Annotated in this window: 63 protein-coding genes and 1 tRNA gene (2 of these 64 only partly in view); 6 read left to right on the forward strand and 58 right to left on the reverse strand. The window is 57.6% G+C overall.

Annotated features, from left to right (window positions below; all coding sequences use genetic code 11):
• Together yidC and yihA are read left to right on the forward strand one after the other, a co-directional pair.
• Positions 1-1,357: the 3' portion of a membrane protein insertase YidC gene (gene yidC / locus ACEN2R_RS01770; protein ID WP_442038593.1), read on the forward strand. The gene continues 467 nt to the left of window position 1, outside the view; the window shows 1,357 of its 1,824 coding nt (coding positions 468-1,824); its start codon lies off the left edge, out of view; it ends in the stop codon at positions 1,355-1,357.
• A gap of 171 nt (positions 1,358-1,528) precedes the next feature.
• Positions 1,529-2,179: a ribosome biogenesis GTP-binding protein YihA/YsxC gene (yihA, locus tag ACEN2R_RS01775; protein WP_442039463.1), complete on the forward strand. Its 651-nt coding sequence runs from the start codon at positions 1,529-1,531 to the stop codon at positions 2,177-2,179.
• A 15-nt stretch (positions 2,180-2,194) separates the two neighbouring features.
• On the opposite strand, the gene ACEN2R_RS01780 is transcribed toward yihA, so the two are convergent.
• Positions 2,195-2,938: an SDR family NAD(P)-dependent oxidoreductase gene (locus tag ACEN2R_RS01780; RefSeq protein WP_442038595.1), complete on the reverse strand. Its 744-nt coding sequence runs from the start codon at positions 2,936-2,938 to the stop codon at positions 2,195-2,197.
• Between the two features lie 141 nt (positions 2,939-3,079).
• Between ACEN2R_RS01780 and argB the strand changes: the two genes are divergently transcribed.
• The 3 genes from argB to ACEN2R_RS01795 are packed head-to-tail and all read left to right on the forward strand — an operon-like array spanning position 3,080 to position 5,093.
• The gene (gene argB, locus ACEN2R_RS01785) at positions 3,080-3,934 is read left to right on the forward strand and encodes an acetylglutamate kinase (RefSeq protein WP_442038597.1); all 855 of its coding nucleotides are present in this window, start codon (positions 3,080-3,082) and stop codon (positions 3,932-3,934) included.
• Positions 3,934-4,587, forward strand: coding sequence for a ferredoxin (locus ACEN2R_RS01790; protein ID WP_442038599.1), 654 nt, complete (start codon positions 3,934-3,936; stop codon positions 4,585-4,587). Before argB ends, ACEN2R_RS01790 begins: the two co-directional genes overlap by 1 nt.
• The gene (locus ACEN2R_RS01795; protein WP_442038601.1) at positions 4,584-5,093 is read left to right on the forward strand and encodes a SixA phosphatase family protein; all 510 of its coding nucleotides are present in this window, start codon (positions 4,584-4,586) and stop codon (positions 5,091-5,093) included. The genes ACEN2R_RS01790 and ACEN2R_RS01795 overlap by 4 nt, the downstream gene beginning before the upstream one ends.
• Before the next feature lie 74 nt (positions 5,094-5,167).
• Here ACEN2R_RS01795 and ACEN2R_RS01800 read toward each other — a convergent pair whose 3' ends face one another.
• The 57 genes from ACEN2R_RS01800 to ACEN2R_RS02080 form a co-directional block, all read right to left on the reverse strand.
• Entirely contained in the window at positions 5,168-5,959 is a 792-nt protein-coding gene (locus ACEN2R_RS01800; RefSeq protein WP_442038603.1) for an amino acid ABC transporter ATP-binding protein, read from the reverse strand.
• Between the two features lie 10 nt (positions 5,960-5,969).
• Positions 5,970-7,286 (reverse strand): amino acid ABC transporter permease, encoded by a 1,317-nt coding sequence (locus ACEN2R_RS01805; protein ID WP_442038605.1) that lies wholly within the window; start codon positions 7,284-7,286, stop codon positions 5,970-5,972.
• A gap of 1 nt (position 7,287) precedes the next feature.
• Positions 7,288-8,502 carry an amino acid ABC transporter permease gene (locus ACEN2R_RS01810; RefSeq protein WP_442038607.1) on the reverse strand — a complete coding sequence of 405 codons (1,215 nt, stop codon included), beginning with the start codon at positions 8,500-8,502 and terminating at the stop codon, positions 7,288-7,290.
• A 129-nt stretch (positions 8,503-8,631) separates the two neighbouring features.
• A complete protein-coding gene (locus ACEN2R_RS01815) occupies positions 8,632-9,651 on the reverse strand; it encodes an amino acid ABC transporter substrate-binding protein (protein ID WP_442038609.1) in 1,020 nt (339 codons plus the stop codon).
• Positions 9,652-9,872: 221 nt separating this feature from the next.
• A complete protein-coding gene (locus tag ACEN2R_RS01820; RefSeq protein ID WP_442038611.1) occupies positions 9,873-10,589 on the reverse strand; it encodes an ATP12 family chaperone protein in 717 nt (238 codons plus the stop codon).
• Positions 10,589-11,275, reverse strand: coding sequence for an HAD-IA family hydrolase (locus ACEN2R_RS01825; RefSeq protein ID WP_442038613.1), 687 nt, complete (start codon positions 11,273-11,275; stop codon positions 10,589-10,591). The genes ACEN2R_RS01820 and ACEN2R_RS01825 overlap by 1 nt, the downstream gene beginning before the upstream one ends.
• Positions 11,272-12,315, reverse strand: coding sequence for an RluA family pseudouridine synthase (locus ACEN2R_RS01830; RefSeq protein ID WP_442038615.1), 1,044 nt, complete (start codon positions 12,313-12,315; stop codon positions 11,272-11,274). The genes ACEN2R_RS01825 and ACEN2R_RS01830 overlap by 4 nt, the downstream gene beginning before the upstream one ends.
• Entirely contained in the window at positions 12,312-12,689 is a 378-nt protein-coding gene (crcB, locus tag ACEN2R_RS01835; RefSeq protein ID WP_442038617.1) for a fluoride efflux transporter CrcB, read from the reverse strand. Before crcB ends, ACEN2R_RS01830 begins: the two co-directional genes overlap by 4 nt.
• A gap of 31 nt (positions 12,690-12,720) precedes the next feature.
• The gene (locus ACEN2R_RS01840; RefSeq protein ID WP_442038619.1) at positions 12,721-14,031 is read right to left on the reverse strand and encodes a replication-associated recombination protein A; all 1,311 of its coding nucleotides are present in this window, start codon (positions 14,029-14,031) and stop codon (positions 12,721-12,723) included.
• 85 nt (positions 14,032-14,116) lie between these two features.
• Complete coding sequence (locus ACEN2R_RS01845; protein ID WP_442038621.1) at positions 14,117-14,719, reverse strand: autoinducer binding domain-containing protein; 603 nt, start codon at positions 14,717-14,719, stop codon at positions 14,117-14,119.
• Positions 14,720-14,987: 268 nt separating this feature from the next.
• Entirely contained in the window at positions 14,988-15,413 is a 426-nt protein-coding gene (gene rplQ / locus ACEN2R_RS01850) for a 50S ribosomal protein L17 (RefSeq protein WP_442038623.1), read from the reverse strand.
• Between the two features lie 143 nt (positions 15,414-15,556).
• Positions 15,557-16,573, reverse strand: coding sequence for a DNA-directed RNA polymerase subunit alpha (locus ACEN2R_RS01855; protein WP_442038625.1), 1,017 nt, complete (start codon positions 16,571-16,573; stop codon positions 15,557-15,559).
• Positions 16,574-16,686: 113 nt separating this feature from the next.
• Positions 16,687-17,076, reverse strand: coding sequence for a 30S ribosomal protein S11 (gene rpsK / locus ACEN2R_RS01860; protein ID WP_442038627.1), 390 nt, complete (start codon positions 17,074-17,076; stop codon positions 16,687-16,689).
• Positions 17,077-17,091: 15 nt separating this feature from the next.
• Positions 17,092-17,460 (reverse strand): 30S ribosomal protein S13, encoded by a 369-nt coding sequence (gene rpsM / locus ACEN2R_RS01865; protein WP_442038629.1) that lies wholly within the window; start codon positions 17,458-17,460, stop codon positions 17,092-17,094.
• Positions 17,461-17,647: 187 nt separating this feature from the next.
• Positions 17,648-18,298 carry an adenylate kinase gene (locus tag ACEN2R_RS01870; protein WP_442038631.1) on the reverse strand — a complete coding sequence of 217 codons (651 nt, stop codon included), beginning with the start codon at positions 18,296-18,298 and terminating at the stop codon, positions 17,648-17,650.
• Positions 18,295-19,650, reverse strand: a complete 1,356-nt coding sequence (secY, locus tag ACEN2R_RS01875) for a preprotein translocase subunit SecY (RefSeq protein WP_442038633.1) — start codon at positions 19,648-19,650, stop codon at positions 18,295-18,297. Before secY ends, ACEN2R_RS01870 begins: the two co-directional genes overlap by 4 nt.
• A 100-nt stretch (positions 19,651-19,750) precedes the next feature.
• A complete protein-coding gene (gene rplO / locus ACEN2R_RS01880) occupies positions 19,751-20,224 on the reverse strand; it encodes a 50S ribosomal protein L15 (RefSeq protein ID WP_442038635.1) in 474 nt (157 codons plus the stop codon).
• Between the two features lie 105 nt (positions 20,225-20,329).
• Positions 20,330-20,518: a 50S ribosomal protein L30 gene (gene rpmD / locus ACEN2R_RS01885; protein WP_442038637.1), complete on the reverse strand. Its 189-nt coding sequence runs from the start codon at positions 20,516-20,518 to the stop codon at positions 20,330-20,332.
• A 12-nt stretch (positions 20,519-20,530) separates the two neighbouring features.
• The gene (gene rpsE / locus ACEN2R_RS01890) at positions 20,531-21,091 is read right to left on the reverse strand and encodes a 30S ribosomal protein S5 (protein ID WP_442038639.1); all 561 of its coding nucleotides are present in this window, start codon (positions 21,089-21,091) and stop codon (positions 20,531-20,533) included.
• A gap of 10 nt (positions 21,092-21,101) precedes the next feature.
• On the reverse strand, positions 21,102-21,461 hold the full coding sequence (rplR, locus tag ACEN2R_RS01895) for a 50S ribosomal protein L18 (protein WP_442038641.1): 360 nt from the start codon (positions 21,459-21,461) through the stop codon (positions 21,102-21,104).
• Between the two features lie 11 nt (positions 21,462-21,472).
• On the reverse strand, positions 21,473-22,006 hold the full coding sequence (gene rplF, locus ACEN2R_RS01900; RefSeq protein WP_442038643.1) for a 50S ribosomal protein L6: 534 nt from the start codon (positions 22,004-22,006) through the stop codon (positions 21,473-21,475).
• Positions 22,007-22,016: 10 nt separating this feature from the next.
• Positions 22,017-22,409, reverse strand: a complete 393-nt coding sequence (rpsH, locus tag ACEN2R_RS01905) for a 30S ribosomal protein S8 (RefSeq protein ID WP_442038645.1) — start codon at positions 22,407-22,409, stop codon at positions 22,017-22,019.
• Between the two features lie 14 nt (positions 22,410-22,423).
• Positions 22,424-22,729: a 30S ribosomal protein S14 gene (gene rpsN / locus ACEN2R_RS01910; protein WP_442038647.1), complete on the reverse strand. Its 306-nt coding sequence runs from the start codon at positions 22,727-22,729 to the stop codon at positions 22,424-22,426.
• A 20-nt stretch (positions 22,730-22,749) separates the two neighbouring features.
• Positions 22,750-23,313 carry a 50S ribosomal protein L5 gene (gene rplE / locus ACEN2R_RS01915; protein ID WP_442038649.1) on the reverse strand — a complete coding sequence of 188 codons (564 nt, stop codon included), beginning with the start codon at positions 23,311-23,313 and terminating at the stop codon, positions 22,750-22,752.
• On the reverse strand, positions 23,306-23,620 hold the full coding sequence (gene rplX, locus ACEN2R_RS01920) for a 50S ribosomal protein L24 (RefSeq protein ID WP_442038651.1): 315 nt from the start codon (positions 23,618-23,620) through the stop codon (positions 23,306-23,308). The genes rplE and rplX overlap by 8 nt, the downstream gene beginning before the upstream one ends.
• Before the next feature lies 1 nt (position 23,621).
• Positions 23,622-23,990 carry a 50S ribosomal protein L14 gene (rplN, locus tag ACEN2R_RS01925; RefSeq protein WP_009574016.1) on the reverse strand — a complete coding sequence of 123 codons (369 nt, stop codon included), beginning with the start codon at positions 23,988-23,990 and terminating at the stop codon, positions 23,622-23,624.
• 65 nt (positions 23,991-24,055) lie between these two features.
• Entirely contained in the window at positions 24,056-24,283 is a 228-nt protein-coding gene (gene rpsQ / locus ACEN2R_RS01930) for a 30S ribosomal protein S17 (protein WP_442038654.1), read from the reverse strand.
• Between the two features lie 13 nt (positions 24,284-24,296).
• A complete protein-coding gene (rpmC, locus tag ACEN2R_RS01935) occupies positions 24,297-24,500 on the reverse strand; it encodes a 50S ribosomal protein L29 (protein ID WP_442038656.1) in 204 nt (67 codons plus the stop codon).
• A gap of 95 nt (positions 24,501-24,595) precedes the next feature.
• The gene (gene rplP / locus ACEN2R_RS01940; protein WP_442038658.1) at positions 24,596-25,009 is read right to left on the reverse strand and encodes a 50S ribosomal protein L16; all 414 of its coding nucleotides are present in this window, start codon (positions 25,007-25,009) and stop codon (positions 24,596-24,598) included.
• 20 nt (positions 25,010-25,029) lie between these two features.
• Positions 25,030-25,731 (reverse strand): 30S ribosomal protein S3, encoded by a 702-nt coding sequence (gene rpsC, locus ACEN2R_RS01945; protein WP_442038660.1) that lies wholly within the window; start codon positions 25,729-25,731, stop codon positions 25,030-25,032.
• Positions 25,731-26,111: a 50S ribosomal protein L22 gene (gene rplV, locus ACEN2R_RS01950; RefSeq protein WP_442038662.1), complete on the reverse strand. Its 381-nt coding sequence runs from the start codon at positions 26,109-26,111 to the stop codon at positions 25,731-25,733. The genes rpsC and rplV overlap by 1 nt, the downstream gene beginning before the upstream one ends.
• 5 nt (positions 26,112-26,116) lie before the next feature.
• Positions 26,117-26,395 carry a 30S ribosomal protein S19 gene (rpsS, locus tag ACEN2R_RS01955; RefSeq protein ID WP_442038664.1) on the reverse strand — a complete coding sequence of 93 codons (279 nt, stop codon included), beginning with the start codon at positions 26,393-26,395 and terminating at the stop codon, positions 26,117-26,119.
• Positions 26,396-26,397: 2 nt separating this feature from the next.
• Positions 26,398-27,240: a 50S ribosomal protein L2 gene (rplB, locus tag ACEN2R_RS01960; RefSeq protein ID WP_442038666.1), complete on the reverse strand. Its 843-nt coding sequence runs from the start codon at positions 27,238-27,240 to the stop codon at positions 26,398-26,400.
• Positions 27,241-27,336: 96 nt separating this feature from the next.
• Entirely contained in the window at positions 27,337-27,633 is a 297-nt protein-coding gene (locus tag ACEN2R_RS01965) for a 50S ribosomal protein L23 (RefSeq protein WP_442038668.1), read from the reverse strand.
• Positions 27,630-28,250: a 50S ribosomal protein L4 gene (gene rplD / locus ACEN2R_RS01970; protein WP_442038670.1), complete on the reverse strand. Its 621-nt coding sequence runs from the start codon at positions 28,248-28,250 to the stop codon at positions 27,630-27,632. Before rplD ends, ACEN2R_RS01965 begins: the two co-directional genes overlap by 4 nt.
• The gene (gene rplC, locus ACEN2R_RS01975) at positions 28,240-29,082 is read right to left on the reverse strand and encodes a 50S ribosomal protein L3 (protein WP_442038672.1); all 843 of its coding nucleotides are present in this window, start codon (positions 29,080-29,082) and stop codon (positions 28,240-28,242) included. The genes rplD and rplC overlap by 11 nt, the downstream gene beginning before the upstream one ends.
• Before the next feature lie 14 nt (positions 29,083-29,096).
• Positions 29,097-29,405: a 30S ribosomal protein S10 gene (gene rpsJ / locus ACEN2R_RS01980; RefSeq protein WP_042456850.1), complete on the reverse strand. Its 309-nt coding sequence runs from the start codon at positions 29,403-29,405 to the stop codon at positions 29,097-29,099.
• A gap of 78 nt (positions 29,406-29,483) precedes the next feature.
• Positions 29,484-30,659 carry an elongation factor Tu gene (gene tuf, locus ACEN2R_RS01985; protein WP_442038675.1) on the reverse strand — a complete coding sequence of 392 codons (1,176 nt, stop codon included), beginning with the start codon at positions 30,657-30,659 and terminating at the stop codon, positions 29,484-29,486.
• Between the two features lie 45 nt (positions 30,660-30,704).
• Entirely contained in the window at positions 30,705-32,822 is a 2,118-nt protein-coding gene (gene fusA, locus ACEN2R_RS01990) for an elongation factor G (protein ID WP_442038677.1), read from the reverse strand.
• A gap of 43 nt (positions 32,823-32,865) precedes the next feature.
• Complete coding sequence (rpsG, locus tag ACEN2R_RS01995) at positions 32,866-33,336, reverse strand: 30S ribosomal protein S7 (RefSeq protein ID WP_442038679.1); 471 nt, start codon at positions 33,334-33,336, stop codon at positions 32,866-32,868.
• A 12-nt stretch (positions 33,337-33,348) separates the two neighbouring features.
• Positions 33,349-33,720, reverse strand: a complete 372-nt coding sequence (gene rpsL / locus ACEN2R_RS02000; protein WP_442038681.1) for a 30S ribosomal protein S12 — start codon at positions 33,718-33,720, stop codon at positions 33,349-33,351.
• A 517-nt stretch (positions 33,721-34,237) separates the two neighbouring features.
• Complete coding sequence (locus ACEN2R_RS02005; RefSeq protein WP_442038683.1) at positions 34,238-35,140, reverse strand: DMT family transporter; 903 nt, start codon at positions 35,138-35,140, stop codon at positions 34,238-34,240.
• An 88-nt stretch (positions 35,141-35,228) separates the two neighbouring features.
• Positions 35,229-36,041: a glycosyltransferase gene (locus tag ACEN2R_RS02010; protein WP_442038685.1), complete on the reverse strand. Its 813-nt coding sequence runs from the start codon at positions 36,039-36,041 to the stop codon at positions 35,229-35,231.
• Positions 36,042-36,169: 128 nt separating this feature from the next.
• Positions 36,170-40,417: a DNA-directed RNA polymerase subunit beta' gene (rpoC, locus tag ACEN2R_RS02015; protein ID WP_442038687.1), complete on the reverse strand. Its 4,248-nt coding sequence runs from the start codon at positions 40,415-40,417 to the stop codon at positions 36,170-36,172.
• 51 nt (positions 40,418-40,468) lie between these two features.
• On the reverse strand, positions 40,469-44,608 hold the full coding sequence (gene rpoB / locus ACEN2R_RS02020) for a DNA-directed RNA polymerase subunit beta (protein WP_442038689.1): 4,140 nt from the start codon (positions 44,606-44,608) through the stop codon (positions 40,469-40,471).
• A gap of 246 nt (positions 44,609-44,854) precedes the next feature.
• Positions 44,855-45,226: a 50S ribosomal protein L7/L12 gene (gene rplL, locus ACEN2R_RS02025; RefSeq protein WP_442038691.1), complete on the reverse strand. Its 372-nt coding sequence runs from the start codon at positions 45,224-45,226 to the stop codon at positions 44,855-44,857.
• A 67-nt stretch (positions 45,227-45,293) separates the two neighbouring features.
• Complete coding sequence (gene rplJ / locus ACEN2R_RS02030; RefSeq protein ID WP_442038693.1) at positions 45,294-45,809, reverse strand: 50S ribosomal protein L10; 516 nt, start codon at positions 45,807-45,809, stop codon at positions 45,294-45,296.
• A gap of 248 nt (positions 45,810-46,057) precedes the next feature.
• A complete protein-coding gene (gene rplA, locus ACEN2R_RS02035) occupies positions 46,058-46,756 on the reverse strand; it encodes a 50S ribosomal protein L1 (RefSeq protein WP_442038695.1) in 699 nt (232 codons plus the stop codon).
• Positions 46,757-46,761: 5 nt separating this feature from the next.
• Positions 46,762-47,214, reverse strand: coding sequence for a 50S ribosomal protein L11 (gene rplK / locus ACEN2R_RS02040; protein WP_442038697.1), 453 nt, complete (start codon positions 47,212-47,214; stop codon positions 46,762-46,764).
• A gap of 107 nt (positions 47,215-47,321) precedes the next feature.
• Positions 47,322-47,855 (reverse strand): transcription termination/antitermination protein NusG, encoded by a 534-nt coding sequence (gene nusG / locus ACEN2R_RS02045; protein WP_442038699.1) that lies wholly within the window; start codon positions 47,853-47,855, stop codon positions 47,322-47,324.
• A gap of 184 nt (positions 47,856-48,039) precedes the next feature.
• Positions 48,040-48,237: a preprotein translocase subunit SecE gene (gene secE, locus ACEN2R_RS02050; RefSeq protein ID WP_442038701.1), complete on the reverse strand. Its 198-nt coding sequence runs from the start codon at positions 48,235-48,237 to the stop codon at positions 48,040-48,042.
• Positions 48,238-48,333: 96 nt separating this feature from the next.
• Positions 48,334-49,212: a hypothetical protein gene (locus ACEN2R_RS02055; RefSeq protein WP_442038703.1), complete on the reverse strand. Its 879-nt coding sequence runs from the start codon at positions 49,210-49,212 to the stop codon at positions 48,334-48,336.
• A 49-nt stretch (positions 49,213-49,261) separates the two neighbouring features.
• Positions 49,262-49,337, reverse strand: a tRNA-Trp gene (locus tag ACEN2R_RS02060).
• A gap of 61 nt (positions 49,338-49,398) precedes the next feature.
• The gene (locus ACEN2R_RS02065) at positions 49,399-50,367 is read right to left on the reverse strand and encodes a zinc transporter ZntB (protein ID WP_442038705.1); all 969 of its coding nucleotides are present in this window, start codon (positions 50,365-50,367) and stop codon (positions 49,399-49,401) included.
• Between the two features lie 144 nt (positions 50,368-50,511).
• Positions 50,512-51,687, reverse strand: a complete 1,176-nt coding sequence (gene tuf, locus ACEN2R_RS02070; protein WP_442038675.1) for an elongation factor Tu — start codon at positions 51,685-51,687, stop codon at positions 50,512-50,514.
• A gap of 88 nt (positions 51,688-51,775) precedes the next feature.
• A complete protein-coding gene (locus ACEN2R_RS02075; protein ID WP_442038707.1) occupies positions 51,776-52,372 on the reverse strand; it encodes a hypothetical protein in 597 nt (198 codons plus the stop codon).
• Positions 52,373-52,461: 89 nt separating this feature from the next.
• The gene (locus tag ACEN2R_RS02080; RefSeq protein ID WP_442038709.1) at positions 52,462-54,810 is read right to left on the reverse strand and encodes a DNA topoisomerase IV subunit A; all 2,349 of its coding nucleotides are present in this window, start codon (positions 54,808-54,810) and stop codon (positions 52,462-52,464) included.
• A 126-nt stretch (positions 54,811-54,936) separates the two neighbouring features.
• Between ACEN2R_RS02080 and ACEN2R_RS02085 the strand changes: the two genes are divergently transcribed.
• Positions 54,937-55,269 carry the 5' portion of an SH3 domain-containing protein gene (locus tag ACEN2R_RS02085; protein WP_442038711.1) on the forward strand. The gene runs 138 nt beyond the window's last position, so 333 of the gene's 471 nt are visible here — the first part of the coding sequence; its start codon is at positions 54,937-54,939; its stop codon lies beyond the right edge, outside the window.

Raw genomic sequence — 55,269 nt, forward strand, 5'->3', positions numbered from 1 at the left:
GCTTGAAACGGGCACCACTCTTGGTCTCGATTCCCCGGTCACCCTGCGCTGGGACAACGGCAAGGGGCTGACGTTCCGCCGCGTCATGTCTGTCGATAGTAACTTTATGTTCACCGTCACCCAAAGCGTCGAAAATTCCGGCACAACAGAAGCGCGGATGGCCCCTTATGGTATCGTCGCAAGACACGGCAAGCCGGACACCGCAAACTTCTTCATTCTGCACGAGGGCGTCGTCCGTATGTCCGACGGCAAGCTTGAGGAAATGAAATACAAGGATATGCCCGACCTGCCTCTCATCGAGCGCGAGGCCGCGCAGGCCGAAGTGATCGACGTAACGACGAACGGCTGGGTCGGATTTACCGATAAATACTGGATGACCACGCTTATCCCAGAGGATGCGCACGCATTCACCTCTGTCGCCAAGTATGTTCCCGGCGCCGATATCTATCAGACAGAGGCGCGTATGCCTGTGATCGCGGTCGCCCCCGGACAAACACAGACAAGCACGACGCGCCTGTTTGCCGGTGCCAAAGAGTGGGAAACCATCCGTGCCTACCAGAACGAAGATGGGATTACAGGCTTTCTCGACTCGATCGACTGGGGCTGGTTCTACTTTCTGACAAAGCCGATTTTCTGGGTCCTGCACCACCTGCACGGGCTGATTGGAAACATGGGCCTTGCGATTATCGGCCTGACGCTGCTGATCAAGGCGATCCTGTTCCCGCTGGCCTATAAATCCTACGTTTCCATGGCGAAGATGAAAGAGCTTCAGCCGCAAATGGAAAAAATCAAGGAGAAGGCCGGCGACGACAAGGCGAAGTTGCAGCAGGAAATGATGCAACTTTACAAGCGGGAAAAGGTAAACCCGGCCTCCGGCTGTTTGCCAATCGTGATGCAGATCCCGATTTTCTTTTCGCTTTATAAGGTGATCTTTGTGACCATCGAACTGCGCCATGCGCCGTTCTTCGGTTGGATCAAGGATCTCTCGGCACCTGACCCAAGTTCGATCCTCAACCTGTTCGGGCTTTTGCCTTTCGCTCCGCCTGACCCGACCTCTATCTTCGTCACCTTCTCGCTTGGCGTATTGCCGATCCTTCTGGGTATTTCGATGTGGCTTCAGCAAAAGCTGAACCCGGCCCCTGCGGACAAAACGCAAGCGGCGGTGTTTGCCTGGATGCCGTGGATATTCATGTTCATGCTGGGAAGTTTTGCAAGTGGTCTGGTCGTCTACTGGATTGCGAACAATACGATCACCTTTACCCAACAGTATCTGATCATGCGCAGCCAGGGCTTTAAACCGGACGTGTTCGGGAACATCAGATCGACGTTCAAACGCAAGAAACCCGACGCAAAGTGACAGGTCGCGTCGCCATTATCTGGCGACATTCGATCAAACCGCGTGGGCACAAGGTGTTCGAACGCATAACATTGATCCCGAGGCAGGGCATGCCCCGGGATCACTTGACGTTTATGCCGTGGTGATCAAAGCCGGAAACGTCGCAACAGGCGACAGAATAGAGATACGATGATGGATATGCGATTTACCCTGGCCGAAGAGCCTGACGCCGTGACAGCGGAATTCGGCCGGAAGCTGTTTGCCGGCAACACCGAATTTCTGAAGGGGGTCGTTGCAATGGACGGCCTGCCGCCCGCCGACCGGATGGAGGTTTGCTTTGCCGGTCGTTCGAACGTCGGGAAGTCATCATTGATCAACGCGTTGACCGGGCGCAAGGGGCTTGCGCGGGCATCCAACACCCCCGGTCGGACGCAGGAAATCAACTATTTCACCCTATCTGAACAGCATTATCTGGTCGACTTGCCCGGTTATGGCTTCGCCAATGCGCCGCTTGCCGTCGTTGAGAAATGGCAGCGTCTGCTGAAAAACTATCTATCGGGGCGCCAAACCCTGCGCCGCGCCTTTGTGTTGATTGATACCCGCCACGGCGTAAAACCCGTTGACGAGGAAATCATGACCCTGCTGGACCGATCTGCCGTAACGTTCCAAGTGGTCATGACAAAGGCTGACAAGGTCAAGGAAATCGACCGCGCGGCCATTGTCGAACAGGTTTTCGGGGCGATGAAGAAGCATCCAGCCGCCTTCAACGAGGTCATTCTGACCTCGTCGGAAAAAGGTGACGGCCTGCCCACCCTGCGTGCGACGATCGCAACGCTGGAATAATCGCGGACGGCGGGATCAGCCGACGTGCTGCCCGCCGTTCACCTCTATCTCGGTGCCAGAGACGTAACTGCTTTCGTCCGAGCACAGAAAATAGATGACGCTTGCCACTTCATCCGGTTGCCCCAACCGACGCAACGGCAACTTTTCGACAATCTTATCGGTGCCAGGCGAAAGGATAGAGGTCTCGACCTCTCCGGGTGCGATGGCGTTGACCCGCACGCCCAAGGGGCCAAAGTCATGCGCCATCTCGCGCGTCAACGCCTTGAGCGCCGCCTTTGACGTTGCATAGGCTGCGCCGGCAAAGGGGTGCACACGGCTGCCCGCGATCGACGTGACATTGACGACAGCCCCTTTGGCCGTAGCCAGTTCGTCCTTCAGGCCGCGCGCCAGAATCACCGAAGCAAAGAAGTTGACGTGAAACACATGGCCCCAGGCCCGCAGATCAGTGTCGAGAGTGGAAAGCCGCCCGCCATCCCCGGCTTTCGGAGAGATGCCCGCATTGTTGACCAACGCGTCCAGTCGCCCGCCCAGCTTGGCCCGAAGAACCTCTATTCCGGCGATGGTCTTGTTCGGGTCGGCCAGGTCGATCTGAACGTGATTATCCTCGCCGCCACCCCATGGGCATGCGGACGGAAACGGATGCCGCGAACATGTAATGACGCGCCACCCTTCGCGGTTGAACCGCTGCACAGTTGCATGTCCGATTCCCCGGCTTGCCCCAGTCAGAATCATCGTTCTTTGTCGATCGTCGCGCGCCATGACTTCTTCTCCGGTGTTCGCCGCGACCCTAGCAAGCCCTGCACGAAACGCAATGCAACTGCGCGGACCACTTGGAATCGCGTGACCAAGCGGCTACCAAAGAGATGAACAAAGGATGTTATGATGAGAAAACAGGACGTCATGAATCGAGATTGGATAGCTACCGCCAAAACCCTCTCAGCCGCGCTGCCCTATTTGCAGCGCTACAAGGGGGCGACCGTTGTCATCAAGTTGGGTGGCCACGCCATGGGCAGCGACGAAGCGATGGACAGCTTTGCGCGCGACGTTGTGCTGATGCAGCAGGTCGGAGTGAACCCGGTGATCGTTCATGGTGGCGGCCCGATGATCAACGAAATGCTGGCCAAGCTGGGCATCAAATCCGAGTTTGTGAACGGCAAGCGCGTGACCGACGCGGCCACGATGGACGTCGTGGAAATGGTTCTGTCGGGCAAGGTGAACAACCGAATCGTTCAGGCGATCAGCGATCAGGGCGGCAAGGCGGTCGGCGTGTCCGGCAAGGATGCCAACCTGATGATCTGCGATCAGACCAATCCCGATCTGGGCTTTGTCGGCACCCCCGCGCAGATGGACCCGACGATTCTGCGCGATCTGCACGCCGCAGGTGCCATTCCGGTGATTGCGCCGCTTGGTATGGGCCGCGACGGCGAGACCTATAACGTCAACGGTGATACTTGCGCGGGCGCGATTGCGGGTGCGTTAAAGGCTGATCGCCTGCTTCTGTTGACGGATGTCGCCGGTGTGAAAGATGCCGAGGGCAATGTGGTCACGCAGATGACGCCCGAGCATATCCATACAATGATCCGCGATGGCGTCATTGCCGGTGGCATGATCCCCAAGACCGAAACGGCGCTGGCCGCGATCGAGGCCGGAGTGCGCGCCGTGGTCATTCTTGACGGGCGCGCCCCGAATGCCTGCCTGCTGGAGCTTTATACAGATCACGGTGCAGGTAGCCTGATCCGCGCCGAACTGGCCTGATGCCGTCCTATGCCGCGCTTTCGGATCTTGCCAGAGCGCGGCATCTGGACATCTTCGGGGCGTTCCACCCGAGATCCGGGGATAAGGCGCCGCAAGGCACAAAAACGCTTTTCCTGCTTGGCCCGTCAGAGCCGGGCTTTTGGTCGCATTTCACGCAAAGCGATGAATATATCGATGGGCGTGCCGATCCGGTTGATCGGTGGTCCCGCCGCACCATTGGCGAACTGGCTGGCAGTCTGGGCGGCAAGGCGGTGTTTCCCTTTGGCGGCCCGCCCCATTTACCGTTTTACCGCTGGGCGATACGATCTGGCCGCGCATGGCCATCCCCCATTCAGCTATTGGTGCATGATGCGGCCGGTTTGCTGGTGTCCTATCGCGGCGCAATCGCCCTGACCGGGCACATAGAACTGCCAGCAACGCCGGCATGCCCCTGCGACAGCTGCGCTGATAAACCTTGCCAGACCGCCTGCCCTGCGGTCGCTTTTGACAACGCGGGGTATGACCTCGACGCGTGCCATGCACATCTCGACAGTGCCAAAGGGTCCGATTGCATGTTATCGGGGTGTGCTGCACGCAGGGCCTGTCCAGCGTCAAAAGACTATGCAAGACTGCCAGAACACTCTGCCTATCACATGAGGCTTTTTCACACATGACCCATCGCCTGATCCTGACCCGCCACGCTAAATCCAGCTGGGATAGCCCCGCACAAGACGACAAGACCCGCCCGCTTAACACACGCGGAATATTCGCGGCGAAAGAACTGGGCGACTGGCTCGCCTCGCGCAACTATACCCCGACCGAGGTTCTGTGCTCTTCCGCGACGCGGACAAAGGAGACCTGGGACGGCGTTGCGCCCGCTTTGACCGGAAAAGCCAAGGTCACGTATAACGACAACATGTATAACGCCAGCGCGGATGTTCTGTTGGCCGTGCTACAAAAGGCCGGGACAAAGACGGTGATGATGATCGGCCACAACCCCGGCATCGCCAGTTTCGCGGAAATGATCGCAGCGGATCCGCCGCTTGGTCCGGTGTTCAGCCATTTCCCGACCGCCGCGACTTTGGTTCTGGAATTCGACCTGAACGATTGGTCAGAGGTAAAATACGGGACGGGCCAAACGCTGGATTTCGTGACACCCGACGATCTGGGCGTTGCTTGACCGCCATTCCGTTGAATGCAAAACGCCCCGAAGTTACCTTCGGGGCGTTTTTGTATCGGTCGCAGCGCTAAACCCTAGTGACCCAGAATCTGGCTGAGGAACAGCTTTGTCCGGTCTGATTGCGGGTTGTTGAAGAACTCTTTCGGTTCATTCTGCTCTACAATCTGGCCCTGATCCATAAAGATGACGCGGTTCGCGACGGCTTGGGCAAATCCCATCTCGTGCGTGACGCACAACATGGTCATGCCCTCTTCCGCCAGCTCGATCATGGTGTCCAGAACCTCTTTGATCATCTCGGGGTCAAGCGCCGAGGTCGGTTCGTCGAACAACATGATCCGCGGCTTCATGCACAAGGACCGTGCAATCGCCACGCGCTGTTGCTGACCACCGGACAACTGGCCGGGATACTTGTTGGCCTGCTCGGGGATCTTCACCTTTTCAAGAAAATGCATCGCGATTTCTTCGGCTTCTTTCTTGGGTGTTTTGCGAACCCAGATCGGCGCCAGCGTGCAATTTTCAAGGATCGTCAGATGCGGGAACAAGTTGAAGTGCTGAAAGCACATGCCAACCTCTGATCGGATTTTATCGATGTTTTTCAGGTCCGATGACAATTCGGTCCCGTCGACAATGATGCGGCCCTTCTGGTGCTCTTCCAGACGGTTGATGCACCGGATCAGGGTGGATTTACCGGACCCGGAAGGCCCGCAGATCACGATCCGTTCGCCACGGTTCACCGTCAGGTTGATGTCCCGCAGCACATGGAAGGTGCCGTACCATTTGTTCATATTGCTGATTTCAATCGCCACCTCGTCCGAGACGGACATATGTGAGCGGTTGATTTCACGGTCGACTGCAAGTTCAGACATGGTGAACTCCTTATGTATGGCCAGTCTGAAGCTTGCGCTCCAGAAAGATTGAATAACGGGACATCGAGAAGCAGCATACGAAGAACAGCAATCCGATAAAGATGAACAATTCCCAATAGATGCCGTTCCAATCCGTGCTGGCACGAATAGCGCTTGCCAGACCGATAGGATCGAACAGACCGATAAAGACCACCAGCGTGGTGTCCTTGAACAAGCCGATAAAGGTGTTCACGATCCCTGGAATCGAGATTTTCATCGCCTGTGGCAGGATGATCAGGCGCATGGATTTCCAGTAATCCAGCCCCAGCGCATCGGCCGCCTCGTACTGCCCACGTGGAACCGCCGCCAGACCACCGCGGATCACTTCGGCCATATAGGCCGAGGCAAACAGCGTCACCATGATGATCACACGCAACAGCAGATCAAGGTTGGCATTGGGTGGCAGGAAGTAGTTCAGCAAAAGCGATGCAGTGATCAGCCAGACAATCAGGGGAACGCCGCGGATGACCTCTATAAAGGTCACGGCGGTCTTGTTGATGATCAACAAATCCGACTGACGCGCCAGCGCCAAAAGAACACCCAAAGGCAGCGACAGGATGATCCCGCTGACTCCGATGATAAACGACAGCATGAAGCCACCGAAATCCTTCGAACTTACAGCCTCGATCGAGATCGGCACGATGCCCTGCATGATCTGCGCCGCAGCCGAGGCCGCGAAGATCCACCAGAACACCGGCACAAGGATCGCGGCCAACGCCCCGACAAGAGCGCCCAGATATTTGGAGCCCAGTGCAAAGCCAAGGTATCCAAGACCGAAGCCCGCCGCGACGGAGAGAACGCCCCAGATCGACCCACCCCACAGAAGCCACAGCATAGCGAATGGAACCACCGCCGATACCATCAGCATCTTGCGGGGCAAGCCACTGAACAGGATCGGTGCGACGGCCACCAGAAACAGAACCAGCGCCAGAACAGGGCGCCAATACAGATGGTTCGGATAAAATCCAAACAGCAACTGCTGCCAACGATCGGAAATAACCGCAAAGCACGCGGCAGAGGCATCCGGCCCCAAGGTCGCATCGCGGATCTGGCGACATTCGGTCAGGGACTTTGCGGTCCAGATTCCGTTCAGAAACCATGGCAGGATATGGCTGAGCACCCAATAGACAGCCAGCAAGGAGACGACCGTCAGGATCGCATTCAACCATGTCGGAAACAGGTTTTCCCGCACCCACCTGATTGCGCCGGTTTCCCCCACGGGAGGGGCCGCCTGGGGCAACATGGCGTCCCGCACATAAGAAACGGTAGAGGCGTGTGTCTCGCTCATCTCAACGCTCCTTCAGCTTGATCGAGGTATTATACATGTTCATAACCCCCGAGATGATCAGACTAAGCGCCAGATAGAACGCCGCCATCAACAGAATCCCTTCCAGCTCTCGTCCGGTCTGGTTGATGGTGATTCCGCCCAAAGTCGCGCGAACGTCCATATACCCGACGGCAATCGCCAGCGAAGAGTTCTTGGTCAGGTTAAGGTACTGCGAAATCAGGGGCGGGATGATCACCCGCAACGCTTGCGGCAGGATCACCAGCTTCATCGTCCGTTTGGGACGCAGACCCAAGGCAAACGCCGCCTCTGTCTGACCTTTGGACACGGACATGATACCGGAACGCACGACCTCGGCGATGAAGGCACCCGTGTAAAGCGACAGCGCGATCCAAAGAGCAATCAAAGAGTTCCGGATTTGCAAACCGCCGACAAAGTTGAAGCCGCCAAGTTCTGGATAGGTCAGCGACACCGGACGCCCGAGCACGAAATAGGCAAGAACCGTCGGGATAATGAAAATCGCCAGACTGACCCGGAAAACCGGAAGGATCTGGCCGGTCGCCTCTTGCTTCTTGCGCGCCATGCGGCGGAACAGAAATATTCCGATCAGGGACAGCACAAAAACCGAGACCAGCGCGATAGACCCGGCACCCCAAACCGGCATCGGAATAAAGATGCCCCGGTTCGTGATCGCCACGGTATCGCCCAGAATCATAGAGGCCGACCCACCTGCGCGAAAGTCGCGTGGCTGCGGCGTTGCCTCTGTCATCACGGCGAAGATCACCAGAATCCAAAGCAGCAGGGGCACGTTGCGGAAGCCTTCGACATAGACCGTCATCAAACGGGCGATAACCCAGTTCTTCGACAGGCGCAGAACGCCTGCGGTCACACCGATCATCGTCGCAAGCACGCAACCAAGAAACGCGACAAGCAGCGTGTTGAGAATGCCGACCAGAGCCGCGCGGCCATGCGTCGATGCATTCGAATATTCGATCAACATCTGGTTGATGTCATAGTTGGCTCTTTGGCCCAAAAAGCCAAAGTTGAAGTCTTTGCCAAGTGCGGAAAGGTTGGCCACCGTGTTCGAGATAAGCCAGTAGAACGACGCGACAATAAGGATCAAAGCCACCACTTGGATGGTCATTGACCGATATCGTGTGTCATAAATCAACTGGCTTAGGCGGAACGTTTCCTTCGGCGGATCTGACACATCGGTCATCTGAAGTTCCCCGTGCTGGTTTTGCCTATCGGTCTAAAAAGGCATCGCCTTTTGCTGCCGCAGGTCATTTTATTTGTAGAAATCTAAAAAAGGGGCGCGGACTGAACCGCGCCCCTTTCCCCGTCCGACCTAGCGGAAAGGAGGAGTGTAAAGCAGACCGCCATTGGTCCACTGTGCGTTCAAACCACGCGCCAGACCGATCGGAGTTGTCTCGCCGATGTTCTTCTCGAAGATCTCGCCGTAGTTACCAGATGCCATGATCGCGTTCTTGGCCCAATCGTTGGACAGACCAATCATCGCGCCCAGTTCACCTTCGGTACCCAGAAGGCGGTTGATTTCAGGGTTTGTGCCAGGTGCTGCAGACATTTCTGCGATATTGGCAGATGTCACGCCCAGCTCTTCTGCTGCGATCAGCGCGTTCATTGTCCACATCACGATATCGCCCCAAGCGTTGTCGCCATGACGAACAAGCGGACCGAGCGGCTCTTTCGAGATGATCTCGGGCAGAATGATGTGATCGGCGGGCGCTTCGAACGTCGCGCGCGTCGCAGCCAGACCGGATGCGTCGGTAGTGTACGCATCGCAGGCGCCAGCAAGATACTGCTGCTGGCCTTCCGCGTTGGTTTCGATCGGAACCGGCTCGTAGCTGATGTTATTGATACGGAAGAAGTCCGCAAGGTTCAGCTCGGTTGTGGTGCCGGTCTGGATACAAACAGTCGCGCCGTCCAGATCCTTGGCCGAAGACACACCCAGTGCCTTTGGAACGATAAAGCCCTGACCGTCATAGTAGTTTACACCGACAAAATCGAACTTCAGATCGGTGTCGCGCGAGAAAGTCCAGGTCGTGTTGCGAGCCAGCACATCGATCTCGCCGGAGGCAAGAGCGGTAAAGCGGGTTTGACCTGTGGTCGGCACGAAGTTCACTTTGGTCCCATCGCCAAAAATCGCAGCAGCAACAGCACGACACACAGCAACATCGAAGCCTTCCCAGTTGCCGTTCGCGTCAGGTGCAGCAAAGCCGGCAAGACCGGTCGTAACGCCGCAGTTCAAAGAGCCACGGGCCTTCACGTCGTCCAGAGTCGCAGCATGTGCAACACCGGCGGCCAGACCAGCAACGGTCAGCGCGCCAAAAAATACAGATTTTTTCATTTTTACCTCATCCTGGTGGCCCACCTGTTCTCAGGTGGTTTAGCCGGGCATCACACGCCCGGTCGTTTAGTCAACCCATGCTTCAGGAGAAGTGGCCTCCCTCGGCATCGCACATTTTGTGCGAATTAGGGTGAATAGGTCAAGTCCGTCGGGAAAGATTATGCCTCTTGTCGCAGAAGGTGACCCTACGTCGCGCCCACCCAAACGACAGGAATGTGCATCTACGCCGTTTTTTCAACCAGTTTGAAAAACTTTTGTGCGTGAAAGAATGCCAAACGTTTGGTTTCTGCCAATTCTTCGGCTTCTTCGTCATGTCCCCATTGTTCAGCCTGCCATGTCTCATCGACCTTGGAAATCTGCCAAAGCGTGTCCGCAGGCATCAGATTTCGGGTCGCGGCAAGGCCGATGATCAGTGATCCGGACAGACTCACAAGGTCGTGAAACGCCACCAGTTCGAACGGCGTCATCGCGGAAACATACTGTTTCAGGACGGAAAGACTATTTTCCGACTGCGCAACATGCATCACGCCGACAACGGAAAACAAGGGTGCGCCAAGCGCGCTTCCGGCCCAATCCAACAGCGGGTCCCAATGCTCTGCCTGCCGCGCAACCAGAACATCCGGCCCTTCGGCGCGGTAGCAAATCAGGTCCGATCCGCCATACTCGGCCACCAGTTCGGCGACTTCGGCATGCTGGGGGCTGACCTTGTCGATCGCGGCATTGGCAGATCGCGTGAACGGCATTGTCAAAGGTTTCACAACCTCGACCTGCGCGTCCCACTCGGTCGCGACCGCCTGCGCAAGGGCAAGCGTGGGCACCACCAATGGCGCCTTCAAAGGGGTGCGCAGCGGGCGCTCGTCCAACAGAACCTCGAACCCGCCCTCGGCCTCAGCTGCGGTTGCTTTGGTCCAGAACCGCTTTTGCGTCCATTCGGCCATCAGTTCTTTCCCCAAAGGTTCAGCATCGCGGCGGGAAGATCTTGCGCGGCATGAATCAACTGGCCCGCTCCGGCGCGGTTCAACACATCCGGCGCGTGATAGCCCCAGGTGACGCCGATGGTCAGAACCCCTGCGGCGGTCCCCATTTCCATGTCATAACTGGTGTCACCGATCATCACGGCATGCTCCGCCCCGACACCTGCCTCGGCCAGTGCCGACTGCACCATCGATGGATGCGGTTTCGATGGATGGTCGTCGGCAACCTGCTGTGTCACGAACATTCGCGCCAGATCATGGGCTTCCAGTAGCCGGTCAAGCCCACGGCGGGATTTGCCCGTCGCAACGCCAAGCACGACATCCGAACGGCCGGCCAGATGGTCCAGCACGTCGCGGACACCGGGGTATAGCGGCGATGTTGTCTGCTCTCCGGCATGATCGCGGGTCGACATGTAGGTTTGCTTGTAGCCCTCGACCAGCATCTCGCGCGTGGCAAGATCAAGATGCGGCGCAAGCTTGAACATCGCCTCCGGCAAGCTGAGCCCGACAATTCCCAGAATCTCTGCTGCGGTCGGAACAGGTTGGTTTGCATGCCCGAACGCATTGCGCATCGCCCCGAGGATATGGACCTGGCTGTCAACAAGGGTGCCGTCGACATCAAAGATGACCAGCCGCAAGGGCGCCGTCATCGCAGACCCTCGAACGGGTCTGCCAGAACGTCATTCGGGTGCCAGCCAAAGGTATCCCACGTGCGCTGCATGTGCGGCGGAAGGGGGGCCGTTATAGTCAGCATCGCGCCGGTCACGGGATGCTTCAACGTCAAAGACCGCGAATGCAGGTGCAGCTTGCGGCTGATCTCTCCACCCAGTTGCGCGCCCCAGCCATCGCCAAGGTTTTCCTGACCCGAACCACCGTATTTCCCGTCACCGATGATCGGGTGCCCCATCTCGGCCATATGCGCCCGCAACTGGTGGGTGCGGCCAGTGATCGGCACAAGCGCCATCCACGCGGTGCGCGACCCCAGCGCCGACAGCGTGGCGTAATCGGTCGTGGCGCGCTTTGCACCTTCGGTCGTGTCCACGTCACGCGGATGGATGCACAGCATCTTTTCCGCCTCGCCCTGCGCCCCGTGGCCCGGGGCCTTGATCAGACCGTATTTGATCGTTCCCATTTTGGGATGCGGCACGCCGGCAACGGCAGCCCAGTAAATCTTGCGTGTCTCGCGGTGCCGGAACGCGGCGGTCAGCGCGCTGGCGACCCGCTGCGTGCGCGCCATAATCAGAACGCCGGATGTATCCTTGTCCAAACGGTGCACCAGACGCGGTTTGTCGATCTCGCCGAATGTCAGCGCCTCGGCCATGCCGTCGATGTGGCGCACCTGTTTGCTGCCACCCTGACAGGGCAGGCCTGCGGGTTTGTTCAGCACGATGATATGGGCGTCCTTATAGATCACGCAGGACTGGATCATCTCGGCGTCGGCCCTTGACACGCTGGTTGGCAGCGGTGCGGGGCGTTTGTCCTCTTCGCCCAGGGGCGGAATACGCACCGTCTGGCCGGGCGTCACATGGGAAGACGCCTTGACCCGCCCCCCGTCCACACGAATGTCGCCCTTGCGGCACATCTTTTCGATGCGCCCCTGCGCCACATGCGGAAACCGGCGGCGAAACCAGCGGTCAAGCCTTTGATCCGCTTCGTCCGGCCCGACCTCGATCAACATTGCAGCACTCATGCCCAGATCCCCCGCGCCAGCGCTATGCCGACGATAATTGCGAACAGCGACAGCCCAACGGACCCCGCCACATATAAACCCGCCGTTGCCAGCCTGCCCTTTTCGATCAGCGCGATCGCATCAAGGGAAAAGGCCGAAAACGTAGTAAACCCACCAAGAACGCCGGTCAGCAGCAACGGCGAAAGCCGCGTCGCGTCTTTGGCGCTCAGCACAACAAACAGCACGCCCATCGCGAACGATCCGGCAACATTGACGGCCAACGTCCCCCACGGGAAAGCCGTTCCCATGACGCGCAAAGCGGCCATGTTTGTTATATAGCGCAGAGACGCGCCAATTGCACCGCCAAGGGCGACCTGAATGAGGGTTTGAATCATGGCGTCTCTGTCGTCCGAGCAGCGCCTAAAGTCAACCGTTGCGCTTGTCGCGTAGCTTTGCGAACCAATCCAGACGCTTTTTCAGCTCTCTTTCATAGCCGCGTTCAACCGGAATATAGTAAACGCCGCGCTTCATCGTCTCGGGGAAATAGTTCTGCCCCGAGAACCCGTCCTCGGCGTCGTGGTCATAGGCATAGCCCGCGCCGAACCCCTGATCCTTCATCATCTTCGTCGGCGCATTCATGATGTGGCGCGGCGGTGGTTCCGATCCGGTTTGCCGCGCGGCGGCCATTGCGGATTTAAAGGCGACATAGGCCGCGTTGGATTTTGGCGCCAACGCCAGATAAGTCACCGCCTGCGCCAACGCCAGCTCCCCCTCGGGGCTGCCAAGCCGCTCGTAGGTTTCCCATGCGTCCAGACACACGCGGTGCGCATTGGTGTCGGCAAGGCCGATATCCTCGACCGCCATCCGCGTGATCCGCCGTGCCAGATAACGCGGATCCTCACCGCCGGTCAGCATCCGTGCGAACCAGTAAAGCGCCGCATCGGGGTCTGACCCGCGCACTGACTTATGCAGCGCCGAAATCAGGTTGTAATGCTCGTCGCCGGATTTGTCGTATTTAGCAGCCCGCTTCATCAGACGGGCGGAAAGCGCATCGGTGTCCAGCTTACCCTGCGGTTTCCACGCCGCCACCTGTTCGATCAAGTTCAAAACCGCACGCCCGTCGCCATCGGCCATTTCAACGAGCGCCTCGCGCGCAGAGCCAGTCAGCGGCAGGGTCCGGCCCAGTTCCTTCTCTGCCCGCTGAACCAGCCGCTCCAGATCCGTTGGCGTCAGGCGCGTCAGCACAAGCACCTGCGCCCGCGACAATAGCGCAGCGTTCAACTCGAAACTCGGATTTTCGGTGGTGGCCCCCACCAACAGGATCGTGCCGTCCTCCATATAAGGCAGGAAACCGTCCTGCTGCGCCTTGTTGAAACGGTGGATCTCGTCCACGAACAACAAGGTGCCCTGCCCCGTTCTGCGGCGTAGTTTTGCCGTCTCAAACACCTTCTTAAGGTCCGGCACGCCCGTAAAGATCGCCGATATTTGCACGAAATGCAGATCTGTCTCGGCCGCAAGCAGGCGGGCAATCGTGGTTTTCCCCACACCCGGCGGCCCCCACAGAACCAACGACGACAAACTGCCAGAGGCCAGCATGATGCCCAAGGGCGCATCCGGTCCCAGCACCTGTTCCTGCCCGATCACCTCTTCCAAAACCTTGGGCCGCAGTCGGTCGGCCAGCGGCCGCGGGCCGGTGTCGGGGCGTGCAGAATCTGCAGAGTCGAAAAGGTCAGCCATGACCGGAACCTATTGCCCGAGCCGGTCACATAAAAGCGAAATCAGTTGTGGTGCCGGACGCCACGGCAACATCCTGCGGAAAGATTTACAACAGCCTGAATTCCCGCGCCTTTCTAAGCGCCTCTGCCGATGTGCGCGCGCCAAGCCGTATGCGGGCCGATTTCAACCGCGCCTTCAGTGCGCTTTCTGAGATGCCCAACTTTGCGGCCGCTGCGGTATGCCGGTCGCCATTCGCCAGGCATTGAAGGGCCTCGATTTGCGCTTGCGTCAAATCCACCGGCGGTTTGGCCTCAATGTGAAGGCGCACAGTCAGGTCCAACAGCGCCTCTAACTCGTCATCCGTGAATTCGCGATCCGATCGGCTAATGCCGATGATAGAGCGCGAAAGAATGGGGCCGTGGGAGGCGACGGCGCCATAGATCAAACCGTATCCGGCTGCCTCGCCAAAGACGTTGAACGGGTCGGGAAACGGTATCTCGCTCCACCGGCAGGCACCTGTCCGGCCAAAGCCCCAAAACACCAACGGATCGCGAAGGTAATATGCGTTGTTATTGTAATGCATCACCCAGGCATCGGGATATGTGCTGCGATAGAACAGCGGCGTCGCGAATCGGATGTGCAAGCCAGCAGTGTAGCCCATCGGTGCCATCTGCCCGAGTTCGTTCAACAATTCAGCAATAGGGCGCATTTGTGATATATCTTTTTTAGACAAGCGACACCTGACTCCATCAACCTTGAATTGCGCCCCTTTGTCACTCTCAAACGCGCCCTAATTGTGACGCTACAGGCGCGATCCTAATAAAACGGAAAAAGAGTCGCAATGACAGGCGTGACATGGCCGCCAGATGGCGTGCGCTGGCCCTATGTTCGGTGTTCGGCCAAACCATGGGGTACGGACAAAAAAAGAACCCCGCCAACTTGACGGGGTTCAAATATGACAGACGGTGTCTGAAATCTTATTCTTCGCCGGCCAGCATGTCCTCTGCAAGAACGCGGGCCTTATCGGCAGCGCCCTTGGCAGTCATGTCGCGGTCCACAAATTCGATGATCGCCATCGGAGCCATGTCGCCATAACGGAAACCGGCCTTCAGAACGCGAACATATCCGCCCTGACGCTCTTTGTAACGTGGGCCAAGAATTTCGAACAGTTTCGCAACATATGCGTCCTGCTTGAGGCGCGCAGCCGCCTGACGGCGCGCATGAAGATCGCCGCGTTTTGCAAGCGTGATCATCTTTTCGATGATCGGCTTCAATTCCTTGGCTTTCGGCAGAGTTGTCTTGATCTGCTCGTGTTCGATCAGCGAACCCGCCATGTTGGCAAACATTGCCTTGCGGTGTTCGTGGGTGCGGTTCAAGCGGCGGTAGCCCCGTGCGTGACGCATGAGTTTTCTCCTTGGTCTTGTTTTACTTTGTCTGGCGTGCGCTACGTGTGCGCCGCTCTCCTTGGGGCACCATGCCCGGGCTTTCCCCGCATAAGCGGGCATTTTCGGGGGCCGTGTAACCCACAGCCCCCGTATTCGTCAACTTAGAACTGGTCTTCGAACTTCTTAGCCAGATCTTCGATATTGTCCGGCGGCCAATCCTCGACGTCCATGCCAAGGTGCAGACCCATGCCCGACAGCACTTCCTTGATTTCGTTCAAAGACTTGCGGCCAAAGTTTGGCGTCCGCAGCATTTCTGCTTCGGTTTTCTGGATCAAATCGCCGATATAGACGATGTTGTCGTTCTTCAGGCAGTTCGCCGAACGCACAGACAGTTCCAGTTCGTCCACTTTCTTCAGCAGAAGTGGATTGAACTCCAGACCGTCTTCGTCGTCCTGGCGGCTTGCCGATTCCGGCTCGTCGAAGTTCACGAAGATCGACAGCTGATCCTGCAAGATACGCGCAGCATAAGCCACGGCATCATCCGGGGTGATCGAACCGTCGGTTTCCAGTTTCAGCGTCAGCCTGTCGTAGTCAAGAACCTGACCTTCGCGGGTCGGCTGAACATCGTAGGACACCTTCTTGACCGGCGAGTAGATCGCATCGATCGGCATCAGACCGATGGGCGCATCTTCCGGACGGTTTTTATCAGCGGCCACATAGCCTTTACCGGTGTTCACAGTCAATTCCATGAACAGGTCGGCACCATCATCAAGGTGGCAGATCACGTGGTCCTTGTTCAGAACCTCGATGCCGCTCGACTCGGAAATATCGCCAGCCGTAACAACCGACGGACCCTTGGCAGAGATCGACAGGCGCTTTGGCCCCTCGACTTCCATACGGATCGCGACGCCTTTCAGGTTCAGGACGATGTCGGTGACATCCTCACGAACGCCAGCGACGCTGGAGAACTCATGCAGAACATTGTCGATCTGAACAGACGTAATCGCGGCACCCTGCAGCGAGGACATCAAGACGCGGCGCAATGCGTTGCCCAGCGTCAGACCAAAACCGCGCTCCAGCGGTTCGGCAATAACGGTTGCCTGCCGCGCAGGCTCGTTGCCTGGTTTAACAACCAACTGCGTCGGCTTAATCAATTCGGCCCAATTTTTATGGATCATGCGTGTCGCCTCCATTCTTGTTCCTGGCCCATGTCCCTGCCGGAAACGCCCGAGGTTTAAATGACAAACTCGGGCCGTGCGGGAAGCACGGACCCGAGCAGTAAATGAGTGGATTAGACCCGACGACGCTTCGGCGGGCGGCAGCCATTGTGTGCCATTGGCGTAACGTCACGAATAGATGTGATGTTCAAACCAACCGCAGCCAAAGCGCGCAGTGCAGATTCACGGCCTGAACCGGGGCCTTGCACTTCGACTTCGATCGTCTTCAGGCCATGTTCCTGAGCCTTCTTCGCAGCGTCTTCGGCAGCCATCTGCGCCGCATAAGGCGTAGATTTCCGCGACCCTTTGAAGCCACATGTGCCAGCAGACGACCATGCGATCGCGTTGCCCTGCACATCAGAGATCAGGATTTTGGTGTTGTTGAAGGACGAGTTAACATGCGCCACACCTGCGGCGATGTTTTTACGTTCCTTGCGCTTAATACGGGTCTTTTCACGTGCCATGTCTAAACGCTCCCCTTACTTCTTCTTGCCGGCAATGGCCTTTGCGGGGCCCTTGCGCGTGCGTGCGTTGGTGTGGGTACGCTGACCGCGCACCGGGAGGTTGCGACGATGACGCAGGCCGCGGTAGCAGCCCAGATCCATCAAACGCTTGATGTTCATCTGCGTTTCACGACGCAGGTCACCTTCTACGGTGTAGTTTGCGTCGATGTGCTCGCGGATCGCAAGAACATCAGAATCCGTCAATTCGTTGACCCGACGTACGTCGTCGATGCCAACTGCTTCGCAGATAGCTTTGGAAGAGGTAGACCCAATTCCGGTGATATAAGTGAGAGCGATCACGACCCTTTTGTTGGTCGGGATGTTTACGCCGGCTATACGTGCCACGTTGGACTTCCTTTCGTTGCGGTTCCGTCGTTCCAGAACCTTTTTTCACAACGGAAGACCGACGCAAATGGCGTTGGCCCCCAGCTGAATACTGATCTTGCCTTGCGGCGCATATTCCATAGGAACACAGCCGATTCTTGTGCAAGATGGCGTGATCTATGGGGTTTTGACTATAAGGTCAAGAGGGTCAAGCGGTTCCGTCAAGCACAGCAGCGATAGAAGCTGCGACATCTTCGATTTCTGCCAAACCATCTACGGTGTGCAGCTGCCCTTTGGCATAATAATAGCCAATCAGCGGCGACGTCTTTTTGTAATATTCCATCAAACGCTGCTTGAGGCTGTCCGCGTTATCGTCAGCGCGGTGCTTCATCTCGGTGCCGCCACAGACGTCACAAACCCCCTCGACGGCAGGGCGTTTGGTTTCGTCGTGATAGACCTCGCCGCAGGAACCGCATGTGAAGCGGCCTGTGATGCGACGCACAAGCGCCTCGTCATCGACCTGCATCTCGATCACTGCGTCCAGAGACATGCCAGCTTTTTCCAACGAGCGTGTCAGAGCATCCGCTTGGCGAAGCGTGCGGGGAAACCCGTCAAAGATGAACCCGCCGGCGGCGTCGCCCGACAGTTTTTCATCAATCAATCCAATCACAATCTCATCCGTCACAAGGTCGCCGCGATCCATGACATCGGCAACGATTTGACCCATCTCCGTCCCGGAGGTCCGCGCCTCGCGCAGCATGTCGCCAGTCGAAAGCTGGATCATGTTCCGCTCTTCCACCAAACGACGCGCTTGCGTTCCTTTTCCCGCCCCCGGGGGCCCTAGGAGAATAATGTTCATCGTCTGGATGTCCCTTTTTTGCCACGCCGCTTTCCGCGCAGCTGCGATTTTTCAATCAACCCCTCATACTGGTGTGCCAGCAGATGGGATTGAACCTGTTGAATCGTATCCATAGTGACCGACACGACGATCAGGACCGATGTGCCGCCAAAATAGAAAGGGATCGAGAATTGTGAACGCAGAATCTCGGGGAGGAGACAAACTGCCGCAAGGTAGGCCGCGCCAACGACCAGAATACGGGCGACGACATAGTCCAGAAACTCCGCAGTTTTCTTTCCTGGCCGGATGCCGGGAACAAAACCGTTCTGGTTTTTCAGGTTGTCCGCGACTTCGTCGGTCTTGAACGCAACGTTGGCTGTGTAGAAGTAGGTGAAGAAGACAATCATCGCCGTGAAAAACAGCAGATACAGTGGCCGACCGGGACCAAAATACGCCAATATCGTCGACATGATCGGCCCAGTCTGCGACCCCGAAAAGGTTGCCAGAGTCGTCGGCAAAAGCAGTAGAGACGAGGCAAAGATTGCAGGAATAACGCCGGCCGGGTTCACCTTGATCGGAAGGTGGGACGAACCACCCTCGTAGATCTTCATGCCTTCCTGGCGGCGGGGATACTGGATGTGGATCTTGCGCAAGGCGCGTTCCATAAACACTACGAATGCAATCGTCGCGATCACCATCAGAATGACCCCGATGACGACAGGCGTCGCAATCGCACCCGAACGACCCTGACTAAAGAACTGCGCCAAGGCGCTTGGGATTTCGGCTACAATACCAACGAAAATGATCAGCGAGATGCCGTTTCCGATACCGCGCGCCGTAATCTGCTCGCCCAGCCACATCAGGAACATCGTGCCGCCCACAAGGGTGACGACGCAGCTAATGATGAAATAGAGGCCGGGAGTCGACGCCAGATCACCGGCCTGAAGGCTGACAGCCAACCCGTAGGCCTGGAACGTCGCAAGGACCACAGTGCCGTATCGGGTATACTGGTTGATCTTCTTGCGGCCCTGCTCTCCCTCTTTTTTCAACTGCATCAATGGCTCCCACATGGCGCCAAGCAGCTGAACAATGATCGAAGCGGAAATATAGGGCATGATGCCGAGGGCAAAAATGCCCATGCGACTGATTGCACCACCTGTGAACATGTTCAGGATGCCGCCGATCCCTGTCGCAGCGTCATCCATGAACGCGCGCAGCTGGATGCCGTCAATTCCAGGTACCGGAATATAAGTGCCCAGACGATAGACGATCAAAAGACCGATTGTGAAAACGATGCGCTTACGAAGCTCGGTGGCTTTTCCCAAAGCCCCCCAGCTCATATTTGCCGCCATTTGCTCTGCCGCAGATGCCATTCGGGCCTCTCTTAATGACAGCGCCGCCAGACCGTTCTCCGGTTGGCGGCGCAAGAAAACTTGTAGTTATGTAAGCGGCCAGAGAGCCGCTCACAAGCGCTTATTCAGCTACTGCCGCAGTCTTGACTGTCAGAGCCCCGCCAGCGGCCGCTACAGCGTCCACTGCGGACTTCGATGCACCCGTAACAGCCAGGTTGATCTTGGCCGAGAAGTCGCCCTTTGCCAGAACGCGGACGCCGTCCAGTTTGCGACGAACCAAACCGCATGCAACCAAAGCGTCTTCGTTGATCTCTGCTTTTGCGTCCAGCTTTTTCGCGTCGATGAACTTCTGGATCAGACCCAGGTTCACAACGGCGAATTCCTTGCGGTTCGGCTTGTTGAAGCCGCGCTTTGGCAAACGCATGTAAAGGGGCATCTGGCCGCCTTCGTAGGCATTCAACGACACACCCGAACGCGAGTTCTGGCCCTTGATACCGCGACCGGCCATTTTACCAGTTCCGGAACCCGGACCACGACCAACGCGCTTGCGCTTTTTGGTTGCGCCGGCGTTATCGCTCAACTGATTGAGTTTCATATCGCTCTCTCCTTGCCGGATGTGCCTCGCGAAAGCGAAAATGAGGCAGCCACGGCTTTAATATTAAAGGGAAAAGGCGGGCAGTTCTGCCCACCTTGTAAACGCTTAACCGCGCTCTTCGATGATTTTGACGAGATGCGGGATTGAATTGACCATGCCGCGAACCGAAGGTGTATCTTCTAGCTCGCGGGTTTTCTGCATCTTGTTCAAACCCAGACCAACCAGCGTAGCACGCTGCTTGGCGGGGCGGCGGATCGGGGAACCGATCTGCTTGACGACGATGGTTTTTGCCATTGGTTCCGCTCCTTACGCTTCCGCAGCGACTTCGGCTTCGGGTTTGCGGAGGATATCCGAAACCTTCTTGCCGCGACGCTGAGCAACCATACGGGGCGACGTTTCGTTCGTCAGGCCATCGAGGGTTGCACGGATCATGTTGTAGGGGTTCTGCGAGCCGATAGACTTAGCAACCACGTCCTGGATGCCAAGCATCTCGAACACAGCACGCATTGGTCCACCCGCAATGATGCCAGTACCTTGTGGTGCAGTGCGCATCACAACTTTGCCGGCACCATGGCGACCTTCCATATCGTGGTGCAGCGTACGACCATCGCGCAAAGGAACGCGGATCATCTGACGCTTTGCCTGCTCAGTCGCTTTGCGGATCGCCTCGGGGACCTCTTTGGCCTTACCCTTGCCGAAACCGACGCGACCGCGCTGGTCACCTACAACCACCAGAGCAGCGAAGCCAAAACGCTTACCACCCTTGACGGTTTTCGAAACGCGGTTGATCGCTACCAGACGATCGGCGAATTCCGGGGTCTCCTCGCGTTGATCGCGACGGCCCCCACGGTTGTCTTCTCTTGCCATTATCGTCTCCTTAGAACTTCAGGCCGCCTTCACGAGCAGCTTCGGCCAAAGCCTTCACCTTCCCGTGAAAGAGGAAGCCACCACGGTCGAAATAGCACTCTTCGATACCGGCCTTTTTGGCCCGCTCGGCGATTGCTGCACCGATCTTGGTCGCTGCTTCGATGTTGTTCTTGCCCAGAACGCCCAGATCCTTCTCGAGAGAAGAAGCCGAAGCGAGCGTGACGCCATTCACATCGTCGATCAGCTGCACGCTGATGTTCTTGTTCGAACGGAAAACAGACAGACGGGCACGCCCGTTCGCCATCTTCCGTAGTTTGTTCCGAACGCGCAGGCGGCGCTTCAGAAACAGGGTTCTTTTGCTGTTTGCCATCTTGTGCGTCCTTACTTCTTCTTGCCTTCCTTACGGAAGATGAACTCGCCTTTGTACTTGATGCCTTTGCCCTTGTAGGGCTCGGGCTTCCGGTATTCGCGGATATTGGCCGCGACCTGGCCGACGAGTTGTTGATCGATACCTTCGACGGTAATCTCCGTCGGCTTCGCAGACGTCACTGTGACGCCATCCGGCACCTGGAAGTTTACCTCGTGGGACAGACCGAGCGACAGCTTCAGGACATTGCCTGCCATTGCCGCGCGATAACCCACGCCGTTGATTTCCAGCTCTTTTTTGAAGCCGGTGCTGACGCCCGTCACAAGGTTGTTTACCATCGTGCGGCTCATGCCCCACTGCTGCAAAGCGCGCTTTGACTTGCCACGCGGAGCCACGGAGACGGCGTTGCCGTCAATCGTGATCTGCACGTCGTCAGTTGCTGTAAAGTTACGCGAACCCTTGGGGCCCTTCACTTCAACGGTCTGGCCGGACACAGATGCGGTAACACCTGCGGGCAGCTCGACCGGTTTTTTACCAATACGAGACATGACCTACTCCTTAGAAGACCGTGCAGAGCACTTCGCCACCAACATTGGCGGTCCGTGCTGCAGCGTCTGACATAACACCCTTGGGTGTCGACACGATGGAAACACCGAGGCCCTGACGGACCGACGGAATTTCCTTAACGCCCATGTAAACGCGACGACCGGGCTTAGAGACCCGCTTCAATTCGCGAATGACAGGAGTACCTTCATAGTACTTCAGGCTGATGATGATTTCCGGATGGCCATCAGCGCCAGTCTGCGCCTCATACCCACGGATGTAACCTTCGTCTGCCAATACATCCAGAACCCAAGCGCGAAGCTTGGACGCCGGAGTGCGGACTGTGGATTTGCCGCGCATCTGCGAGTTACGGATGCGTGTCAGCATATCACCGAGAGGATCATTCATTTTCTAATCTCCCCTTACCAGCTGGACTTAACCATGCCCGGAATCTGGCCCATAGCGCCAAGTTCACGAAGCATGATGCGCGAAACCTTAAGCTTACGATAGTAAGCGTGAGGACGACCCGTCAGCTGGCACCGGTTGTGCAAGCGCGTAGCAGACGAGTTCCGCGGCAATTTAGCCAGTTTCAGGTTCGCTTTGAAGCGTTCCTCAACAGGCAGCTCTTGGTTGTTAGCGATCGCTTTCAGCGCAGCACGCTTGGCGGCAAATTGGTCCACCAGCTTCTGACGCTTCTTTTCGCGTTCGATCATTGCTTTCTTAGCCATGTCTTACTCTCTCCCCGCGCTCAGCTATTGAAGGGCATGTTGAAATGCTTCAACAGCGCCTTCGCTTCCGCGTCGGTTTTCGCGGTGGTGCAGATGACGATGTCCATACCCCAAACCTCATCGACTTTGTCGAAGTTGATCTCGGGGAACACGATATGCTCTTTCATCCCCATGGCGTAGTTGCCACGGCCATCGAAAGATTTGCCGGGTACACCGCGAAAGTCGCGGATACGGGGCATTGCGATGGTGATAAGACGGTCCAGGAATTCGTACATCCGGTCGCCACGAAGCGTGACTTTTGCGCCAAGCGGCATTTCTTCACGAACGCGAAAACCAGCAATGGATTTCTTTGCCTTCGTAATCAAAGCTTTCTGACCGGCAATCGCGGTCAGGTCAGCTTCTGCCGATTTTGCCTTCTTGGAGTCACGTACCGCCTCGGCGCCGCAGCCGATGTTCAGAACGATTTTGTCCAGCTTGGGCAACTGCATGACGTTGGTGTAGCCGAACTCTTCAGTCAGAGCAGCCTTTGCAACTTCATTGTAGTGTGCCTTTAGGCGCGGTGTGTAGTTTACTGCATCAAGCATCGATCACGACCCCCGATTTCTTAGCGAAACGGACCTTCTTGTCGCCTTCCATGCGGAAGCCAACGCGGGTGGGACCACCCTCTTTCGGGTCAACGAGTGCCAGGTTGGACAGGTCGATCGGCATTGCCTTGGGCAAGCGACCGCCTTGGCTTGTCTGTGTCTGCTTCGTGGCGCGGATCGAGACGTTAACGCCTTCAACTACGGCCTTGCCAGCCTTCGGGCTAACGGATGCGATTGCACCCTCTTTGCCCTTGTCGCGGCCGGTCAGCACGACAACCTTGTCGCCTTTTTTCAATTTAGCAGCCATCTTACAGCACCTCCGGCGCTAGCGAGATGATCTTCATGAAGTTCTTGGCGCGAAGCTCGCGAACAACTGGCCCGAAGATACGGGTGCCGACAGGCTCATTGTTGTTGTTGAGGATCACTGCCGCGTTCCGGTCGAACCGGATCGCTGTGCCGTCTTCACGGCGAACTTCTTTAGCGGTGCGCACGACGACGGCCTTACGGACGTCACCCTTCTTCACGCGACCGCGTGGGATGGCTTCTTTCACCGACACCACAATGATGTCGCCCACAGAGGCGTAACGGCGATGGGAACCACCCAGGACCTTGATGCACTGAACGCGGCGTGCGCCGGAGTTGTCAGCAACATCGAGATTGGTCTGCATCTGGATCATGTAGATTCTCCCGACCTTTGGGAACTCGTCCCAGGGTTTCGATCAAACCGAAAGGATTTGGCGGATTAAGCCAAAACCTCCCAGCGTTTTGTCTTTGAAATCGGCGCACATTCCTGAATGCGGACAGCGTCGCCGGTTTTGTAGGTGTTCAGAGGATCGTGCGCCCGGTATTTTTTGGACTTGCGGATCGTCTTTTTCAGAACAGGGTGCGTGATGCGACGCTCAACGACGACCGTTACGGTCTGCTCGTTCTTGTCGCTGGTCACGGTGCCTGACAGGATGCGTTTGGGCATAGGTTAGGCTCCCTTATTCAGCGGCCGCAGATGCGGCCTTTTGGTTAAGGATGGTTTTCACGCGCGCAGCATCGCGGCGGGCCGCCTTCATGCGAGACGTGTTTTCCATCTGCCCCGTTGCCTGTTGAAAGCGCAGGTTAAATTGCTCTTTCTTCAGATTTGTCAGCTGCTCACGCAACTGTTCGGGTGTTTTATCGCGTAGTTCCTGGGCGTGCATCGCCACTTCCTTCCATCAGAAGTCACCGTACAAGCCGGCGCTTTTCCAACAAAAAATCCGAACCCCCACCGACCGTGGGGGCCCAGTAAAAAATCTTACCAGTCTTCGCGGATGACAACCCGAGTTTTGATCGGGAGTTTCATCGCAGCGAGCCGGAGCGCTTCCCTTGCCACAGAATCTGTGACGCCGTCAATCTCAAACATGACACGGCCGGGTTTTACTTTGGCTGCCCAGAAATCGACAGAGCCTTTACCTTTACCCATCCGAACTTCGGTGGGCTTGGATGTGACTGGAGTGTCCGGGAATACCCGGATCCAGACACGGCCTTGACGTTTCATATGCCGGGTCATGGCGCGACGTGCGGCCTCGATCTGGCGGGCGGTAATACGTTCCGGTTCAGTTGCCTTCAGGCCATAGGTGCCGAAAGTCAGCGTGGAGCCGCCTTTCGCATCACCGTGAATACGGCCTTTGTGCAGCTTGCGGAACTTGGTGCGCTTAGGTTGCAGCATCTCTGTTCTCCTTCAAACGGTTAGCGGCGCGGACGGGAAGCGCCGCCGCCATCCTGGAGTTCCTGTTGACGACGTTCGCGGGCAGATGGATCATGCTCCATGATCTCACCTTTGAAGATCCAGACTTTGACACCGATGATGCCGTAGGCTGTAAGACCTTCAGAAGTTGCGTAGTCGATGTCGGCGCGCAGTGTGTGCAAGGGCACACGACCTTCGCGGTACCATTCGGTCCGTGCAATCTCGGCACCGCCCAGACGGCCAGCGACGTTCACACGAATACCCAAGGCACCCATGCGCATTGCGTTCTGCACGGCACGCTTCATAGCGCGACGGAAGGACACACGGCGCTCAAGCTGCTGCGTGATGCTCTCGGCAACCAGCGCAGCGTCAAGCTCGGGCTTACGAACCTCGACGATGTTCAGGTGCAGTTCGGACGCGGTCAAAGCAGCAAGTTTCTTGCGCAGGCCTTCGATGTCCGCACCTTTTTTGCCGATGATCACGCCAGGGCGTGCCGTGTGGATCGTGACGCGGCACTTGCGGTGCGGACGCTCGATGATGATACGGCTAACACCGGCCTGCTTGCACTCGACCTTGATGAACTCACGCATTTTGAGGTCTTCAAGAAGAAGATTGCCGAAGTCTTTGGTATCGGCGTACCAGCGGCTGTCCCAGGTGCGGTTGACCTGAAGGCGCATGCCAATCGGATTGACCTTCTGACCCATTATGCTTGCTCCTCGACTTGCCGGACCTTGATGGTCAGCTCGGAAAACGGCTTGATGATCTTGCCGAACCGGCCACGAGCACGCGGGCGACCGCGCTTCATGGTTAGGTTCTTGCCGACGTAGGCCTCGGCCACCACCAGCTCGTCAACATCAAGGTTGTGATTGTTCTCGGCGTTCGCGATTGCGGACTGAAGACACTTTTTCACGTCAGCAGCGATCCGTTTTTTCGAGAAAGTAAGGTCCATAAGGGCCTTGTCTACTTTCTTGCCACGGATCAACTGTGCGACGAGGTTCAGCTTTTGCGGAGACGTGCGAAGCATTTTGGACTTTGCAAATGCTTCATTGTCAGCCACGCGGCGCGGATTTTTCTCTTTGCTCATGGCGCTTACTTCCGCTTCGCTTTTTTGTCAGCAGCATGACCGGTGTACGTCCGTGTTGGCGAATATTCGCCAAACTTCTGACCGATCATATCTTCCGACACGTTGACGGGAATGTGTTTCTTGCCGTTGTAAACGCCAAACGTCAGGCCCACGAACTGGGGCAGGATCGTCGAGCGGCGCGACCAGATTTTGATGACTTCACTACGACCGGATTCGCGGCTCGCTTCGGCTTTCTTAAGCACATAGGAGTCGACGAACGGGCCCTTCCAAACAGAACGCGACATAATTACCGGCCCTTCTTCTTGGCGTGACGCGAGCGGATAATAAGCTTCGACGACGCTTTGTTCTTGTTACGGGTCCGCGCACCTTTAGTGGGCTTACCCCAGGGCGTAACGGGATGACGACCACCGGATGTCCGGCCTTCACCACCACCATGTGGGTGATCGACCGGGTTCATGACCACACCACGCACAGACGGGCGGATGCCCTTGTGGCGGTTACGGCCAGCCTTACCGAAGTTCTGGTTGGAGTTGTCAGGGTTCGATACAGCACCGACGGTGCACATGCATTCCTGACGCACCATGCGCAACTCGCCCGAAGACAGACGGATCTGCGCGTAACCACCGTCACGACCGACGAACTGGGCGTATGTGCCCGCAGCGCGTGCGATCTGGCCGCCTTTGCCTTGCTTCATCTCGATGTTGTGAACGATCGTACCCAGCGGCAAACCCGAGAAGGGCATTGCGTTGCCTGGTTTCACATCGGCCTTGGCCGAGGCGATGACCTTGTCACCAATCGCAATACGCTGGGGAGCAATGATATAGGCTTGCTCGCCGTCTTCGTATTTGATGAGTGCGATAAACGCGGTCCGGTTCGGGTCATACTCGATCCGCTCGACGACTGCCGCGATATCAAATTTGTTCCGTTTGAAGTCCACGATGCGATAAAGCCGCTTCGCGCCACCGCCGCGGCGACGCATCGTGATCCGTCCGGTGTTGTTCCGGCCGCCGTGTTTGGACAATCCCTCAGTGAGGGCTTTGACCGGACGACCTTTCCAGAGCTCCGAACGGTCGATCAGAACCAGCCCACGCTGGCCTGGCGTCGTCGGTTTATACGACTTGAGTGCCATGCTTTCTGTCTTCCGTTTTCTTAGGGCCCCGAAGGTCCCTGGTTAGTAAAAAGAACGCGGCCCCGAAGACCGGGGCCGCAGATTCGGTGCCTTCTATCAGAGCCCCGTAGAGACGTCGATAGTGTTACCCTCTTCGAGCGTAACATAAGCCTTTTTCACATCCTTGCGCTTACCAAGCATGCCGCGGAACCGCTTGACCTTGCCCTTGGTGATGGTGGTGTTAACCGCCTTCACCTTGACACCGAAGAGGCTTTCGACAGCTTCTTTGATCATTGGCTTGTTGGCATCAATCGCCACTTCGAAAACAACGGCGTTGGCTTCAGAAGCCAATGTTGCCTTTTCGGTGATGATCGGCTTACGGATCACGTCGTAGTGGTCTGCCTTCGTGCTCATTTCAGTCGAGCCTCCAGTGCTTCGATCCCGGCTTTGGTGATCACCAGAGTGTCACGCTTCAGGATGTCGTAGACATTTGCGCCCATCGACGGCAGGATATCCACGCCGTCAAGGTTACGAGCGGCGATTGCGAAGTTTTCGTTCACAGTTGCGCCGTCGATGATCAGAACGCGCTTCCAGCCCAATTCCTTGACAGTCTTGGCAAGCAGCGCGGTCTTGGCTTCGGCCAGATCCGCAGTGTCGATCACGATCAGCTCGCCTGCATTGGCTTTCGCCGACAGAGCGTGCTTCAGACCCAGAGCGCGGAATTTCTTCGTCAACTCATGGGCATGGCTACGGGGCGTTGGACCTTTGTAGATACCACCACCGCGGAAGATCGGCGCGTTACGGTCACCGTGGCGTGCGCCGCCGGTGCCCTTCTGGCGATAGATCTTCTTGGTCGAGTAGCTCGTCTCGGACCGTGTTTTCACCTTGTGAGTGCCAGCCTGCGTGCGGGCACGCTGCCAACGAACGACACGGTGAAGGATGTCCGCACGCGGCTCCAGTCCGAAAATCGCATCGTCCAGATCAATCGACCCGGCTTTGGCGGCGTCGAGCTTGATGACATCAGCCTTCATTGTTCTCGCCTCCTTCAGGGGTTTCGATTGCGGGTGCAGCCTCTGCCGCTTCGATTGCAGCTTGCTCTTCAGCAGCGGCAGCCAGACGTGCGGCTTCTTCTTCGGCAGCAGCAGCAGCGGCGGCAGCTTCGGCAGCCTTAGCGGCGACGATTGCAGCGGAGCGCAGTGCAGCAGGACGGATCACGTTCTCTGGGACTGCCTTCTTGACAGCATCCTTGACAGTGACCCAGCCACCCTTGGAACCGGGAACAGCGCCTTTAACCATGATCAGGCCACGCTCTGCGTCGGTTCTGATGACTTGAAGGTTCTGCGTGGTGACGCGGGCGGAGCCCATGTGACCAGCCATCTTCTTGCCCTTGAAAACCTTGCCCGGATCCTGACACTGACCAGTCGAGCCGTGCGAACGGTGCGAAACCGACACACCGTGGGATGCGCGAAGGCCCCCAAAGTTGTGACGTTTCATAGCGCCCTGAAAGCCCTTACCGATCGACGTGCCGGACACGTCAACAAACTGGCCGGAGAAGTAATGGTCGGCGGTGATTTCTTCACCAACGTCGATCATCATCTCGGGAGCCACGCGGAATTCCGCGATCTTCCGCTTCGGCGCAACATTTGCGGCGGCGAAATGACCGCGCATCGCCTGCGACACGCGTTTGACTTTCGCCGTACCAGCACCAAGCTGGACCGCCGAATAGCCGTCTTTTTCGGACGTGCGTTGAGCAACGACCTGCAAGTTGTCCAACTGAAGAACGGTCACAGGAATCTGCTTGCCGTCTTCAAGGAACAGCCGGGTCATGCCCAGCTTCTTTGCGATAACACCAGAGCGCAACATCTCTACTGCCCCCCTTAAACTTTGATCTCGACGTCAACACCAGCAGCGAGGTCGAGCTTCATCAGCGCGTCAACGGTCTGCGGGGTCGGGTCGATGATGTCCAGAAGACGCTTGTGCGTCCGAATTTCCCACTGGTCACGCGACTTTTTATCAATGTGCGGACCACGGAGAACCGTGAACTTTTCAATTTTGTTCGGAAGCGGAATCGGGCCACGGACTTGAGCGCCGGTGCGCTTTGCCGTGTTTACGATTTCCTGCGTGCTGGCATCCAGTACGCGGTAATCGAAGGCCTTCAGCCGGATGCGAATGTTTTGGCTTTGCATAGTCTTAGCCTCTCGCGGCGTTAGGGTTGATAGGTGGAGCGGGCATTATTGCCCGCCCCACTTCGAACCCGGTCTTAGTTAAGCAAGGATCTTGGACACGACGCCGGCACCGACGGTGCGGCCGCCTTCACGGATGGCGAAGCGGAGCTTCTCTTCCATCGCGATCGGGGCGATCAGTTCGACTTCGAACTTCAGGTTGTCGCCGGGCATAACCATCTCGGTGCCAGCTGGCAGCGTAACGGTTCCGGTAACGTCCGTGGTGCGGAAGTAGAACTGCGGGCGGTAGTTCGCGAAGAACGGCGTGTGACGGCCACCCTCCTCTTTCGTCAGAATGTAGGCCTCGGCCTCGAACTTGGTGTGCGGCTTGACCGAACCTGGCTTGCACAGGATCTGGCCACGCTCTACGCCCTCGCGGTCGATGCCGCGCAGCAGAACGCCAACGTTGTCGCCAGCCTCCCCGCGATCCAGCAACTTGCGGAACATTTCAACGCCGGTGCAAACCGATTTCTTCGTGTCACGGATGCCGACAATCTCGACTTCCTCGCCCACGTTGATCACGCCACGCTCGATACGGCCGGTCACAACAGTGCCGCGACCGGAAATCGAGAACACGTCCTCGATCGGCAGCAGGAACGGCTGGTCAACAGCGCGTGCAGGCGTCGGGATGTACTCGTCAACAGCCGCCATCAGCGCGCGGATCGAGTTCTCGCCGATTTCAGGCTGTGTGCCGTTCATCGCGTGCAGAGCCGATCCCGGAATAACCGGAATGTCGTCGCCGGGGTATTCGTAGGAGGTCAGCAGTTCGCGGATCTCCATCTCGACCAGCTCCAGCAGTTCGGCGTCGTCGACCTGGTCAACCTTGTTCATGTAAACGACCATGTACGGGATGCCGACCTGACGACCGAGCAGGATGTGCTCGCGCGTTTGCGGCATCGGGCCGTCGGCCGCGTTCACAACCAGAATCGCGCCGTCCATCTGCGCCGCTCCGGTGATCATGTTCTTCACGTAGTCGGCGTGGCCGGGGCAGTCGACGTGCGCATAGTGACGCGCCTCTGTCTCGTACTCGACGTGCGCCGTCGAGATCGTGATCCCGCGGGCCTTCTCTTCCGGTGCGCCATCAATCTGGTCGTATGCACGGAATTCGCCAAAATACTTCGTGATTGCTGCGGTCAGCGTCGTCTTGCCGTGGTCAACGTGGCCAATCGTGCCAATGTTAACGTGCGGTTTATTACGCTCAAACTTTGCCTTTGCCATGATGGCCTCCTGTTAATTCTGTGAAGCGTTAGGGCGCGGTCGCCCTTACGCGAATTTCTTTTGAATTTCGTCCGAGATGTTCTGCGGTACGGGCTCGTAGTGATCGAAGGACATCGAGAAGTTTGCCCGACCCGAAGTCATCGACCGCAACGTGTTGATGTAACCGAACATGTTGGCCAGCGGAACAAAGGCATCAATGACGTTTGCGTTGCCGCGGCTGTCTTGCCCTTGAACCATACCGCGACGCGAGGTCAGGTCGCCGATGACGCCGCCCGTGTATTCCTCGGGCGTCACAACTTCGACCTTCATGATCGGCTCCAGCAGCTTTGCACCCGCTTTACGCAGACCTTCACGCATACCAGCACGTGCCGCGATTTCGAATGCCAGAACGCTGGAGTCAACGTCGTGGTAGGCACCGTCAATCAGTTCAACACGAAAATCAATTACAGGGAAACCTGCCAGAGGACCGGAGTCCATGACCGATTTGATGCCCTTTTCAACGCCGGGTACGTATTCTTTCGGAACCGAACCCCCAACAACCTTAGAGGTGAACGAAAAGCCCTCGCCTGGCTCGGTCGGAATGATGACCATCTTGATACGCGCGAATTGACCCGAACCACCCGACTGTTTCTTGTGGGTGTAGTCAACCTCGGCCTCGTGTCCAATCGTCTCGCGGTAGGCAACCTGAGGAGCACCGATGTTCGCCTCGACCTTGAATTCGCGACGCAGACGGTCAACGAGAATATCAAGGTGAAGTTCACCCATGCCCTTCATGATAGTCTGACCGGACTCGATGTCGGTTTCGACGCGGAACGATGGATCCTCTGCTGCCAGGCGCTGAAGGCCAAGCGACATTTTTTCCTGGTCGGCCTTGGTCTTGGGCTCGATGGCAATCTCGATCACTGGATCGGGGAATGTCATCGTTTCCAGCACAACCGGAGCAGCGGTATCGCAGAGCGTATCACCAGTGGTGGTCTCTTTCAGACCGGCCAGCGCGATGATGTCGCCCGAGAATGCCTCTTCGATCTCTTCGCGGTTGATCGAGTGCATCATCATCATACGACCGATCCGCTCTTTGCGGCCTTTGGTCGAGTTGATAACGTTGTCGCCCTTTTTCAGCTGCCCCGAGTAGATGCGGGTAAACGTCAAGGATCCGACAAACGGGTCGTTCATGATTTTGAACGCGAGGCCAGAGAACGGCTGCGCATCATCTGCAGAACGGGGCTGGTCACGTGTTTCTGTGTCATCACCGGGCTTGAAGCCCATGTATGCAGGCACATCAAGCGGGCCAGGCAGAAAGTCGATCACGGCGTTCAACAAGGGCTGCACGCCTTTGTTCTTGAACGCGGAGCCGGCCAGGATCGGAACGAACGCCATCGCCAGCGTGCCCTTGCGGATCAGCTTGCGCAGAGTCGCCACGTCAGGCTCGTTGCCCTCCAGGTAGGCTTCCATTGCTGCGTCGTCCATGTCGACGGCCAGCTCGATCATCTTGCCGCGCCATTCGTTGGCCAGATCCTGCATGCTTTCGCGGATCGGCTGACGAATCCAGGACGCACCCAGATCTTCACCCTCATAGACCCACTCTTCCATTGCGATCAGGTCGATGATGCCTTCGAGGTTGTCCTCGGAGCCAATCGGCAACTGAATCGGCATCGGTGTCGCACCCGTGCGGGTTTTGATCATCCGAACGCAGTTGAAGAAGTCGGCACCGATCTTGTCCATCTTGTTGACGAACACAATGCGCGGAACCTTGTACCGGTCAGCCTGACGCCAAACGGTTTCTGTCTGCGGCTCAACTCCGGCGTTAGCGTCAAGAAGGCAGATTGCGCCATCCAGAACAGCCAACGAACGCTCGACTTCAATAGTGAAGTCAACGTGACCGGGAGTGTCGATGATGTTGAAGCGGAACTTTGGCTCGCCAGTAGACACGCCGTCCTCTGTGCGTTCCCACATGGTGGTCGTCGCAGCAGAAGTGATCGTGATTCCACGCTCCTGCTCTTGCTCCATCCAGTCCATCGTCGCAGCGCCATCATGCACTTCGCCGATTTTGTGGGATTTACCTGTATAGTACAGGATCCGCTCGGTGCAGGTAGTCTTACCCGCATCGATGTGCGCCATGATGCCGAAATTCCGGTACCGCTGGAGTGGATATTCGCGTGCCATTTTGGACGTGCCTCTAAATCATGCGTCGCCTAAGACGACGTTATTACCAACGGTAATGGCTGAATGCTTTGTTAGCATCGGCCATTTTGTGCGTGTCTTCGCGCTTTTTCACCGCTGTGCCGCGGCTGTTGACAGCGTCAACGAGTTCGCCGGCAAGACGCTCTTCCATGGTGTTCTCGTTGCGCTTGCGCGCCGCGATGATCAACCAACGGATCGCCAGGGCTTCACGACGCTCGGGGCGCACTTCGACGGGAACCTGGTAGGTTGCACCGCCAACGCGACGGGACCGAACTTCGACCGACGGCTTGATATTTTCGAGCGCTTCGTGGAACACTTCCACGGGGGCACGCTTGAGCTTGCCTTCAACGCGATCGAATGCGTTGTAAACAATGCTTTCCGCGATCGACTTCTTACCGTCGATCATCAGATTGTTCATGAACTTTGTCAGCACACGATCACCAAATTTGGCGTCGGGCAGAATTTCGCGCTTTTCGGCGGCGTGACGACGGGACATCTCTGCCTCTCCTTACTTCGGACGCTTCGTGCCGTATTTCGAACGACGCTGGCGACGGTCTTTGACGCCTTGCGTGTCGAGAACACCACGAAGAATGTGATAACGAACGCCGGGAAGGTCTTTGATACGACCCCCACGGATCAGAACCACAGAGTGCTCCTGAAGGTTGTGGCTTTCACCCGGAATGTAGCTGATCACCTCAAACCCGTTGGTAAGGCGAACTTTTGCCACTTTCCGCATAGCCGAGTTCGGCTTTTTCGGGGTCGTGGTGTACACGCGAGTGCATACGCCGCGTTTCTGCGGGCATGATTCCAAGTGCAAGGACTTGGACCGTCTAATTTTTGGCTGTCGCGGCTTGCGGATCAGCTGTTGGATCGTTGGCATTCCGGTTCCCCGTGTTGCAACCTATTCAAATATCGGACGTATTGCTGCTTACAATACGCAAAATACCGCATGCGTCCCCTCGTTCGCGGGAACGACGCGGTGGATTTTCAGAGGATCGAGGCTAAGGCCCGGATCGTGACCACTTTAGTTTTGTAAAACCCAGTCGGGGGTTGCCCCGCAGGCTAGAGTGGGCGTTCTATACGAGGAGTCGCTGGGGGTGTCAACAGACCCAATGCCAACTAGCGCAGATGAACCCGCCAGTCGGCCCGCCGCCAATTCCCCGCATTGCGCCAGGCGATGCTCAGGGCACCAAGCAGCCGCAGATTGAGGCTAAGGCCACCCTGAAACGATCTTTTAACAGATCTTCCGGTAGACACGCCAGATCGAACCGAATGCGCCTCGCCACTGACGCGCCGCCGTCCCGTCGCAACCAGCCGCACTGGGTGGCCGCGATGCTTTGGTTCCCAAAGACCCCGCCTCGAGGCGCTCGGTGGCAGGCAGAGCAGCCTGCGCTCTGTCAGGCGCCTTTTGCAGATGCGGCGAACCTGCCCCGCGCACCGCGGTGTTCGCGGTAAAGGGTGAAGACACCGGTCGCAACAACGATCGCGCTTCCCATAAGCGTCCAGTTGTTGGGCCAGTCGCCGAACACCACAAACCCAAGAACCAAAGCCCACAAAAGGCCCGCATATCGGAATGGCGCAACAAAGCCGATATCACCGACCCGCATCACCATCACGCTGAATGTATAGCCAAGCAAGATCAGGAATGACGCGCCTGCAAGCTGTATCCCGGCTTTTGTGCTGACGGGTTGCCACTCTACCGCGAACAACCCCGCCGCCGCAAAGACGGTCACACCGATTCCCGCACAAAGAGCAACTGTCATCGACGGAACAGACCGCGAGATCCGCCGTGTGGACAGATCGCGAAGCGTGACAAACCCGACCGAGATCAGGGCATAGACCGAGTATTCGTTAAAACCTTCGGTTCCGGGGCGCACAATCATCATCACGCCGACAAAGCCGATCAGAATCGCAATCAACCGGCGCCATCCGACGGGCTCGCGCATGAACAGAGCCCCCGCAAGGGTAACCGTCAGCGGAAGCGCCTGCAGAATGGCAGATATATTGGCAAGCGGCATATTGAACAGGGCTGTGATAAAATAATAGGCGGCACCGACCTCGCCGATGGTGCGCAGACCGATCAAACCCCAGTCTTTCGCTGAAATCCTGAACGACAGCGCGCCCATATATCGGGCCAGAAAATACATGGCGATCACGGTCACGATGCCCCGAATGAACAGGGCCTGAAACAGCGGCACCTCGTCCGACAGCGCCTTCATGCATGTGTCGTTCAATGTGAATGCCGCCATTGCCAGCATCATAAGCAGCGCGCCGCGTGAGTTGTCGCTTAGTCCGTTCACCACTGATACTTTCCGCTGTGCCCAAGGCATATCGGCTTTTCGCCTACCTCTATTGTCGGGCATTGGAAACCGACATTTTTATGTGGCGTCAGACCGTCTTCAGTTGCTGCATACTGGTCGCAAAGTTTTTGGCCAGAACTTTTGCAATGTCCGCTTCGGACATGGTCCGGGATTGCCCCGTAATATGCGTGCCTGAATCGTTGTCCCGATGCACAGACCGGATAAAACTGGGGGTGACAGCATCGGTGTATGTATTGAAGAACTGCGAGACAAAGCGGTGGTTCCGGGCGAATATATTGTGCGGTTCCCCCGATCGGCGCACCATCGCCAGACCAATGCCCAGCGGTAGCCTTTCGCAGACATCGTATATCTCGACCCCCTTGGGGCCGGTTTCAAGAAAGAAGCCCCTGTTGAACCCGATCACCAACGGCGTCTCGTCCCCGCTGACGTGCAGCAGACGATCCGCTATGTGCTTAAGGCGTTCGACATACCCCAGATCAAGCGCGTCATCGTCGTCAAGCCGGAACGTCGTGACATGGGTCGCGCCCGCAGCGGTCGCCGGTTTGAACGCCTTCTTTGTCGCGGCATAGTGGGGCAGAGGTTCAAGCTGCACGATCACCGGCTTTGCCAGGGGTTTCACCAAGTCCCGCAGATGCTCCAGCGCGTCCGGCGGAAGCCCCTCACCCACAAGAAACACACATGTGAAATCCGGGTCACGCTGTGCCAGCAAGGACGGCAAAGTCAGCATTTCAAAAAGGGCAAAACGACGTTCCAGCCGTTCAGGATCGTACAAAAACGATTGAAGCTCCCCAAGGGTCGGAAACTCTTTGCTGAAGCCGTTTCTCGATGGATACGAAAAGCGGACAAGGCCGATGATTTGGTTTTTGATCTGCGCGCCCATATCACCGCCCTACCAATGTTGCCGCGACCTTAACGCCTTCGATTCCGGAACGGAATGCCCTTTAGCAGAACGCAAAAGGCCCCCGCATTTTCATACGGGGGCCTTTGCAGATTCAAGAGCGCAGGCTCTTATTCGCTGCGGCTTTCCGGCGTTTCCACCAGACCGCTATCGAATACGTCATCGCCGACGATGTCCTTGACCGGGGCAGCTAGCGCCGCAGCGGCGGCAGCCTCTGCCTTGCGGGCATCCAGAACCTTGGCATCACGCGCCGTCGCAATGGCGCGCACTTTCATCGTTGCGCCACCGGTCCCAGCGGGGATCAGTCGACCCACAATGACGTTCTCTTTCAGACCGACCAGTTTGTCCCGCTTGCCCTGAACCGAAGCCTCGGTCAGCACGCGCGTTGTTTCCTGGAACGAAGCCGCAGAGATGAACGACCGGGTTTGCAGCGACGCCTTGGTGATACCCAGCAGGATCGGTTCGCCCGTTGCGGGCTTGCCACCTTTGGAAATCGCCTTTTCATTGGCGGCGTCGAACTCTGCCTTGTCCACATGCTCGCCTTTGAGCAGCGTCGATGTGCCAGAGTCGAGGATCTCCCACTTTTGCAGCATCTGGCGAACGATCACCTCGATGTGCTTGTCGTTGATCTTCACGCCCTGCAAACGATAGACGTCCTGAACTTCGTCGATCATGTAGTCAGCCAAGGCCTCGACACCCATAATCGCAAGGATGTCATGCGGCGCCGGGTTGCCGTCCATGATGTAATCGCCCTTCTGGACAAAGTCGCCTTCCTGAACAGGAATGTGCTTGCCCTTGGGGACCATATACTCGACCGGTTCCATCGTATCGTCAGCCGGTTCAATCGTGATCCGGCGCTTGTTTTTATAGTCCTTGCCAAAGCGCACATAGCCGTCGAGTTCAGCGATGATCGCGTGATCCTTTGGACGACGGGCTTCGAACAATTCGGCCACACGCGGCAGACCACCGGTAATGTCCTTTGTCCGGGCACCTTCGCGCGGGATACGGGCGATAACATCGCCGGCCTTGATCGGTTCGCCGTCTTCGATCGACAGAATGGCGTCCACGGACATCTGGTAAGTTGCCGGGTTGCCGTTTTCCTGACGCACCGGCTCGCCGGTCTCGGGATCCATGATGATAACTTCGGGCTTCAGCTCGTTGCCTTTCGGCGCCGAACGCCAATCGGTCACGATACGCTGGGTCATACCCGTTGCATCATCGGTGTCCTCGCGGACAGAGATACCCGAATAAAGGTCCACAAACTTTGCCACGCCTTCTTTCTCGGCGATGATCGGCAGAGTGTAGGGGTCCCATTCGAACAGCTTGTCGCCGCGGGCAACCATCTGGCCCTCTTTGACGTGCATTTTTGAACCATAGGTCAGCTTGTGGCTGGCACGTTCCTGACCTGTCTCGTCCAGGATCGCCAGAACCATGTTCCGGCCCATGACCGTCACCTCGCCCGCGACGTTCGCCAGAAGGCTTGCGTTGCGGAACTCGACCTTACCGGCCTGCGATGCCTCAAGGAACGACTGCTGGCCACCCTGCGCAATACCGCCGATGTGGAACGTCCGCATCGTCAGCTGTGTGCCGGGTTCACCGATGGACTGTGCCGCGATGATGCCGACCGCTTCGCCCTGGTTCACCAAAGTACCGCGTGCAAGATCGCGGCCGTAGCACGCGGCGCAGACGCCCTCTTCGGCTTCACATGTCAGCGGGCTGCGGATGCGGAACTTGGTCACACCCGACGTTTCGATCAGGTCCGCCTTGCGCTCGTCGATCAGCTCGTTCTTGGCAACCAGAACCTCGTCGGTGCCGGGACGCAAAACGTCATCGGCGGCAACGCGGCCCAGAATCCGTTCCGCCAACGAGGAAACAACCTCGCCGTCGTTCACGGCAGCCTCGGCGGTGATCGCAAGCTCGGTGCCGCAGTCATGCTGACGCACGATGCAGTCCTGCGCCACGTCCACCAGACGGCGGGTCAGGTAACCCGAGTTCGCCGTCTTGAGCGCGGTATCGGCCAGACCCTTACGGGCACCGTGGGTCGAGTTGAAATACTCGAGAACGGTCAGACCTTCTTTGAAGTTCGAGATAATCGGCGTTTCGATGATCTCGCCGTTCGGCTTGGCCATCAGACCGCGCATACCGCCCAGCTGTTTCATCTGGGCCGGGGAACCCCGGGCACCGGAGTGAGACATCATGTAAACGCTGTTCGGCTCTTTTTCGGCACCGGCGTCGTCGACACGGACAGCAGACATTTCGCCCATCATCGCGGCCGCAACCTCGTCGGAACACTTGGTCCAGGCGTCGACAACTTTGTTGTACTTTTCGCCCTGAGTGATTAGGCCGTCCATATACTGCTGTTCGAATTCCTTGACCTGTGCGCGAACGCCGTCAACGATAGTCCACTTGCTGTCAGGAATGACCATGTCGTCCTTACCGAACGAAATGCCGGCCTTGAACGCCTCGCGGAAGCCCATCGTCATGATCTGGTCACAGAAGATAACCGACTCTTTCTGACCGCAATAACGGTAGACGGTGTCGATGACCTGCTGCACCTCTTTCTTCCGAAGAAGACGGTTCACCAGCGAGAACGGCGCCTTGGCATTGAGCGGCAGAAGCGCGCCAAGACGCAGGCGCCCCGGTGTCGTTGCGTGACGCACCATCACCTCGTTACCTTCGTCGTCGATCTGCGGAATACGGGCCTGGATAGACGAATGCAGATGCACCTCTCCCGCGTCGAGGGCATGCTGCACCTCGTCCACGTTCGAGAAGATCATGCCCTCGCCCTTCATGCCCTTACGCTCCATCGTGATGTAATAGAGACCAAGGATCATATCCTGCGAAGGAACAATGATCGGCGCGCCGTTGGCTGGCGACAGAACGTTGTTCGTCGACATCATCAGAACGCGCGCTTCGAGCTGTGCCTCAAGGCTCAGTGGAACGTGAACAGCCATCTGGTCGCCATCAAAGTCGGCGTTGAACGCGGAACACACCAGCGGGTGCAGCTGGATTGCCTTGCCTTCGATCAGGATTGGTTCGAACGCCTGAATGCCAAGACGGTGCAGCGTCGGCGCCCGGTTCAGCATGACCGGGTGTTCGCGGATCACCTCGTCCAGAATGTCCCAAACCTCGGGGCGCTCTTTTTCGACCAGCTTCTTGGCTTGCTTCACCGTGGAAGACAGGCCCTTGGCCTCGAGCCGCGAGTAGATGAACGGCTTGAATAGCTCCAACGCCATCTTCTTGGGCAGGCCGCACTGGTGCAGCTTCAGCTCGGGGCCGGTCACGATGACCGAACGACCGGAGAAGTCGACGCGCTTGCCCAAAAGGTTCTGACGGAAGCGACCCTGCTTACCCTTCAGCATGTCCGACAGCGACTTCAACGGGCGCTTGTTGGCACCGGTGATGACGCGGCCGCGACGACCGTTGTCGAACAAGGCATCGACCGACTCTTGCAGCATCCGCTTTTCGTTGCGGACGATGATGTCGGGCGCGCGCAGTTCGATCAGGCGCTTCAGGCGATTGTTCCGGTTGATCACGCGGCGATACAGGTCGTTCAGGTCGGAGGTCGCAAAGCGGCCACCGTCCAGCGGCACCAGCGGGCGCAACTCGGGCGGAATGACCGGAATAACCGTCAGGATCATCCACTCCGGGCGGTTGCCCGATTCAAGGAACGATTCAACGATCTTCAGCCGCTTGATGATCTTCTTTGGCTTCAGCTCGCCCGTTGCGACGGCCAGATCGGCGCGCAGCGAGTCTGCCTCGGACTCGAGGTCGATCAGGGACAGCATTTCACGAATGGCTTCCGCACCGATGCCGGCGGTAAAGGCGTCGGAGCCAAAGTTGTCCTGCGCGTCCATGTAATCTTCCTCGGACATCAGCTGACCATAGGTCAGGTCTGTCAGGCCGGGTTCGATCACAACGTAGTTTTCAAAGTACAGAATGCGTTCCAGATCGCGCAGCGTCATGTCCAGCATCAGACCGATGCGGCTTGGCAGCGATTTCAGGAACCAGATGTGTGCAACGGGCGAGGCCAGCTCGATATGACCCATCCGCTCGCGGCGCACCTTTTGCAGCGTGACTTCGACGCCGCATTTCTCGCAGACAACGCCACGATACTTCATGCGTTTGTATTTGCCGCACAGGCATTCGTAGTCCTTGATCGGGCCAAAAATACGCGCACAGAACAGGCCGTCACGCTCTGGCTTGAACGTGCGGTAGTTGATGGTTTCCGGCTTTTTGATCTCGCCGTAGGACCACGACAAAATCCGCTCTGGCGAGGCCAGAGAGACTTTGATCTCGTCAAAGGTCTTGACGGGGGCAAGCGGGTTGAACGGGTTGTTCGTCAGTTCCTGGTTCATTTTGCGTCCTTACATATCAGGGGAAGGGGAAAAGTGGGGCGGAAGACCGCCCTACTCGTCGTCCTCCGCATCCAGGAGTTCCATATTGAGGCCGAGGCCACGGACCTCTTTCACCAGCACGTTGAACGATTCGGGCACACCTGCCTCGAAGTTGTCCTCGCCTTTGACGATCGACTCGTAGACTTTCGTCCGGCCTGCAACATCATCCGACTTCACAGTCAGCATCTCTTGCAGGGTATAAGCCGCGCCATAAGCTTCCAATGCCCAGACTTCCATCTCGCCGAAACGCTGGCCGCCGAACTGGGCTTTACCACCCAAAGGCTGCTGCGTGACAAGGCTGTATGGTCCGGTGGAACGTGCGTGGATCTTGTCATCCACAAGGTGGTGCAGTTTCAGCAGATACTTGCAGCCGACCGTAACAGGGCGGGCAAACTGCTCGCCTGTGCGGCCGTCGAACAGGATCGACTGGCCCGACGTGTCAAAGCCCGCGCGGATCAGCGAGTCGTTCACATCGGCCTCTTTCGCACCGTCGAAAACCGGCGTTGCGATCGGAACGCCGCGTGTCACTGCGCTTGCAGCCTCCACCAGACGGTCCTCGTCCATGCCGGTGATGCCCTCTTCGTAGACATCATCACCATAGGCGATACGCATTGCTTCGCGCACCGGGGTCAGGTCGCCGGACCGGCGGTATTCACCCAATGCATCGTCGATTTTCAGGCCCAGACCACGCGCGGCCCAGCCCATATGTGTTTCCAGAATCTGACCGACGTTCATGCGCGATGGCACGCCCAGCGGGTTCAGACAGAAGTCGACAGGGGTGCCGTCGGCCAGGAAGGGCATGTCCTCCATGGGAACAACCTTGGAGATAACACCTTTGTTGCCGTGACGTCCGGCCATCTTGTCACCCGGCTGCAGCTTGCGCTTTACCGCAACGAAGACCTTGACCATTTTCATCACGCCGGGGGGCAGATCGTCGCCGCGGCGAACCTTCTCTACCTTATCCTCGAACCGTGCATCCAAAGACCGCTTTTGCGCTTCGTATTGGGCGTTCAGGGCCTCGACTTGCGCCGCGTCCTTCTCGTCCTCAAGCGCCAGCTGCCACCACTGACCACGGGTCAGCTGGTTATCCAGCAGATCCTCGTCGATCATCGACTTCGGCTTGATCCCCTTTGGGCCTTTGACAGCCACTTTGTTCAGGATCGTGGTGCGCAAGCGTGCATAGATGTTGCGATCCAGAATGGCCATCTCGTCGTCCCGGTCACGAGCCAGACGTTCAACCTCTTCACGCTCGATCTGCAACGCACGTTCGTCTTTTTCAACGCCGTGGCGGTTGAACACACGCACTTCCACAACAGTACCGAAGTCACCCGGCGGCAGACGCAACGAGGTGTCGCGCACGTCGGATGCTTTTTCGCCAAAGATGGCGCGCAGCAGCTTTTCTTCCGGCGTCATCGGGCTTTCGCCTTTTGGCGTGATCTTGCCAACCAGAATATCCGCAGGCCCCACCTCTGCGCCGATGTAAACGATGCCCGCCTCGTCGAGGTTGCGCAGCGCTTCTTCACCGACGTTCGGGATATCGCGAGTGATCTCTTCCGGCCCAAGCTTGGTGTCGCGCGCGGCGACCTCGAACTCGTCGATGTGGATCGAGGTAAAGACGTCGTCGCGGGTGATCCGCTCGGAAATCAGGATCGAGTCCTCATAGTTGTAACCGTTCCAGGGCATAAACGCGACGATCACGTTCTTGCCCAGGGCCAGTTCGCCCATATCCGTGGACGGACCATCGGCAATCACTTCGTTCTTGCCAACGGTTTCGCCCACTTTCACCAGCGGACGCTGGTTGATGCAGGTGTTCTGGTTCGACCGCTGGAACTTGCGCAGACGGTAGATGTCAACGCCCGGATCACCGGGTTCCAGATCGGCGGTCGCACGCACAACGATACGGGTCGCATCGACCTGGTCGATGATACCGGCCCGGCGCGCCATGATCGCAGCACCAGAGTCCTGCGCGACGATCTGCTCGATGCCGGTGCCGACGAACGGCGCCTCGGCCTGAAGCAGCGGAACCGCCTGACGCATCATGTTCGAGCCCATCAAGGCGCGGTTGGCGTCGTCGTTTTCAAGGAAGGGAATCAGCGACGCCGCAACGGACACCAACTGTTTTGGCGACACGTCGATCAGATCGACGTTTTCGTTTGGCGACAGCGTGTATTCACCCGATTTACGGGTCGACACCAAGTCGTTCACGAAACGGTCGTTCTCGTCCAGGTTCGCGTTGGCCTGCGCCACAGTGTGACGCATTTCTTCGGTCGCGGACATATACTGGACTTCGTCTGTCACCTTGCCGTCGACAACCTTGCGGTAGGGTGTTTCGATAAAGCCGTATTTGTTCACGCGGGCAAAGGTCGCCAACGAGTTGATCAGACCGATGTTCGGTCCTTCCGGCGTCTCGATCGGGCACATCCGACCGTAGTGGGTCGGGTGAACGTCGCGCACTTCGAAACCGGCGCGTTCGCGGGTCAGACCGCCAGGCCCAAGCGCGGACAAGCGGCGCTTGTGCGTGACTTCGGACAGCGGGTTGGTCTGGTCCATGAACTGCGACAGCTGCGAAGAGCCGAAGAATTCGCGCACGGCAGCGGCGGCTGGTTTGGCGTTGATCAGATCCTGCGGCATCACAGTGTCGATCTCGACGCTGGACATCCGCTCTTTGATCGCACGTTCCATCCGCAAAAGACCGACGCGGTACTGGTTTTCCATCAATTCGCCAACGGACCGCACACGGCGGTTGCCGAGGTGGTCGATGTCGTCGATGTCGCCCTTGCCGTCGCGCAGTTCGGTCAGCGCCTTGATGCAGGCGATGATGTCTTCGCGGCGCAACGTGCGCTGGGTATCTTCGACATCCAGAGCCAGACGCATGTTCATTTTTACACGGCCAACAGCAGACAGATCGTAACGCTCGCTATCGAAAAACAGCGTGTCGAACAGCTGGCTTGCAGCCTCGACCGTCGGTGGCTCGCCGGGACGCATGACGCGGTAGATGTCCATCAACGCGGTATCGCGGTGCATGTTCTTGTCAGCCGCCATCGTGTTACGGATGTAGGGGCCGACGTTGATGTTGTCGATATCCAGAACCGGGATGTCGGTGATACCTGCATCCAGCAGTTCTTTCAGGGTGCCGCCGGACACATCGCCGTCTTTGTTGAGCTCCCACGTCAACTCGTCGCCGGCTTCGACATAGATCGCGCCAGTGTCTTCGTTGATGATGTCCTTCGCCACGAAACGGCCGATGATCTGGTCAAAGGGAACCAGCAGTTCGGACACTTTGCCAGCGTCGACAATGGCCTTCACTTCACGTGGGGTAATCTTTTTGCCAGCTTCGGCAATCACTTCGCCCGTTTTGGCATCGACCAGATCAAACGTCGGACGGGTGCCACGCACGCGCTCGGGGAAGAACTTGGTTGCCCAACCTTTGTTCTTCATCAGTTTGTAAACAGTCGTGTCGTAGTAAGCGTCCATCATCGCTTCTTGATCCAGACCCAACGCATACAGCAGGGTCGTGACAGGAAGCTTGCGACGACGGTCGATCCGCGCGAACACGATGTCTTTGGCGTCGAATTCGAAATCGAGCCAGCTGCCGCGGTAGGGGATAATGCGGCACGCAAACAGCAGCTTGCCGGACGAGTGGGTCTTGCCCTTGTCGTGGTCGAAGAACACACCGGGCGACCGGTGCATCTGGGACACGATCACACGCTCGGTGCCGTTCACAACGAACGTGCCGTTCGGTGTCATCAGGGGCATGTCGCCCATGAACACGTCTTGTTCCTTGATGTCCTTGACGGACTTCGCACCTGTATCCTCGTCCACATCGAACACGATCAGGCGCAATGTGACCTTCAGCGGGGCGCTGTAGGTCATGTCGCGCTGCTGACATTCCTCGACGTCATATTTTGGTTTTTCCAGTTCGTATTTCACGAACTCAAGAACAGCGGTCTCGTTGAAATCCTTGATCGGGAACACCGACTGGAAAACACCTTTGATGCCTTCGCCGTCCAGCGGCAGCGACTGGTCGCCAGAGCGCAGGAACAGGTCATAAGAAGACTTCTGAACCTCGATAAGGTTCGGCATTTCAAGAACTTCACGGATTTTGCCGTAATACTTGCGGAGTCGTTTCTGGCCAACGTAGGACTGAGCCATGCTCGTCTTCACCTTTCAGTTTTTCGCGGGCACACCGGCTGTCGGGCCACAGAAGCGCGCCGCTCACGAAACAGGGGGTTCGATCTATACCTGCACACCGTCCCACCGGTCTGCTCCCGATCTTTGAACCACACCTTAGAAAACGCACCGCGCGGAATGCGCTTTCTAAGAACGGTTCGACTGGGCCCGAATTGCTTCGGACCCAGCCCATTTTGTGCACGTCGGGGTGCGGCGCACCCCAGCCGATTACTTGACTTCGACTTCTGCGCCAGCTGCTTCCAGCTTGGCTTTGACGTCTTCTGCGTCTGTTTTCGAAACGCCTTCTTTGATCTTGCCGCCAGCTTCGACCAGATCTTTGGCTTCTTTCAGGCCAAGACCGGTGATCGCGCGGACTTCTTTGATCACGTTGATTTTCTGTGCGCCTGCGTTCTTCAGGATCACGTCAAATTCAGTCTGCTCTTCAGCAGCTTCGCCAGCAGCAGCCGGGCCAGCCATCATCACTGCGCCGCCAGCTGCGGGCTCGATGCCATACTCGTCCTTGAGGATGGTTTTCAGTTCTTGTGCTTCGAGAAGGGTCAGGCCCACGATCTCTTCGGCAAGTTTCTTCAGATCAGCCATTTTCTGTTCCGTTCATTAAGTTGTGTTCCAACGAAGGTAGTTTCAACCCCACGAAGGCTCATGTTGCTTAGGCCGCAGCCTTTTCCTCGATCGAGGACAAAATGCTTGCGATGTTAGAAGCAGGCGCGCCAATGGCACCGGCGATGTTTGCAGCAGGGGCACCGATACAGCCAACGATCGAAGCAATAAGCTCCTCACGCGACGGCATTTGTGCGACGGCCTTAACACCGGCGACGTCCAAGGCTGTTCCGCCCATAGCACCCCCAAGGATCTGGAACTTGTCGTTCCCCTTGGCATAGGCATCTGCAACTTTCGCAGCAGCTACCGGGTCCTCGGAATAGGCGAGAACAGTCATGCCCGTCAGGAAGTCTGCGATAGAAGCGCAGGGCTTACCTTCAAGGGCGATTTTGGCGAGCTTGTTCTTGGCAACGCGTACGGATCCGCCAGCTTCGCCCATTTGGGCGCGCAGAACCTGCATTTCAGCAACCGTGAGACCTTCGTAGCGGGCAACCACTACAACGCCAGAGCTTTCGAAGATCTGGCCGAGTTCCTCGACCAATTTCTCTTTCTGGGCTCTATCCACAGTTTCACTCCAATTCAGGAAGATACTCTCTTCCGGCTCAATTTTGCCGAAGGGTGTTACCCCCGACGTTCGGGTCCTAGTTTCAGGGTCCCGAGGCCAAAATCACCCGAGGAAAAACCCCGAGAAATTCGTCTCGATCCCCATCTCAGGAAGGACATTAAGACTGTTTCCAGTCACCCTCCGTCTTGGACAGGACAGGGCAGATAACCGCCCTGTCATCTGCCGGACCTTGCGGTCCGGCAAATCTCTTAGTTGCCGGTCGCGGACGCAACGTCCACAGACACGCCCGGGCCCATTGTCGAAGAAATAGCGACTTTCTTCATGTAGCTGCCCTTGGCGCCTGTCGGCTTGGCTTTGTTAACCGCATCAACGAAGGCCAGCAAGTTCTGCTCCAGCTGCTCTGCCGAGAACGAGACCTTGCCGATACCTGCATGAACGACACCGGCTTTTTCAGCGCGAAACTGCACTTCGCCGCCTTTTGCAGCTGCAACAGCAGCAGCGACGTCCATCGTAACCGTGCCAACCTTTGGGTTCGGCATCAGGTTGCGCGGACCCAGCACCTTACCAAGACGGCCAACGATGGGCATCATGTCAGGTGTGGCGATGCAGCGATCGAACTCGATCTTGCCGCTTTGCACGATTTCCATCAGGTCTTCCGCGCCAACGATGTCGGCACCGGCCTTCAGGGCTTCTTCGGCTTTTGCGCCCCGTGCGAACACAGCAACACGAACTGTTTTACCGGTGCCGTTGGGCAGGGACACAACGCCGCGAACCATCTGGTCAGCGTGGCGGGGGTCAACACCCAGACACAGCGCAATCTCGACGGTCTCGTCGAACTTTGCAGTTGCGTTGTCTTTGACCAAGGAAATCGCATCCTTGACGGTCAGGTCCTCTTTGCCAGCAAATGCAGCACGAGCAGCCATCGTCCGTTTTCCATACTTAGCCATGACGATTACCCTTTCACTTCGATACCCATCGACCGGGCAGAGCCCAGGATGGTCTGCATCGCAGCTTCGACGTCGTTTGCGTTCAGGTCTTTCATCTTCGCTTCCGCGATTTCACGAACCTGCTTGATGGTCACGGTGCCGACAGTGGTGTGGCCTGGCTTGACCGAACCTTGCGGGCGGTTGCGCTTGCCAACCGGCTTCAGGCCAGCCGCTTTTTTCAGGAAGAACGACGCGGGCGAGGATTTGGTCTCGATCGTGAACGACTTGTCCTGGTAATAGGTGATCACAGTCGGGATCGGCGAACCGGGTTCCATATCTGCGGTCTTGGCGTTGAACGCCTTGCAGAATTCCATGATGTTGATGCCGCGCTGACCCAATGCTGGGCCGACGGGTGGGGATGGATTGGCTTGCCCGGCTTTCACCTGCAGCTTCAGCGCTCCCATTTTCTTCTTGGCCATAGGGCCTCTCCTTATATCACCTGCACCCACATCGCGTCGCGGGCGGTCTTTGGTTTAGTGGTGCGGCGTACGGGGCGCGCCCCGACAACCTCCCACCGGTTCACACGTCAGTTGCCCTTGGACACCTGCGTGAATTCCAGTTCGACCGGGGTCGCCCGGCCAAAAATCGAGACGGACACTTTCAAGCGGTTGTTGCCCTCGTCCACGTCTTCGACCATCCCGTCGAAACCTTCGAACGGACCGTCGGTGACCTGCACCTTTTCACCCACTTCAAAGTGGATCAGGGTGCGCGGCGCATCCTGACCTTCTTCGACGCGGTTCAGAATCGCATTCACCTCGGCATCGCGCATCGGCATCGGACGGCCCTGCGGCCCCAGAAAACCGGTAACGCGATTGATCGAGGAAATCAGGTGGTAACCACGGTCGGTCATTTCCATCCGCACCAAAACGTAACCGGGCATAAAGCGGCGCTCTGCGGTGACTTTCTTGCCGCGGCGCACCTCGATTACTTCTTCGGTCGGAACGAGTACTTCTTCGATTTCATCTTCAAGACCAGCATCCTCAACGGCATGTTTGATCTGCTCGGCGATCTTTTTCTCGAAGTTCGAGAGAACGCTCACCGAATACCAACGTTTAGCCATCTTGACCGTGCCCTCGTTCATCTTCGACAAAAACTGCCGAATAATTCAAAAATTTCAGGCTGTTAACCCGCCGCGTCCAGAACAAAAAACAGCGCGCAACTCGAATCGATGCGCGCCTTTCTGTATGGATGTGCCCGCATTACAGGCCAATGCGAATGAATTCAAGTGCATGACGGCTGGTTTCTCAGCCGAACATCCCCAGAAGCTCACGCAAGCCGGTGCGGATCGAAAGGTCCACAAAGAAAAAGAAGATCGCCGTAATGGTGGCCATAACGAAGACCATAGCGGTCGTCAGCAGCACTTCGCGCCGCGTCGGCCACACAACTTTATTAACTTCAGACCGGACCTGATGAAGAAACTGTACCGGATTTGTCTTTGCCATTGTCATGCTGCCCTTGTTCGTAATTCGGTGCAGATACGGCGATTGAAAGCGGTTTTCAAGCCTAACCAACGCAGCACACCAACCTGTGCGACATTTCTATCTGAAAAACGTGACGCCGTCGATGCCATCCAGTCGGTCCAGATCGGCGTCATAGGCCGCCCTGCTATCCGCCAAAGCCTCTGGTCGCCAAGGTTGAAATCTTGACTGCCCGTCGGTCATCGGGAACAACCTGCGCGCCGCCCGCCCCAGCTTTGGCCCCGCAGGTTTGCCTGTATGATTGAGAATATGGTCGACCGCCCCCGCCGAAAGACCCACATGCGCGCGCCCCTCAGACAGCTTTATCTGCGGCCCAAGGCGCCACCCGACCAGCCGGCGCAAGACCGTCTCGGCGACCCGTGGATAGTCTTCGTGGCGCCATACATAGGTGTTTGCCACGCCTTCGATACCGGACAACCGTTCAATCAGTTCGGACCAAAATATCCTGGAAGGGTCCAACCTGCGTACAAATTTAGAAAAGGGCACATACTTGCCCGACATCATGCCCTGACTATAGGCCGACACAAGAAAGCTTGCGGGGTCTCTGACCGCAAGGAACAGCGAAACGGGATGCCCTTCAAGCGACCTTACCAGCTTCTCGACACGCAAATGCGCCGCGCTGTAAAGCGGCAGCCCTGCGCTGCCCTCACCGCCATAAAGCGGACCAAGATAATTTTCCTCTGACAGGACAACCCGGCGACAGTCCCCGGCCAAAGCCTGCAAAGCCTCTGCGGCAAACGCAGGGTCAATCCTTTTGTTTCCCGCAAACCCGAATTTGTGCTGGATGGATTGCCTTGGCGCCCGTAATTCGGACGGACCAAAATACGCCACACCCGCAGTGTTCAAAAGATCAGAATTCTCGGTTAACGATTTCTGAAGATGCGTCGTCGCGGTTTTGTGCGCACCAAGGTGAAGGGAAACGATGATTGGTTTTTTCATGTTGCCCTCAGCTCGTTTGCGAAGAACTGGGCGCATTCACGCCTTGGCTTGGCAGGGGCTGAGGGACTCGAACCCACGACCCTCGGTTTTGGAGACCGATGCTCTACCAACTGAGCTAAACCCCTAAGCCGACCGAGGGGTTACGGCACAAACAGACCGGAATCAAGAGGCGTTTTCGGAAGTTTGTCAAATCCACCGCAACCTGCGCAAAATGAACAGGACAATTGCCGCTATCACCACCAAGCCGCCAGCAAAAACCCAGAACGCCATCGGCGAAGACACCCCAGGCATCCCCGCAAGGTTCACTCCGAACACGCCGGTCAAGAATCCCAGCGGAAGAAATATCGCCGATACGATGGACAGCATGTAGATGTTGTTGTTCAGCCGTTCCGCCCGCACGCTTGACAATTCCTCGCGCACGACCTGTAATCTTTCGCGCATCGCGTCCAGTTCTTCGATCATCCGGGTCAGCCGGTCCTTGTCTTCGTTCAGGCGGCGGCGGTCCAATTGCGTCAGCCAGCTCAGATCGGAATTCAGAAGGTCGGAAATCGCTTCTCGCTGGGGGGCGATAAACCGGCGGAATGTGATCACCTTGATCCGTGTGTCCAGAATGCGCGCGCGCAGATGCACGGCCGGGTCTGTTGTGACCGCTTCTTCAAGTGTGTCGCTGGCCTCATCCAAAGATTGCAGGAACACCTCGTTGCGCGCCGTCAAACGCTCTACCATCATGCACAGGAAAACCCCGACAGTGTCAGGCCCGTGCCCCTCTGTTATTTTAGCGGCAACGTCCTCGACCGACCGCATCCTGCGGCGCCCCGCCGAAATCACCCGATGCGGATCAAGCCACATCCGGATCGAGACCATATCTTCGGGGGCGGCACCCTCGTTCAGATTGACCCCGCGAAGAAACACCATGGCGCCATCGCCGATAATCGTGGCCCTGGGGCGGGTCTCTTCGGCAATCAGCGCTGCGGCAGCATGTTTATCAAGATAGGGCGCATTCTGTTCTATCCACGCATCGACACCGGCCGTGTTCGCGTCAAGATGCACCCATCCCAGCGCATCGGAGGCACAAAGTGCGATGGCCGCCTTGTCTGCCAAAGGCTCTCTGGTGTGGCCATCAAGGGCCAGGGCAAACAGGATAGGGGAGGTCATGGCCGCTCCATTCGATGGATGCCCGATCTTGCCCGCTTTTCGGCAGCGATTGCAAGCCACCGGCAGATGCGTCGGCGGATCACCCCTGCCGCAAACAAAAAGGGCCGCCCGAAGGCAGCCCTTTGTCGTCGGTTTTCGCTTTAATCAAGCAAGGATCTTGGACACGACGCCGGCACCGACGGTGCGGCCGCCTTCACGGATGGCGAAGCGGAGCTTCTCTTCCATCGCGATCGGGGCGATCAGTTCGACTTCGAACTTCAGGTTGTCGCCGGGCATAACCATCTCGGTGCCAGCTGGCAGCGTAACGGTTCCGGTAACGTCCGTGGTGCGGAAGTAGAACTGCGGGCGGTAGTTCGCGAAGAACGGCGTGTGACGGCCACCCTCCTCTTTCGTCAGAATGTAGGCCTCGGCCTCGAACTTGGTGTGCGGCTTGACCGAACCTGGCTTGCACAGGATCTGGCCACGCTCTACGCCCTCGCGGTCGATGCCGCGCAGCAGAACGCCAACGTTGTCGCCAGCCTCCCCGCGATCCAGCAACTTGCGGAACATTTCAACGCCGGTGCAAACCGATTTCTTCGTGTCACGGATGCCGACAATCTCGACTTCCTCGCCCACGTTGATCACGCCACGCTCGATACGGCCGGTCACAACAGTGCCGCGACCGGAAATCGAGAACACGTCCTCGATCGGCAGCAGGAACGGCTGGTCAACAGCGCGTGCAGGCGTCGGGATGTACTCGTCAACAGCCGCCATCAGCGCGCGGATCGAGTTCTCGCCGATTTCAGGCTGTGTGCCGTTCATCGCGTGCAGAGCCGATCCCGGAATAACCGGAATGTCGTCGCCGGGGTATTCGTAGGAGGTCAGCAGTTCGCGGATCTCCATCTCGACCAGCTCCAGCAGTTCGGCGTCGTCGACCTGGTCAACCTTGTTCATGTAAACGACCATGTACGGGATGCCGACCTGACGACCGAGCAGGATGTGCTCGCGCGTTTGCGGCATCGGGCCGTCGGCCGCGTTCACAACCAGAATCGCGCCGTCCATCTGCGCCGCTCCGGTGATCATGTTCTTCACGTAGTCGGCGTGGCCGGGGCAGTCGACGTGCGCATAGTGACGCGCCTCTGTCTCGTACTCGACGTGCGCCGTCGAGATCGTGATCCCGCGGGCCTTCTCTTCCGGTGCGCCATCAATCTGGTCGTATGCACGGAATTCGCCAAAATACTTCGTGATTGCTGCGGTCAGCGTCGTCTTGCCGTGGTCAACGTGGCCAATCGTGCCAATGTTAACGTGCGGTTTATTACGCTCAAACTTTGCCTTTGCCATATGATCGGCGCCTTGTGCTCTGGGGGTCAACCTCGACCCGAATTGACATCGCGCGTCGGTTAAAGCCTTGAGGCGGGAAAATCAAGCGTCAGTTGCTATTTACGGGCGTTTCGGGCTTGACCTCGGACGCAAGCGGCGACAGCCCGAACCATTCGGGGTTTTTCAGCAACCATTTCTGGATTTCCGATGCCGCATTGCGGGACAGCCGCACCATTTGCTGTTCTTTCGTCTGGGTCAGACCGGACCCAAGAACCGATCCCGCCGACAAATCCTCGAACACGGTCAACTGCTTGGCTTCGGTGTTCAGTTTGGTCTGCGTTGCGTCGTCGAATATATTGGCGCTGACAACCAGAACCGATTTCGGTTTGACCAGCACCGGAATGCCGATCTGCCCCAGGGCATAGGCGTCGATCTTGACGCCGATGTGGTACAGCTTGTCCCCGTCATAGGACCCGAACCGGTTGGCGATCTCTGCCTTCAGGGCGGTTTCCCACTCCTCGTCCGTGGCCGTGCGCGACAGCGGGCCGATCTGCGGCTCTTTCACCACGACGATATTATACCCAAGCTTGAAGTCGCCCATGTCGGGCTGCGGCCCTTCCAGATCACCGGGTTTTGCGGTGCAAGCAACCAGACTTGCACCAAGAACAAGCCCCAGAACAGCGCGGCGGGCAGCTTTGAAAATCATCGGGGCATCCTTTTTTGACGTGTCCCATGGATAGATCAGCACGGAACAGGGTGCAATCTTGCGTATGGCGGGCAGGCGAAATCCACCGCCTAGTTGAACTTGTTGTTCCTTGGAAAGCCGTAAGGCGGACGCTTGCCCACACCGGCACGTTTACCCAGCCATTCGGTCATGTCCGGTTCGTGCCGCGTTTTGCCGCCACCCATCGACCAGAACAGACCATCCGACCAGTTGAAAGTGGTCAGGTCGGACAAGCCGCCGTCCAGTTCCAGCGCCCCCTGACGCCCACGCGCCATGTTGTATTTCTGGATTCGCACGCCCTTGCCGCGTCCCATTTCCGGCATCTCGGCCGCGGGGAAGACCAGAAACTTGCCGTTCTCGCTGATTACGGCAACATGGTCGCCCTTGACCGGAATACAGATGGCAGCCTTCGCATCGTCCTTGACGTTCAGCACCTGCTTGCCGGCACGGGTCTGCGCGATCACATCATCTTCGGGCACGACAAACCCGTCGCCGGCATTGGACGCGACCAGCAGTTTTCGCCCGGGAACATGGATGAACATATCTACGATTTCAGTGTCGTTCGGCAGATCGACCATCAGCCGCAGCGGTTCGCCCATGCCGCGCCCGCCGGGCAGCAAATGCGCCCCCACCGTGTAGAATCGCCCGTTGCTGCCAAACACCAGCAGCCGGTCCGTGGTCTCGGCGTGGAAGGCAAAACGCCCCGCGTCGCCATCCTTGAACTTCAGCTCCTGATCCAGCGCGACATGACCCTTCATCGCGCGGATCCAGCCCATCCGGGAGCAGACAACCGTGATTGACTCGCGCTCGATCATCGCCTCGATCGGCACATCGCCCATCTCGGCAAACTCTCCGAACATCGTGCGCCGCGCCCCGCCGACACTGTCTTTGCCGAATTGTTTGCGGGTGTCGCGCAGCTGTTCCGAAATCCGGTTCCACTGCAACGTCTCGCTGTCCAGCAGGTCTTCGATTTCGGCCCGCTCCAGCATCAGCGCGTCGCGTTCGCGCACCAGCTCGATCTCTTCCAGACGCCGCAAGGACCGCAGACGCATGTTCAGGATCGCCTCGGCCTGAACCTCGCTCAGCGTGAACTCTTCGCCCGCCGCCAAGGCAACCGGCGAAACATAGTCCTTCTCAGACACCGCGCGGACATGATCCCTGCCCCAGTCCTCGACCATCAGGGCGGACTTGGGGTCGTTGTCATAGCGGATAATGTCGATCACGCGGTCCAGATTGAGGAAGGCAATGATAAAGCCTTCGAGAATTTCCAACCGGTGGTCGATCTTGTCCATCCGGTACTGGCTGCGCCGGACCAAAACCTCGCGGCGGTGATCAAGGAACGCGCGCAGCACCTCTTTCATGCTGCAAACCTTGGGCGTGCGCCCGTCGATCAGCACGTTCATGTTCATGCTGAACCGCACTTCCAGTTCCGTCTGGCGGAACATCATGCCCATCAGAACCTCTGGATCGACGTTGCGCGATTTCGGCTCCAGCACCAGCCGGACATCCTCGGCGGATTCGTCCCGCACATCGCCCAGAACAAGGATCTTCTTGTTCTGAAGCAACTCGGCGATCTTTTCGATCAGCTTGGATTTCTGAACCTGATAGGGGATCTCGGTGACAACAATCTGCCACTGGCCGCGCCCCAGATCCTCGACCTCCCACTTGGCCCGCAGCCGGAACGATCCGCGCCCGGTGCGGTAGGCCTCGATCATATTCTCTCGTGGCTCGACAATCGTGCCGCCGGTCGGAAAATCCGGCCCCTGAACATAGTTCATCAGGGTCTCGTCCCGCGCATCCGGTGTCTTGATCAGATGCAGACAGGCATCAATCAACTCTCCGATGTTATGCGGGGGGATATTCGTGGCCATGCCCACCGCGATCCCGCTGGACCCGTTGGCAAGAAGGTTGGGAAACGACGCAGGCAAGACCACAGGTTCGGTCAGCGTGCCGTCATAATTCTCGCGGAAATCGACGGCGTTTTCCGATAGCCCCTCTAGCAGGGCCTCGGCAGCGGCGGTCATCCGCGCCTCTGTATACCGCGCGGCAGCGGGGTTATCACCGTCGATGTTGCCAAAGTTGCCCTGCCCGTCGACCAACGGATAGCGCACGTTGAAATCCTGCGCCAAACGGGCCATCGCGTCGTAAATCGCGGCATCACCGTGGGGGTGATAGTTGCCCATCACATCGCCGCTGATCTTGGCCGATTTCCGGAAACCACCGTTCGAGGCCAGCTTCAGCTCTCGCATCGCGTAAAGAATGCGGCGGTGAACAGGCTTCAACCCGTCGCGCGCATCCGGCAGGGCGCGGTGCATGATTGTCGATAGCGCATAGGTCAGATACCGGTCGCCAAGCGCGCGGCGCAGCGGTTCGGACACATTGCGAGGGTCATCTTCGGGCGGAATAATAATGTCGTTCATGGCTTGGTGATACCTCTGTGGCAATCACAGGTAAAGAATCCAACTGACGATATCGCCAATTCTTTCCCCGTACCGCCGCCGACAGGATTTTCTATGGTCGCTCCAGACATAAACCGGAGAAAGAAAATGGTCAGGTTGGCGGCCCTGTTGGGGCTTGGCGTTTGGTTGGTTCTGTTGATCGCAGGCAACGGCGAGACCGCGCAACCCGCGCGGACACAGACCGCAAGGGTCAGCCAGTCGCCCTTTGCCGCCACGCACACGATCACAAAGGACACTGAATTTTCCACGGAAAAGCAGGTCATTCCGGCAAACGCCAAAACGCCGCAGGTCAACCCGTTGGTCGTGCCGACAGAGGCCGCACAGCGGGCAATCAAAAAGCAGCCAGAGGCGGAAAACGTCCGGTATGTGATCGGTGCCCGTGTCAACCTTCGTGCCGAACCCACTACAAAAAGTGCAATT

It is taken from the genome of Pseudogemmobacter sp. W21_MBD1_M6, assembly GCF_052119585.1.
GTDB lineage: Bacteria > Pseudomonadota > Alphaproteobacteria > Rhodobacterales > Rhodobacteraceae > JBGQOJ01.

Excerpts from the sequence above, each read along its gene's own strand:
- yihA (WP_442039463.1), top strand. The coding sequence starts at position 1,529 with ATGGATATGCGATTTACCCTGGCCGAAGAGCCTGACGCCGTGACAGCG.
- ACEN2R_RS01780 (WP_442038595.1), bottom strand. The coding sequence starts at position 2,938 with ATGGCGCGCGACGATCGACAAAGAACGATGATTCTGACTGGGGCAAGC.
- argB (WP_442038597.1), top strand. The coding sequence starts at position 3,080 with ATGAATCGAGATTGGATAGCTACCGCCAAAACCCTCTCAGCCGCGCTG.
- ACEN2R_RS01790 (WP_442038599.1), top strand. The coding sequence starts at position 3,934 with ATGCCGTCCTATGCCGCGCTTTCGGATCTTGCCAGAGCGCGGCATCTG.
- ACEN2R_RS01795 (WP_442038601.1), top strand. The coding sequence starts at position 4,584 with ATGACCCATCGCCTGATCCTGACCCGCCACGCTAAATCCAGCTGGGAT.
- ACEN2R_RS01800 (WP_442038603.1), bottom strand. The coding sequence starts at position 5,959 with ATGTCTGAACTTGCAGTCGACCGTGAAATCAACCGCTCACATATGTCC.
- ACEN2R_RS01805 (WP_442038605.1), bottom strand. The coding sequence starts at position 7,286 with ATGAGCGAGACACACGCCTCTACCGTTTCTTATGTGCGGGACGCCATG.
- ACEN2R_RS01810 (WP_442038607.1), bottom strand. The coding sequence starts at position 8,502 with ATGACCGATGTGTCAGATCCGCCGAAGGAAACGTTCCGCCTAAGCCAG.
- ACEN2R_RS01815 (WP_442038609.1), bottom strand. The coding sequence starts at position 9,651 with ATGAAAAAATCTGTATTTTTTGGCGCGCTGACCGTTGCTGGTCTGGCC.
- ACEN2R_RS01820 (WP_442038611.1), bottom strand. The coding sequence starts at position 10,589 with ATGGCCGAATGGACGCAAAAGCGGTTCTGGACCAAAGCAACCGCAGCT.
- ACEN2R_RS01825 (WP_442038613.1), bottom strand. The coding sequence starts at position 11,275 with ATGACGGCGCCCTTGCGGCTGGTCATCTTTGATGTCGACGGCACCCTT.
- ACEN2R_RS01830 (WP_442038615.1), bottom strand. The coding sequence starts at position 12,315 with ATGAGTGCTGCAATGTTGATCGAGGTCGGGCCGGACGAAGCGGATCAA.
- crcB (WP_442038617.1), bottom strand. The coding sequence starts at position 12,689 with ATGATTCAAACCCTCATTCAGGTCGCCCTTGGCGGTGCAATTGGCGCG.
- ACEN2R_RS01840 (WP_442038619.1), bottom strand. The coding sequence starts at position 14,031 with ATGGCTGACCTTTTCGACTCTGCAGATTCTGCACGCCCCGACACCGGC.
- ACEN2R_RS01845 (WP_442038621.1), bottom strand. The coding sequence starts at position 14,719 with ATGCGCCCTATTGCTGAATTGTTGAACGAACTCGGGCAGATGGCACCG.
- rplQ (WP_442038623.1), bottom strand. The coding sequence starts at position 15,413 with ATGCGTCACGCACGGGGCTACCGCCGCTTGAACCGCACCCACGAACAC.
- ACEN2R_RS01855 (WP_442038625.1), bottom strand. The coding sequence starts at position 16,573 with ATGATCCATAAAAATTGGGCCGAATTGATTAAGCCGACGCAGTTGGTT.
- rpsK (WP_442038627.1), bottom strand. The coding sequence starts at position 17,076 with ATGGCACGTGAAAAGACCCGTATTAAGCGCAAGGAACGTAAAAACATC.
- ACEN2R_RS01870 (WP_442038631.1), bottom strand. The coding sequence starts at position 18,298 with ATGAACATTATTCTCCTAGGGCCCCCGGGGGCGGGAAAAGGAACGCAA.
- secY (WP_442038633.1), bottom strand. The coding sequence starts at position 19,650 with ATGGCATCTGCGGCAGAGCAAATGGCGGCAAATATGAGCTGGGGGGCT.
- rplO (WP_442038635.1), bottom strand. The coding sequence starts at position 20,224 with ATGAAACTCAATCAGTTGAGCGATAACGCCGGCGCAACCAAAAAGCGC.
- rpmD (WP_442038637.1), bottom strand. The coding sequence starts at position 20,518 with ATGGCAAAAACCATCGTCGTCAAGCAGATCGGTTCCCCGATCCGCCGC.
- rpsE (WP_442038639.1), bottom strand. The coding sequence starts at position 21,091 with ATGGCAAGAGAAGACAACCGTGGGGGCCGTCGCGATCAACGCGAGGAG.
- rplR (WP_442038641.1), bottom strand. The coding sequence starts at position 21,461 with ATGGCAAACAGCAAAAGAACCCTGTTTCTGAAGCGCCGCCTGCGCGTT.
- rplF (WP_442038643.1), bottom strand. The coding sequence starts at position 22,006 with ATGTCTCGTATTGGTAAAAAACCGGTCGAGCTGCCCGCAGGTGTTACC.
- rpsH (WP_442038645.1), bottom strand. The coding sequence starts at position 22,409 with ATGAATGATCCTCTCGGTGATATGCTGACACGCATCCGTAACTCGCAG.
- rpsN (WP_442038647.1), bottom strand. The coding sequence starts at position 22,729 with ATGGCTAAGAAAGCAATGATCGAACGCGAAAAGAAGCGTCAGAAGCTG.
- rplE (WP_442038649.1), bottom strand. The coding sequence starts at position 23,313 with ATGCTTGATGCAGTAAACTACACACCGCGCCTAAAGGCACACTACAAT.
- rplX (WP_442038651.1), bottom strand. The coding sequence starts at position 23,620 with ATGGCTGCTAAATTGAAAAAAGGCGACAAGGTTGTCGTGCTGACCGGC.
- rplN (WP_009574016.1), bottom strand. The coding sequence starts at position 23,990 with ATGATCCAGATGCAGACCAATCTCGATGTTGCTGACAACTCCGGCGCA.
- rpsQ (WP_442038654.1), bottom strand. The coding sequence starts at position 24,283 with ATGCCCAAACGCATCCTGTCAGGCACCGTGACCAGCGACAAGAACGAG.
- rpmC (WP_442038656.1), bottom strand. The coding sequence starts at position 24,500 with ATGCACGCCCAGGAACTACGCGATAAAACACCCGAACAGTTGCGTGAG.
- rplP (WP_442038658.1), bottom strand. The coding sequence starts at position 25,009 with ATGCTGCAACCTAAGCGCACCAAGTTCCGCAAGCTGCACAAAGGCCGT.
- rpsC (WP_442038660.1), bottom strand. The coding sequence starts at position 25,731 with ATGGGTCAGAAGGTCAATCCGATTGGCATGCGCCTTCAGGTCAACCGC.
- rplV (WP_442038662.1), bottom strand. The coding sequence starts at position 26,111 with ATGAGCAAAGAGAAAAATCCGCGCCGCGTGGCTGACAATGAAGCATTT.
- rpsS (WP_442038664.1), bottom strand. The coding sequence starts at position 26,395 with ATGTCGCGTTCTGTTTGGAAGGGCCCGTTCGTCGACTCCTATGTGCTT.
- rplB (WP_442038666.1), bottom strand. The coding sequence starts at position 27,240 with ATGGCACTCAAGTCGTATAAACCGACGACGCCAGGCCAGCGTGGGCTG.
- ACEN2R_RS01965 (WP_442038668.1), bottom strand. The coding sequence starts at position 27,633 with ATGAGCACGAAGGCAGACCACTACGACGTGATCCGTAAGCCGATCATC.
- rplD (WP_442038670.1), bottom strand. The coding sequence starts at position 28,250 with ATGAAGGCTGATGTCATCAAGCTCGACGCCGCCAAAGCCGGGTCGATT.
- rplC (WP_442038672.1), bottom strand. The coding sequence starts at position 29,082 with ATGTTGCGCTCTGGTGTTATCGCAAAGAAGCTGGGCATGACCCGGCTG.
- rpsJ (WP_042456850.1), bottom strand. The coding sequence starts at position 29,405 with ATGCAAAGCCAAAACATTCGCATCCGGCTGAAGGCCTTCGATTACCGC.
- tuf (WP_442038675.1), bottom strand. The coding sequence starts at position 30,659 with ATGGCAAAGGCAAAGTTTGAGCGTAATAAACCGCACGTTAACATTGGC.
- fusA (WP_442038677.1), bottom strand. The coding sequence starts at position 32,822 with ATGGCACGCGAATATCCACTCCAGCGGTACCGGAATTTCGGCATCATG.
- rpsG (WP_442038679.1), bottom strand. The coding sequence starts at position 33,336 with ATGTCCCGTCGTCACGCCGCCGAAAAGCGCGAAATTCTGCCCGACGCC.
- rpsL (WP_442038681.1), bottom strand. The coding sequence starts at position 33,720 with ATGCCAACGATCCAACAGCTGATCCGCAAGCCGCGACAGCCAAAAATT.
- ACEN2R_RS02010 (WP_442038685.1), bottom strand. The coding sequence starts at position 36,041 with ATGGGCGCGCAGATCAAAAACCAAATCATCGGCCTTGTCCGCTTTTCG.
- rpoC (WP_442038687.1), bottom strand. The coding sequence starts at position 40,417 with ATGAACCAGGAACTGACGAACAACCCGTTCAACCCGCTTGCCCCCGTC.
- rpoB (WP_442038689.1), bottom strand. The coding sequence starts at position 44,608 with ATGGCTCAGTCCTACGTTGGCCAGAAACGACTCCGCAAGTATTACGGC.
- rplL (WP_442038691.1), bottom strand. The coding sequence starts at position 45,226 with ATGGCTGATCTGAAGAAACTTGCCGAAGAGATCGTGGGCCTGACCCTT.
- rplA (WP_442038695.1), bottom strand. The coding sequence starts at position 46,756 with ATGGCTAAGTATGGAAAACGGACGATGGCTGCTCGTGCTGCATTTGCT.
- rplK (WP_442038697.1), bottom strand. The coding sequence starts at position 47,214 with ATGGCCAAGAAGAAAATGGGAGCGCTGAAGCTGCAGGTGAAAGCCGGG.
- nusG (WP_442038699.1), bottom strand. The coding sequence starts at position 47,855 with ATGGCTAAACGTTGGTATTCGGTGAGCGTTCTCTCGAACTTCGAGAAA.
- secE (WP_442038701.1), bottom strand. The coding sequence starts at position 48,237 with ATGGCAAAGACAAATCCGGTACAGTTTCTTCATCAGGTCCGGTCTGAA.
- ACEN2R_RS02055 (WP_442038703.1), bottom strand. The coding sequence starts at position 49,212 with ATGAAAAAACCAATCATCGTTTCCCTTCACCTTGGTGCGCACAAAACC.
- ACEN2R_RS02065 (WP_442038705.1), bottom strand. The coding sequence starts at position 50,367 with ATGACCTCCCCTATCCTGTTTGCCCTGGCCCTTGATGGCCACACCAGA.
- tuf (WP_442038675.1), bottom strand. The coding sequence starts at position 51,687 with ATGGCAAAGGCAAAGTTTGAGCGTAATAAACCGCACGTTAACATTGGC.
- ACEN2R_RS02075 (WP_442038707.1), bottom strand. The coding sequence starts at position 52,372 with ATGATTTTCAAAGCTGCCCGCCGCGCTGTTCTGGGGCTTGTTCTTGGT.
- ACEN2R_RS02080 (WP_442038709.1), bottom strand. The coding sequence starts at position 54,810 with ATGAACGACATTATTATTCCGCCCGAAGATGACCCTCGCAATGTGTCC.